Below are 55,843 nucleotides of genomic sequence, written 5' to 3'. Positions count from 1 at the left end.
CTGCACCACGTAGAAATGCGGCGGCGGCCCCATGTCGGGGGTCAGGATCAGGCTGTCTTTCGGGTAGTAGGCGAGCTTGGCGTGCTGGCCGAGGAAGGCCAGCGCCGCGTCTTCCATGCGGTCGAACGGCGAGTGCTTGCGCAGGAAGTCAACGGTGGCGCTGACCAGTGTCGAGTTGGCGGTACGGCTCATGAGACGGTTCCCGTCTGGCGTAAAAACGCCCCGGCAGGGCCGGGGCGACTTCAGTTGCGCAGGGTGCGCGGTTTACTGCGGTTCTTGCAGCTGTTGCAGGATCTGCGGGTTTTCCAGCGTCGACACGTCCTGGGTGATTTCCTCGCCCTTGGCGATCGAGCGCAGCAGGCGGCGCATGATCTTGCCGGAGCGGGTCTTCGGCAGGTTCTCGCCGAAGCGGATGTCGTCAGGCTGTGCGATCTTGCCGATCTCGTGCGCTACCCAGGCCTTCAGCTCGGCGGCGACTTTCTTCGCCTCTTCGCCGACCGGGCGCTCGCCCTTCAGTACCACGAAGGCCACCACCGCTTCGCCCTTCACCTCGTGCGGCTTGCCGACCACCGCGGCTTCCGCCACCAGCGGGTTGGCCACCAGCGCCGATTCGATTTCCATGGTGCCCAGACGGTGACCGGACACGTTCAGCACGTCATCGACGCGGCCCATGATCCAGAAGTAGCCGTCCTGGTCGCGGTTGGCGGAGTCGCCGGCGAGGTAGTACTGGCCGTTGAACTCTTCCGGGAAGTAGGTCTTCTTGAAGCGGTCGGCGTCGTTCCAGATGGTGCGTACCAGCGATGGGAACGGCTTCTTGATCACCAGGAAACCGCCCTTGCCGGCATCCACCGGGCCGCCGGCTTCATCGACGATGTCGGCGATGATGCCCGGCAGCGGCAGGGTGCACGAACCCGGCTTGGTGGCCACCGCGCCCGGCATCGGCGCGATCATGTGGCTGCCGGTTTCGGTCTGCCACCAGGTGTCGACGATAGGGCAACGGCCGCCGCCAACCACTTCGTGGTACCACATCCACGCTTCCGGGTTGATCGGCTCGCCGACGGTGCCGAGCAGGCGCAGGCTGGACAGGTCGTACTGTTTCGGCAGATCGGCACCGAGCTTGATCAGCGAGCGGATCGCGGTCGGCGCGGTGTAGAAGATGCTGACCTTGTGGGCTTCGATCATGCGCCAGAAGCGGGCGGCATCCGGGTAGGTCGGCACACCTTCAAAGATGATCTGGGTGGCGCCGAAGGCCAGCGGGCCGTAGGCGACATAGCTGTGGCCGGTGATCCAGCCCACGTCGGCGGTGCACCAGAACACGTCGTCGTCCTTGGCGTCGAAGGTCCAGCGGTAGCTGTTCAGCGCGCCCAGCAGGTAGCCGGCGCTGCTGTGCTGGATGCCCTTCGGTTTGCCGGTGGAGCCGGAGGTGTACAGGATGAACAGCGGGTCTTCCGCGTTCATGGTCACCGGCGGGCAGTCGGCGGACTGGCTGGCGGTCAGCTCGTGCCACCAGATGTCGCGCTCGCCCCAGGCCACCTGGCCGTTGGTGCGCTGCAGGACCACCACTTTTTCCACCGATTCGCAGCCGCCCAGCGTCAGCGCCTCGTCGACGGTGGCCTTCAGCGGGATCTGCTTGCCGCCGCGCACGCTTTCATTGGCGGTGATCACGATCTTGGCGCCGGCATCCTGGATGCGGTCGCGCACGGCACCGGCGGAGAAGCCGCCGAACACCACCGAGTGGATGGCGCCGATACGGGCGCAGGCCTGCATCGCCACCACCGCGTCCGCCACCATCGGCATGTACACCACCACGCGGTCGCCCTTGGTGACGCCCAGCGATTTCAGGCCGTTGGCGAAGCGCGACACGCGCTCGTGCAGCTGCTGGTAGCTGATGTTTTCGACGCTGCCGTCATCGGCTTCGAAGATGATCGCGGTCTTGTTGCCCTTGGTTGCCAGGTGACGGTCGATGCAGTTGTAGGAAACGTTCAGCTCGCCATCGGCAAACCACTTGAAGAACGGCGCATTGCTGTCGTCCAGCACGGTAGTGAACGGCTTGCTCCAGGTCAGCAGCTCGCGTGCCAGATTGCCCCAGAAGCCGGCGTAGTCCGCTTCGGCAAGTGCGGCTTGGGCGTTGTAGGCTTCCATGCCGGACAGGGTGGCCTTGGCACGGAAAGCGTCGGAAGGAGGGAAGCTGCGGGTTTCTTTGAGCACGGATTCGATTGCTGACATCGTTGGTTTCCTTTTGCTTTGCAGAGTGAGGTCGAGCGGGTGAGGCTGTTTGTTCGACGCGTCGGGTCAGTCGTAATTTGTTATGGCGTACTTGTTATGGCCCTGAAAACAGTGTGGGCTTGTCATGGCTTCAGAATGTACGAAAGCGGGCGGCGGCTGACCAATCGCAAATTTTGATAGCAAAAATCAACCCGAGCGATGCTGCACTGCAAAAAACGATATTTATCAGTAGTTTGCGTTAGAGTTTTTGCTATTTTTCCGCTGCTGGTGCGGCGTGAAAATAGTGCGCGGCGGGGGCTGGCGGGCTGTTGTTTTTGTGGGTGGCTGGCGCGGCGCGGTGGCGAACGTGCCGCTAACGGGGCGGCTGCGGGGCGAAAAGGGCGGTGCCGGAGCAAGGTTGGCCGCAAGACGGTGCGGCGGCCGTCACGGTGATGGCTGGTGACGGGGCGCAGCCGGCCGGCGCGGGGCGATGATGCGCTGCAGCGGTGGCCGGTGTGTGGCCGCGACGGGACGCAATGAAAACGGCCGCCGCGGCGAATGCCGGGCGGCCTGGATGGTGCAGCGGACGTGCTCAGTCGTCGTTGGCGTCGCTTTCGGCGTCTTCCATTTCCTGGCGCAGGGCGGCGAAGAAGCGGTAGATCTGCGCCACCGAGGTCGAGATCTCGCCCAGCCATTCCGCCTTCTGCTCGGCGCTGGCGCCGTCGAGGAAGGGGCGCATTTCCGGATCGGGATGGTGCTCGAACGCCAGCGCCATGATCGGTGCCAGTGCGCCGGCGGCCTCGGCATCGTCAAACAGCAGCGTCCAGTCGTCGTACAGGATCTGCATGCCTTCGCTGAAGCCCTCGGCCCAGTCGTTGCCGTGCACCACGCCGTGCTCGTCGGCGTCCAGCCACGGGTAGAAGTCTTCGCCGTTGGCCAGCGTGCGCGCGATTTCCAGCCAGTGGCCCATCACCTGCGCCACGAACTTCTCCAGCACCTTGGGCGAGGCGAAGGCGGCCTCGTCGTCGAAGGCGGCGCCGAGAATGGTCGGCAGGCAGTCGGCCGGCTTGATCGCCTCCGGCCCGGCGTGCAGCGCCGCGAAAAAGCCGTCCAGCTTTTCCAGCGACATCGCGCCCTGTGGTGCCAGCCGGCTCAGGGTTTCGCCCAGGCGCTGGTAGTCTTGTTCGGTCATCGGTTTGAATTTCATGGTCTGGCCTTGGCGGTAAGCGATAGGGGCGGCGTGCGGCCAACGTTGGCCGCAGCACAGCGTTCAGGGCGTGCTCACGATCTCGCACGCTCACGCGAGACAAGGCGAAAACGGCAGGGGAAGCGGCGTTTAACTAGAGATAAACCAGCATGCCGAAGCCGTTTTCAACGCTGTATAGCCCTGTGAGATCAGTTGCAGCAGATCGTGAACAGGTTCTCAGGGCGGCAGCGGCCGGCCCGGTTTGGTGGACAGATGGTAGTGTTCCATCAGCACCTGGTGCGCCTGTTCGGCGACGCTGCGCAGCAGTTCGCCGCGCGGGTGGTCGGCGAACTGCAGGCTGTCGTCCATGCTGCGTAGCGCACGGCGCGCGGCGGTGCACAGGTCGACGGCGATGGCGTAGTCGGTGAGGCTCAGCACGCGGCCGTTGCGGATCTTGCGGAAATAGACGCCACTCATCTGCGCGTATTTCTCGGCCAGCGGCTGCGCGGCGAGGCCGTCGTCGGCCAGCAGGCTGTCCAGCAGTGCCCACACCGCGTTGACGGTGACATCGGCGCGCGCCAGGCGCTTGGCCAGCTGCGCGTTTTCTTCCTTGTTCGGCTTGGCGGCGGCCGGTTTCTTCTTTACAGCCATGTTTCTGCGCTTTCGCGATGCGGTGAAGCCGGCATTTTAACGCGCCTGCTGCCAACTGGCGCGTGTGGCCTTACAATCGCGCGATGAATCAACGTGTTTCTCCCATTCCCGAGCGCGCCGGCGTGGCGCCGAGCTTCCTGCAACTGCCGGCCGGCGCCTGGCCGGACCTGCTCAGCTTCCTGGTTGCGCACTTCGCGCACATTCCCGCCGCGGTGTGGCGCGCGCGGCTGCAAAACGGCGAGGTGTTCGATCACCTGGGCCGCCCGCATCGTCTCGACAGCCCGTATCCGGCCAACCGCCGCATCTGGTACTACCGCGAGGTGCCGGACGAGGTGCCGGTGCCGTTTGCGGCCACGGTGCTGTACCGCGACGAACGCTTGCTGGTCGCCGACAAGCCGCACTTCCTCGCCTGCATCCCCGGCGGACGCCATCTGCGCGAGACGCTGCTCGGCCGCCTGCGCCACGAGCTGGACTTGCCGCAGCTGACGCCGATCCACCGTCTCGACCGCGAAACCGCCGGCGTGATGCTGTTCTGCATCGATCCGGCGCACCGCGCCGCCTACCAGGGCCTGTTCCAGACGCGTGAGGTGCGCAAGACCTACGAGGCCATCGCGCCGTGGCGCGACGATCTCGCCTTGCCGCTGGTTCACCGCAGCCGGCTGCTGGAGCGCGACGACTGCTTCCGCATGCACGAGGTGGCCGGTGAGGCCAACAGCGAGACGCGCGTCGAGCTGATCGCCCGCGCCGGCACGCTGGCGCACTACCGGCTGTCGCCGCTGACCGGGCGCAAGCACCAGCTGCGCGCGCACCTGACCGCGCTGGGCATCCCCATCGTCAACGACCCGTGGTATCCGGCGCTGCTGCCGGACAAGGCGGTGGACGACTTCAGCCAGCCGCTGCAACTCTTGGCACGCAGCATTGCCTTTACCGATCCGGTGAGCGGTGAGGCGCGCCAGTTCCACAGCGAACGCCGCCTGCAGCTGGCGCCGGACTGAAGCCGTGCGGCCAACCTTGGGCGCCAAAGGTTGGCCGCAAGCAAATGGCCCTGCGTGTGCAGGGCCATTTTTTACATCGGGTGGGTTTAGAGCCTGTTCAAAGTCTCGCGCGCTCACGCGAGACAAGGCGAAAACGGCTGAGGAAGCGGCATTTACCTAGAGATAAACACGCATGCCGAAGGCGTTTTCAACACGGTATCGCCCGATTGAGATCAAGCGCAGCAGACCTTGAACAGGTTCTTAGTTGTTCTCGCGGTATTCCACGCTATGCCACGCCCCCTTGTCCACCGCCAGCGCGGCGGTCAGCCACGGCAGGGTGTCGTTCAGCGTCGCTGGCAGCGTCCACGGCGGGTTGACGATGAACATGCCGCTGCCGTGCATGCCGAAGCCTTCCTTCGACGGCGTGCGCACCGTCAGCGTCACGTCCAGCCAGCTCTGGCACGGCAGCGCCTTCAGCTGCGCCACCATGTCCTTGATTTCCGGCCGCTGCAGCAGCGGGTACCAGATGGCGTAGGTGCCGGTGGCGAAGCGTTTCAGCGATTCCTGCATCGCGTTCACCACCCGCTGGTAGTCGCCCTTGTCCTCGTACGGCGGGTCAATCAGCACCAGCGCGCGGCGTGGTGGGGGTGGCAGGATCGACTTCAGCGCCTCGAAGCCGTTGCTTTTCTCGACCTTGATGCGGCGGCCGGCGTCGGCGAAGCACTCGCCCAGCAGCTGGAAATCGCTGGGGTGCAACTCGAACAGGCGCAGCTTCTCGCTGCGGTTCATGGTCTCGGCGGCGAACCACGGCGAGCCGGGGTAGTGGCGCAGCTCGCCGTCCGGATTGATGCTACGCACCACCTCCAGATAGCGCGCCACCGCCGGCGGCAGATCGTCGCGTTGCCACAGCCGCGCCACGCCATCGACGTATTCGGCGGTCTTGGTGGCGTAGCCCTCGGTCAGGCTGTAGGCACCGGCACCGGCGTGGGTGTCGATGTACCAGAACGGCTTATCCTTCTGGCCGAGGTAGTCGATGATCTGCACCTGGATCAGGTGTTTCAGCACGTCGGCGTGGTTGCCGGCGTGAAAGGCGTGGCGATAGCTAAGCATGGCGGTCGTTCGGACAAAATAGCCGCACATTGTAGCGCAAATCGCCGCCCGTCCCGCGGCCTTGCGGCCAACGTTGGCCGCAAGGCGCGTCTGGCTCAGTCGCGGCCGGACTCCCCCTGCCACGCCGCCGGCAGTGCGTCGGCCCAGCCCAGCTCGTGCACCAGCCGCGCAAAGTCGCCGCTCAGTGGCGCGGTGATGGTCAGCGCCTCGCCGCTGTGCGGATGGCGGATGCTCAGCTCCACCGCGTGCAGCAGCATGCGGCCAACGTTGAATTGTGTCTGGAAGAAGCGGTTGTGCACGCCCTTGCCGTGGGTGGCGTCGCCGATGATGGGGTGGGCGATGTGCTTCAGGTGGCGGCGCAGCTGGTGGCGGCGGCCGGTTTCCGGATGCAGCTCGACCAGCGCGTAGCGGCTTTGCGGGTAGCGGTCCACGGCGTAGGGCAGGGTGCAGCGCGCCAGCGTGCGGTAGCGGGTGAACGCCGGCTGCGCGTTCAGCTGCGCGTTGCCGTGCACGTATTCGCGCTCGTCCGGCTGGCGGGTGATGGCGTGGTCGATGTCGCCGCTGTCGGCCGGATGGCCGCGCACCACCGCGAGGTAGGTCTTGGCCAGTTGTTTGGCGGCGAAGTCCTGGTTCAGCAGCCGCGCGGTGTCGCTGTCCAGTGCGAACAGCAGCACGCCGCTGGTGCCGCGATCCAGCCGGTGCACCGGAAACACCTGCTGCCCGATCTGGTCGCGCAGCAATTGCACCGCGAAGCGGGTTTCGCGGCGGTCGATCTCGCTGCGGTGCACCAGCAGGCCGGACGGCTTGTCGATGGCGATCAGGTGCTGGTCACGATAGAGGATGGTGAGCATGGGCGGGGCCGGCGGCAAAAGCGCGCATTTTAACAGCGCCGCCGCGGCCACGGCGCGCCGATTGGCCACCATGCCGTGCATGCCGGTTTTCCATTTGGCATGGCATGTGCTATGGCTATAGTTCCCGCCGCCTGACAAGGACCCCACCATGAGCGCCCGTCTGTCCACCGTTGCCCTGTCGCTGCTACTGGCCGCCTGTGCCGCCACGCCGCCATCGTTCACCTACAGCCCGCTGCCGCCGCAGCCGGAAGCCGCCTCCGGCTATCAGGACAAGTCGGGCTGGGCCACCAGACAGTACGCGGTGGCCGCCGCCAATCCGCTGGCCACCGACGCCGGCCGTCAGGTGCTGGCCGCCGGCGGCAGCGCGCTGGATGCCGCCATCGCAGTGCAGATGGTGCTGGGGCTGGTGGAGCCGCAAAGCAGCGGCATCGGCGGCGGCGCCTTCCTGCTGTACTACGACGGCAAACAGGTCAGCGCCTACGACGGCCGCGAGACCGCGCCGGCCGCCGCCGACGAGACGCTGTTCCTCGGCGCCGACGGCAAACCGATGACGTTCAACGATGCCGTGGTCGGCGGCCGCTCGGTCGGCGTGCCCGGCGTGGTGGCGATGCTGGAACAGGCGCACCGCGAACAGGGCAAGCTGCCTTGGCGCGAGCTGTTCCAGCCGGCGATCCGCCTCGCCGAGCAGGGCTTCGCCATCAGTCCGCGGCTGCATACCCTGCTGAAAGCCGACGCCTTTCTGAAGCAGGACCCTGTGGCCGCCGCCTATTTCTATCAGGCTGAGGGCGAGCCGTATCCGGTCGGCCATCTGCTACGCAACCAACCCTACGCCGATGTGCTGCGCCAGATCGCCGCGCGCGGCAGCAAGGCGCTATTGCAGGGCGCGGTGGCCGAGGCCATCGTTGCCAAGGTGCAGGGCCACGCGGCCAACCCCGGCAAGCTGACGCTGGCCGATCTTGCCGCCTACCGGCCGAAGAAGCGCGAGGCGCTGTGCAGCGACTACCGCGCGGCCAGCCGCGACTACCGCCTGTGCGGCTTCCCGCCGCCCAGCAGCGGCGCCATCGCCGTCGGCCAGATCCTCGGCATCCTCAACCACACGCCGGCCGCCGGCCTGCCGTTGCAGCAGGGCGCGGACGGCAAGCCGCAGCCGTCGCCGCAGTGGCTGCACCTGTATACCGAGGCGTCACGACTGGCGTTTGCCGATCGCGCCAAGTACGTCGGCGATCCGGACTTCGTGCAGCCGCCCGGCGGCAGCTGGCACACCATGCTGGCGCCCGGCTATCTGGCGGCGCGCGCGAAGCTGATCGGCGACAACAGCATGAAGACTGCACAGCCTGGCCAGCCCGGCGCCATGCCGCTGGCGCTAGGCATCGCCGCGGCGCAGCCGGAATACGGCACCAGCCACATCAGCATCGTCGATGCCGACGGCCACGCGCTGAGCATGACCACCACCATCGAGGCGCAGTTCGGCGCGCGGCAGATGGTGAACCCGTCCGGCAAGGGCGCCGGCGGCTTCCTGCTCAACAACGAGCTGACCGATTTCAACTTCGCCCCCAATGACGCCAGCGGCCTGCCCACCGCCAACCGCGTGCAGCCGGGCAAGCGCCCGCGCAGCTCGATGAGCCCGACGCTGTTGTTCGACAAGGCCAGCGGCCAGCTGCTGATCAGCGGCGGCAGCCCCGGTGGCGCGCTGATCATCCACTACACCGCCAAGACGCTGTACGGCATGCTCAACTGGGGACTGAACGCGCAACAGGCGATCAACCTGCCCAACTTCGGCGCCACCGGCGCACCGACGCTGCTGGAAGAAAAACGCTTCCCGGCCGACACCGTGCAGTGGCTGCAGGCGCACGGCCATGAAGTGCGCGAAACCGACATGACCAGCGGCCTGCAGGCCATCGGCCGCACGGCGGACGGCTACTTCGGCGGCGCCGACCCGCGCCGCGAAGGCGTGGTGATGGGGGAGTAGGGCGGCTGCCGGCGCCAGCTCGCCGGCAGACAGCGTGAAAACGGAGACAGTCTGAAACCGGTGGCAAGGGGTTTCAGACTGTTGTTGGGAGTCACGAGCGTGCTGCATTTTCTGCCTGTTGCGTACCACGTGCACGACATCGCGCATCCAAACATAGCCGTTATCCTTGGTCAGCGCTCGGTAGTCGGCCTCATGGTCAACCTCGGCTTGAGACTGTGAAATGCAGAAATTCACCACATAGTCGCGATCATCCGGGTGGATGCGTATCGCCCAGTCCTTGGTCGTCTGCCAGCTGCCTGGCTCCAGCCCGGCAATGGCTCGATTTGCAGGCCAATGTAGGCAAATTGCATGGTGGCGCAGTCGATTTTCCAGGGAATGGCCCGGGTCGACTCCAGAAGGGTTTTATAAACCGTGTTGTCGCTACTGAGTTCGCTTACGTCGGTCATGGTGGGCTAACGCCTCCTGGGGCGAGGTGGGTGTAGTGGCGCGCTGGGCGCTTGTGACCGATGCCCTGTTCTGCTTGCTACAGTCAGCCCATTGTGCTGATGATATTCGGCTATTTCAGTGGTGCCGCGTGACGGACAAAGACTGCAGACTCAGGCTTGCAGAAGCGTGGTTTTCATTTGTGTGGTCGGGGTGGCCAGTATTTCCCGCAGTGCTTCAATAGGTTGCGGGCGGCCGAACAGATAACCCTGATAGCAGTGGCAGCCATGCTGCGCCAGGAAAGCATGTTGCTCTTCAGATTCCACGCCCTCGGCCAATACCGTCAGGTTCAGGGAGTTGGCCAGGCTAATCACGGTGCGAACGATGGTGGCATCGTTCTGGTCGCGCAGGACGCCATGAACAAATGACTTGTCGATCTTCAGCTGATCAAGCGGCAACCGTTTCAGGTAGGACAGCGAAGAGTAGCCAGTGCCGAAGTCATCCAGTGCGAAGCGGACGCCCTGCTGGCGCAAGGCCGTCATTTTGTTATTGCTGGCCTGGAAATCGTCTACCAGGCAGCTTTCGGTGATCTCCAGCATCAGCTGGTGCGGATTGGCACCGGTTTGCGTCAGGATGGATTGCACCTGTTCCGCAAAGTCAGGATGGTGCAACTGGCGGGCGCTAATGTTGACCGACATTGTTAGATCAGCGGTAGCCGAGTGCTTGCTCCAGGTAGCCAGCTGATCACAGGCCTGCTCCAGTACCCACAAACCGATGAGAATGATCAGGCCGGTTTCTTCGGCCAGGGTAATGAACTTGTCCGGTGCCAGCATGCCGAGCGTCGGGTGTTGCCAGCGCAACAAGGCTTCGGCGCCGTTGATGGCGCCATGGTGGTTGACCTGCGGCTGGAAGTGGAGCTGTAGCTGCTCCTGTGCTACTGCCTGACGCAAGCCAGACTCAAGACTGGTGCGTTCGCTCAGGCTGCTCTGCATCTGCAAGTCAAAGAAATGCACGGTATTGCGCCCGGCCGCCTTGGCACTGTAAAGCGCCAGGTCGGCGCGCTTCATCAGTTCGTCGCAGTTATGTTGTCCGTCGGCAAACATGGCGACACCTATGCTCGGGGTGGAGTGGTAGGGGTGGCCGGCCAAGTCGTAGGTTTCGTTGAGTGCCCGCCGGCAGCGTTCACCCAGACGTTGTGCATAGCCGGCGGCTTCTCGCTGGTCTTTGCCCAGCCGTAGCAGCAGGATCACGAATTCGTCGCCGCCTAGCCGTGCCACGGTGTCGCCATCCCGGACGCAGTGGCTCAGTCTGCGGCCAACCTCCTGTAGCAACAGGTCACCCATGTCGTGTCCCAGCGTATCGTTGAGGGTCTTGAAATTATCCAGGTCAATGAAGAGCAGCGCGCCTTCGTTACGGCGGCCGACACTGCCCAGTGCCCGTTGCAGGCGCTCCAGAAGCAGGCGGCGGTTGGGTAGCCGGGTTAGCGGGTCATAGAAGGCCAGATTGCGAATTTCGTCCTCGGCCTGTTTGCGTTGGGTGATGTCGGTCAGGGTGGCGACATAGTGGCTGGTGGTGGCCTCGGCGCTCTTTACCGCGGTAATGGTGAGCCATTCGGGGTAGATGTCGCCGTTCTTGCGCCGGTTCCACACTTCACCGCACCAGGAGCCGCTCGCCAGCAGTTGTTGCCACATGCTGATGTAAAACGGTGCCAGATGCTTGCCCGAGCTCAACAGGCGCGGTGTTTGACCAACGGCTTCCTGTTCACTGAAACCGGTGATGCGGGTAAAGGCGCGGTTGACGCGAAGGATCCTGTTGTTGGCATCGGTCACGAAAATGCCTTCCTGCGATTCAAAGGCCACCGCGGCAATGCGCAATTGTTCTTCGTCCTGCTGCCTGATGCGCTCAAGCCGTTCAAATCGCAGGTAATACACGGTCGCCAGTCCCAGCAGTAGCAACAGGGAGAGGCTGACCACCAGCACAGCAATACCGGCCTCATGCTGCCAGCTACTCAGGGCAAACTCCCGGTCTAGCCGCACCACAATGATAAAAGGGTAAGACTTGGAGACCCGATAGGCGGTCAGCGTCCGGTGGCCGTCGGCCAGCATCTCTTCGAAACGGTCGGTGTCGCTATGGGCGAGTCGGCTGTGCAGCATGCTGCTGTAGAGGGGACCAGGAAAGTTGTTGGCGCTCCTGACAAGAACACTGCCGTCATAGCGCAACAGCATTACCTCTCCCTGTGGCGGGGGAATGTGCGAACTGTAAAAATTGAGGAAGTAGTCGGTATTCAACGCGGCGAGGACACCGCGCCAGCTACCGTTTTCCTGCTGCGCATCAAGTGCCAGCGGGATAAAGCTGATGCCACGGCTGTCCTTGCTTCCGGGGCGCGCCTGATCGGCAAAGTCGCGCCCGCCCGTAAGCGGCCCGCTGCGCAGTACGGCAACCGGTTCGGTGCTTTGTGGCATGAAATTGTCACGTGCCACCTGCCGCCCAAGGTTGGCCGCATTGGAACTGAGGACGATGTGTCCGGATGGGCCGCTGATGGCGATAGAGCGCAGATAGGGTGCCTGCTGCAAATAAAACGAGAGTCGCTGGCTGGCGTTGTGGTCGCTGCCGGCCAGCGTGAGCGTGCGCTCCACCACGGTCAGGCTTTGGGTGAGGTGGTCTTCCATAGCGCGTGCCGTCAGGCTGGCCAGCTCAAACTGACGGCTCAGGGTTTCGCTGCGCAGGCGCCACAGCACGGAACATGTCGCAACAGTAATCGCAAGCAGCACCAGCGATATCGCCACACTGAAGACAGTGCGGCGTCTGTCATAGGAGGGGGTGGGTTTGGGGGGCAAAGGACCATCCAGGTTTGAGTAGCGCCGTCTCAACGTTCGGCAATCGGGTCCAGTTTGTGGCGCTTGATCGCCGCAAGTAAGCGTCCGTCGGTCTTGACTGAGTCCAGGAAGGAGGTCACTCGGTTGTACCAGGCGTCATCACCTTTCTGCATGGCGTATGCGTAGTGGGTCAGGTGATAAGTGGCCGGTGGGGGCACCAGTCGTGCCCAGTCTGTCGTTTCCAGCATGCGGCGGCTGAACGGGTAGTCGGTCATGAAGACGTCTGCGCGGCCGGACTCGACTTCCTGTTCTCGTCCTTGCGGCGTGGCGGTGACCAACAAGGTGGCTTGCTTGAGTTTTTCACGCATCACCGGTTCATGCAGCGTGCCCTTGGCTACCGCGACGACCATCCCTGGTTTGTCGATGTCGGCCCAATTCTTGATGCGGCGGTTGCTTTTGGTGGTGATGGCGTAGATGTCGCTACTCAGGTGCGGGCGGGTGAAACGCAGCTTCTCCATGCGTTGCGGGGTGATGCCGATCGCGAACATGGCGATATCGCACTTGTCCTGCTCGATATCGCTGATGAGCGTGGCAAATGAGCTGTCAACGAATTTGACGGCGACCGCAAGGTTCTGCCCCAGCGCGTTGGCCATGTCGATATCGATGCCGGACAATTGCAGTGTTTTCGGATTGCGGTAGGAAATGCCATAGTAATCCGGCCAGATGCAGACCTTGAGCTCATTCGACGCTTTTATTTTTTCCAGATGCCCGGCAAGCGCTGCGGGTGTCAGTAACGAGGCGGCCAGCGCCAGGCCGAGCAGGGTATTTCGCTGCAATGTATTGCTCCTTGTAAGCTGGTTGTGGATGCAGCGGCAATGACTTGCCCTGATGGCGGCGCCGCCATGCCAATCCGGAAGTTGATCAACTGTACGCAATTGGCAGGCGCTGCATTCTGCGATAGATCAAAAGTTGTGTATACACCTGATGCAGTCCGTGACAGACGTGGGTTTCACGCTGGTCCGGCCTGGTGCCAGCCATAGAGGGGGGCAAACGCTTCCCGGCCGACACCGTGCAGTGGCTGCAGACGCATGGCCATGGGGTTCGCGAAACCGACATGACCAGCGGCCTGCAGGCCATCGGCCGCACGGCGGATGGCTACTTCGGCGGCGCCGACCCGCGCCGCGAGGGCGTGGTGATGGGGGAATAGGGCGCCATCCTCGGCAAACGCAGACAAACACGCGGCCAACCTTGGACAAGGTTGGCCGCGTGTTTTTTTAGGCTATTTCAGGCGCTTGCAACCGGCGGCCTTCGCCGCTTCCGACCGCACGGCCACAATGCGAGCGCATTGCCCGGCCTGCTGCGCAGGGCTCACAGCGGCAGCGGGCGGTCCTGAATGACATTCTTCATGACCAGGGTGGAGGTCAGGCGCTGCACGCTGGGCAGGCTGGAAAGGCGTTCATCGTACAGCTGCTGGAAAGCGGGCAGGTCGCGGGTCATGACGTGGAGCAGATAGTCGGGGTCACCAAACAGCCGCTGGGCCTGGATAACCTGCGGAATGGCGAGCAATGACGCCTCGAAGGTCTGCACTGCGTGGTGATCCCCGTCGCGCAGCGTCACAAAAACGAGGGCGGAAAAATTCAGGCCCAGGTTTGCGGGGTCGAGGTGGGCACGGTAGCCCTTGATCGCCCCGGATTGCTCCAGTGCGCGCACCCGGCGATGGCAGGGCGAGACGCTCAGCCCGATGCGGTCGGCCAACTCGGTGACGGAAAGACGCCCGTCGGACTGGAGTTCGGCAAGAATCTTGCAATCAATTTTGTCCATTTAGAAAAATTTTCCAAAAACTGAAGATACATCACAAAAACTTGAGAGCACATTCTAACTTCCAGGGAATATTATTTCCAACAGCAACACGAACTTGGAAACATCTACCTCGCCAAGGTGGCGGAAGGTAGGCGATATGCCTCTGGAGGAGTACGGAATGAAAACACAGCGCGGTCGGCGGCAGCCGGCGGAGACGGATCCGGCTATCGCCGGCCTGGCGTGGTCTGCCAGCCCGGCAGCAATCGAGCTGCGGGCCACAGCCCGGCGGCGGCGTGCGGGAGCCGCAGCATGAGCTATGGCATTTTTGCGGCTTTCTGGGCGGTGTCGATCCTGTTTGTCATCACCCCCGGTGTGGACTGGGCGTATGCGATCTCCGCCGGCATGCGAGGGCGGGTGGTGGTGCCGGCGGTCGCCGGCCTGCTCATCGGCCACCTGCTGGCGACACTGGTGGTGGCGGCCGGCGTGGGCGCACTGGTGGCCGGCCACCCACTGACCCTGACCGCGCTCACCGTCGTCGGCGCCGGCTATCTGCTGTGGGTTGGCATCGGCATGCTGCGCCATCCCGCCGTGCCCAGCGCCGCCGAGATCGCGGAATCCGGTTCATGGGCGCGCTGGACCGTGAAAGGCGTTTGCGTGAGCGGTTTGAATCCCAAGGTATTCCTGCTGTTCCTGGCCTTGCTGCCCCAGTTCACGGACCGCAGCGCGTCGTGGTCGGTGCCGCTGCAGATCGTTGCGCTGGGGCTGGTTCACATCGTCAGTTGCGGCGTGGTCTATCTGCTGGTCGGCTTTGGCGCCGGGGCGGTACTGCAGACCCGCCCGCGGGCGGCGCTGCTCGTCAGCCGCCTGTCCGGTGCCGCGATGATCGTCATCGCTGTGCTGCTGTTTGCCGAGCAGCTCATGCACTGAGCTGGTGCCGGGAAAAATGCGCCACGACACGGCCGGCGACCGGCCGGTATTCCGCCAATGACAAATACAAGCAGGTGCAAGGCTGCTAAATTGCATGACAGCCTCCAACCCTTGCCAAGGTGCCCGCAACATGAATGATCTCCACGAAAGAATTGCTGCCAGTTTCCGCGATCAGGGCCTGATGTCGACACTGGGCGCTACGCTCGCCCATGTCGCCGATGGGGAAGTCCACATCGCCCTGCCTTTTTCCCGCGCGCTGTCGCAACAGCACGGCTATGTGCATGCGGGCGCCATCACCAGCATCGTGGATAGCGCGTGCGGTTATGCCGCGCTGACCAAGGCGGCAGCGGGGTACGAAGTGGTCACTGCCGAATTCAAGATCAACCTGCTCCGGCCCGCACTCGGTGAGCGTTTCGTGGCCATCGGCACGGTCCAGAATGCCGGCAAGCTGCTCACCGTCTGTACCGGCGAAGTGCGCGCCTACCCCGACGGCGGCACCGCGTACAAAGTGGTGGCGCTGATGCAGGCCACCATCGCCAACGTCCGTGCTCATGACTGATCCGGCCAGCGGGCTGCTGGTGCCTGTCAGCGTGTCAGCCGTTGCGCGGCTTCAGCATCAATTATTTTATTTGGCGGCCGGCAGGCTGCATGACCTGCACGGCATGACCTGCGGACGGTTTGCCATGCGCTAAGGAGCTTTCAAGATGCCAGACCATATGCCCCGACCAACCCTCGGCGGCCAGACCGACAGTGCGAATCACGCGACGCCCCCTTACGGCCAACCTCAGGGCGCTGCGGGGCGCAAGCGCAAGCCAGTAACCACCCGGCAGATCGCCGACATGCGGGCCAATGGCGAAAAAATCGCGGTGCTGACCGCCTATGACGCCACCTTTGCCGCCGCCGCCGATTTTGCCGGGGTCGACTGCATCATGGTTGGCGACTCGCTGGGCATGGTGTGTCAAGGCAGAAGCAGTACCGTCGGCGTGTCGCTGGAGAGCATGCTGTATCACACCCAGTGTGTCGCCCAGGGGCTTGTTCGTGCCGAAGGAAGCGCGCTGCTGATTGCCGATCTTCCCTTTGGCAGCTACCAGCACTCGCGTGACCAGGCGATTGGCTCCGCCATTCAGCTGATGCAGGCCGGTGCGCAGATGGTCAAGCTTGAAGGCGGCGGCTGGACCACCGATGTGGTGGCGTTTCTGGTCGAGCGGGGTATTCCGGTCTGCGGCCATCTGGGGCTGACGCCGCAAACCGTGTCGGCACAGGGCGGCTATCGTGTCCAGGGGCGCGAGGAGGCGGCGGCGGAACGAATCCGGACCGAGGCCGCGGCGCTGGACGCCGCCGGGGCGGCGATGATGGTGCTGGAAATGATTCCCGCCCGGCTTGCCGCAACCATTTCCGGTGAGATGAAGTCCTGTGCCACCATCGGCATCGGAGCCGGCAACGGCACTGCCGGCCAGGTGTTGGTGATGCATGACATGCTTGGCCTCAATCTTGGGCGCATGGCGAAGTTCGTGCGGAACTTCCTGCGCGAGGCTGATGATGTGCACGCTGCTTTCGCGGCATACGTCGCGGCCGTCAAAGACGGCTCGTTTCCGGATAACCGGCAGCATGCCTGGTGACGACTGGTATGTGCGCGACTGAGGTACGGGCCTGCCGCTTTTGAAGGGCGCCCCATAAAGTCATGCGGCCAACCTTGTCACCAAGGTTGGCCGCATCCGTTTCAGGCAACGGATAAAACGCTTACTTCAGCATCACCTTGCTGAAATCCACGCGCCCGAACGGGCTGACCTGATAACCGCTGACCTTGTTGCTGGTGATCACCGCGGCGGTCGGGTGGGCCAGTGGCAGCCACAGCGCCTGTTCCTTGATGATCTGCTGCGCGCGGGCGTAGTTGGCGGCGCGCAGTTTCGGGCTGGCGTCGCGGCGGGCGTCGGTGATCAGCTTGTCCAGCTTCGGGTCGCAGTAGCGGGCGAAGTTGGTGCCGGATTGCACCGCGGCGCAGCTGAATTGCGGGGTGAGGAAGTTGTCGGCGTCGCCGTTGTCGCCGGCCCAGCCCATGAACAGCAGGTCGTGCTCGCCGGCCTTGCCGCGCTTGATCAGCTCGCCCCATTCGATGACCTTGATCTCGGTGCGGATGCCGATCTTGGCGAGATCCGCCTGCAGCAGTTCGGCGCCGGCTTTCGGGTTCGGGTTCAGCGTGCTGCCGGTGGGGCGGATCCAGATGCTGGTGTCGAAACCGTTGGGGTGGCCGGCGTCGGCCAGCAGTTTTTTGGCGCGGACGATGTCCTGCGGGTAGTCCTTGATCGCCTTGTTGTAGCCGAAGGTGGACGGCGGGAACGGGTTGCTGGCGGCGATGGCGCTGCCGCCGAACACCGCTTTCAGGTAGCTGGGCTTGTCGAAGGCGAGGTTCACCGCCTGGCGCACGCGCTTGTCGTCAAACGGTTTGTGCTGGCTGTTGAGCGCCACGAAGCCGGTCATGAACGCCGGGGTGGTCAGCACGCGCAGGCGGCTGTCGGCGCTGGCTTCCTGCACGTCCTGCGGTTTCGGGCCGATGGCGATCTGGCATTCGCCGGCCTTCAGTTTTTGCACGCGCACATTGCTGTCGGTGGTGATGGCGTAGGTCAGCCGCTCGGCCGCCGGCTTGCCGCCGAAGTAGGCGGGGTTGGCCGCATAGCGCACCGCGCTGTCCTTGGCAAAGCCCTGCAGCTGGAACGGGCCGGTGCCGACCGGCTGGCTGTTGAGCAGCTCCGGGGTGCCGGCACGCGCCAGTTGCGCCGCGTATTCGGCGGAGTAGATCGAGGCAAAGCCCATCGACAGGGTCGGCAGCAGGGTGGCGTCCGGCTGGTTCAGCTCAAAGCGTACGGTGCGGGCATCGACGCGCACCACGGCCTTGATTAGCTTGTCGAGCTGGAACGATTTGGCGTGCGGGTAGCCGGTGGGCGCGGTCTTGTACCACGGGTGGTTGCTGTCCAGCATGCGCTGGAAGCTGAACACCACGTCGTCGGCATCCAGCGCGCGGGTGGGGTTGAACCAGGCGGTGCGGTGGAAGGCGACCTTGTCACGCAGGGTGAAAGTGATGGACAGGCCGTCCGGCGCCACCGTCCAGCGCGTGGCCAGTGATGGCACCAGCTTGCCCTGGCGGGCGTCGTATTCCACCAGCCGGTTGAACAGCACGTCGGCGCTGGCGTTGGTGGTGGTCAGCGAGTTGTAGCGCACCACGTCGAAGCCTTCCGGGCTGGCGTCGGTGCAGACGGTGAGCGGTTTGGCCAGTGCGGTGGCGGACAGGGCGAGCAGGGACAAGGGCAGCAGGGTGCGCAATTGCATGGTGGGTTCCTTTGTACATAACGGTCATGCCAATGGCGCAGCATAACGTCATTGGCATGAGTTATGCCAATGCTCATTTCAGCTAAGCAAAGTCACAAACCGCCACCACCATGCTCAGCCGTGGCGGCTGAGGATCGGCCCGGCCATGCGCTGCAGGATGCCGGCCAGCGTGCTCAGCGCCAGCCGCTGCCGCCCCGGCAGGTGGGCGCTGAACACCGCGCTGTATTCCAGCGCCGGCACGCCGCCGCGATGCTGCTTGAAGGCGCCGGCACCGGAGCTGTAGTGCAGGCGCAGGCGGCGCGCCTGTGCCTCGCGCAGCAGCAGCGCCATCAGCCGCCGGTACAGCCCCAGCTCCGGCGGTAGTGTGGTGTCGTAGCCCAGCAGCGGCGTGGTCAGCCAGCCGTAGCGCTGATACAGGCCGATGACGCCGACGATGCGGCCGTCCAGCCGCAGCGCGTGCAGCTCCAGGAAGCGTTTGTCGAGGCACAGCGCGAAGAATTCGTCGGTGAAATCCGGGTTCAGTACCGAGTGCTTGTCGATGAACAGCGCGCGAAAGCAGCGCCGCAACGCCGGCAGCTCGTCTGCGGTCAGCGTGTCCGGGCCGCCCAGCTGCAAATCGGGCTGTGCCAGCAGCTTCTGGTCGCGCTTGACGTTGGGGCTTTGCCACACCGCCGGGTCTTGCGGATCGCAGGTGTAGATCTGCCGCGCCGGCAGCAGCGTCCAGCCCTGTGCGGCCAACCTTTGCGCGAGGCCAGGGTTGACCGCGTCGCTGACATTGCGCAGCAGCAGCGGGCTGTCGCAGTGGCGCGCCATCACCGACTCGGTCAGCAGCGACAGGTCGCTGTCCTGCCACTGCGGGTGCAGGTTGGTGGAGATCAGCCAGTTGTTGATCACCGCCGCCTCGTCCAGCCGCGCGGCGGTAATCAGGCCGGATAGCGGCAGGCCGGCGACCTGCGCCAGCGTGCCCAGCGAGCGGCTCTTGCGCTGCGCTTCGTCCTGCGCGTAGCGCAGCCACGCCGAGCGCGCGCTGGCGACGTAGCTGTCCTGCGCGCTAAAGGTGTGCAGGCGGGTGACCGGGATCGGCGGATTGCCGGCGTCGCTGCAGCACACGTCGCAGGCGGCATTGCGCACCCAGTGCTGGCCGCCGTTGAGCCGGGCCTGGCTCAGCCAGCTGGCGTGGCCGTCCAGCAGCAGCGCGGGTTCGAGTAGGGTCATGTTTGCTTGATATAGAGGTGGACGCCGCCGTAGATGGCGGCGCGGTCGCGCCGGTGCAGCGCGCGGTTGTGGTCGGGGTCGGTGCGCCACGCGGCGCGCACCTGCGGCGCCAGTCGTGTTTCCAGCGGCGAGGCGCTGCCGCCGGTGCGGAACACCACGCGCGCGCCGCGGGCGGCGGTGCGGGTCACTTCGCGCCACAGCGCATTGAGCTGGGCATCGTCCATCCAGTCCTGCGCGTCGAGGAACAGGTAGGCGTCCAGCGACTGCGACGGGCGGTTGACAAGGAAATCGGTCAGCGAGCAGTGGTGGCTGTGCAGGCGCGGGCTGTGCTCGCGGATGGCGGCGTAGTGCTGTTGCTGCAGGTACATCGGCAGCGCATTCTGGCGGCCGGTATCGTAGCGGCGGGCAAACGCCTGCTGCGCGTACGGGTTGTCCGCCAGCGGAAAATCGCAGGCCAGGCGGCGCATCCGTTCGCGGAACAGCGCGGGCAGGTCGCCGTCGGCGTCGTGCAGCAGCGCGGCGAACTGTGCCGGCGGAATGCCCATGCTGTACAGCATCGCCGGGCGGCGGGCGAGGAAGCGCAGCAGCGGGTGGTCGAACAGCGGCGCCAGATGGCGATCGAACAGCGCCTGCTGCTCGTCAAGGTTGGCCGCGGTGGCCAGCCGCGACAGGTTGCCGCCCAGCAGCCGCCCCAGGCCGTGCGCGACGCCGATGAAGCGCCCCAGCAGGCCGTGGCGGTAGGCGTGGCGCGCGAACAGGCTGTAGCGCGGCCGGCCACGCCAGTCGGTTTGTTCCCAGTACTGGCGCGCGGCCGGCGGCAGCTGCGGCGCCAGATGCTGGCGGTAGCGCTGCAGGTTGGCCGCATCGTCGGCTCCGCCGAGAAAGGCCAGCAGCGCCGGGTAGTCCGGCAGGGCCTGGAACGCGGCGCGCTTCAGCGCCAGCATCGCCAGATGGCTGGCGTTGAGGTCCACCGCGTGCACCTCTTGCGGCGCGCAGGCGAGGTAGGCCAGCGCATTGCAGCCGCCGGAGGAGATGGTCAGCACCCGCGCACCGGGCTGCAGCGCCAGCGCGTCGATGTCGACCAGCGGGTCTTCCCAGATCTGCGCGTAGACCAGCTGGCTGAACCAGCGCGCGAACAGCCGGTCGCCCAGCGCGCGCGCGCCGGTGCTGCGGCTGTTGTGGACGGCCTTGTTGACCAGGGTATGGGTATGCATATCGCCTCCGGGGTTGTGCATCCCGGCATTGTGGCGGCGGCGGGTGGCAGGCGTGTGACGGACTGATGTCAGTCGCGTGACGCGAAGCCTTAGGCTTGACAGCTGTGTTATAACGTAACTTTGTTGATTGTTACGTTATAACGAAAGGAATGCTGTGCCCCAGCCATCAGACCATCGCCTGCCCGTCACCGTGCTGTCCGGCTTTCTCGGCGCCGGCAAGACCACCTTGCTCAACCACATCCTGCACAACCGCGACGGCCGCCGCGTGGCGGTGATCGTCAACGACATGTCCGAGGTCAACATCGACGCGCAGCTGGTGCGCGACGGTGGCGCCGCGCTCAGTCGCGCCGAGGAAAGACTGGTGGAGATGAGCAACGGCTGCATCTGCTGCACGCTGCGCGAGGACCTGCTGGTCGAGATCCGCCAGCTGGCCGCCGCCGGCCGTTTCGACTACCTGCTGATCGAATCCACCGGCATTGCCGAGCCGCTGCCGGTGGCGGAGACCTTTACCTTCCGCGACGATAACGGCGCCAGCCTGGCCGACATCGCGCGGCTGGACACCATGGTGACGGTGGTGGACGGCTTCAACTTCCTGCGCGACTACGGCTCGCAAGACTTTCTGCACCAGCGTGGCGAAGCGGCGGGCGAAGAGGACGAGCGCACGGTGGTGGACCTGCTGGTGGAACAGGTGGAGTTCTGCGACGTGATCGTGCTCAACAAGACCGACCTGATGTCGGCGGCAGATATTCTGCGTCTGGAAGCCATCCTGGCCACGCTCAACCCGCGTGCGCACATCGTCAACAGCCATTTTGGCCGCGTGCCGCTAGACAGCGTGCTCGACACCGGGCTGTTTGATTTTGACGCCGCGGCCGATGCGCCGGGCTGGCTGCAGGAGCTGCGCGGCGAGCACGTGCCGGAAACCGAAGCCTACGGCATCGGCAGCTTTGTCTACCGCGCGCGCCAGCCGTTTCATCCGCAGCGCCTCTACCACTGGCTGCAGCAAGCGTGGCCGGGCGTGGTGCGCTCCAAGGGCCACTTCTGGCTGGCGACGCGGCCGCTGCTGGTTGGCAGCTGGTCGCAGGCCGGCGCCATGTCGCGCCACGGCCTGGGCGGGTTGTGGTGGGATGCGGTCGATCGCGCCGACTGGCCGGACGACGCGGAAAGTCGCGCGCTGATCGCCAGCCGCTGGCAGGAGCCGTGGGGCGACCGCCAGCAGGAACTGGTGCTGATCGGCATCGACATGGACGTGGCGGCGCTGACGGCGGCCTTCGATGCCTGCCTGCTCAGCGACGCCGAGCTGGCCGCCGGCGCGCCAAGCTGGGCCGGCCTGGCTGACCCGTTTGAACCGTGGGACGACGCCGGCCAGGCGCAAGTGGGTTGAGCGGGGAGGCGGCCAGCGCGCGCCATCCCGTGGCGGGCGGACTGGCGCCGCCTTGCGGCCAACCCTGGCACACTTCCCTCCGCCGTGGCGTGATCGCCTGCCCCAGATCAAGTCGCCGCGCCTGTCCGCGGCATAGCCTGCCTGACAATATCCGGCGCCGGCACCTTTGTCCGGTGATGGCCGTGCCGCGCGAGGCTAATCTGCTCGCCGCGCGGCGGCAATTCTAGGGGAGTGCATCATGCATCGCATTTTAAAGTACGGCCTGCTGGCGGCGTGGCTCACGGTCGGCGGCAGCGCGCTGGCCGCGCCAGGCGGCACGGTGTTTACCGCCAACGAACAGGCGGCGTCGATCAGCCGGGTGCAGCTGGCGGATGGCGCCGCCAGCCACGTTAAGCTCGACATCGCGCCACACAACCTGCAGCTGACGCCGGACGGCAAGCGGCTGCTGGTGGTGGGCGTCAGCGTGCACGCCGGCCACCATGGCAACAGCGCCGACGACGGCCGCCTGCTGGTGTTCGATGTGGCCGACACCGCCGCCCCGGCGTTCAGCCTGGCGGTGGCCGGCCATCCGGCGCACGTGATTACCGACCGCAGCGGCCAGCTGGCCTTTGTCAGCGATGCCGCCAACAACGTGTTGCAAGTATTCGATCTTGCCAGCCGCACCCTGCGTGCGCGCATCGCAACCGGCGCCTATCCGCACGGCCTGCGCCTCAGCCCGGACGGGCAGCAGATCTACGTCGCCAACATGAAGGGCAACAGCGTGTCGGTGATCGATGTCGCCAGCCTGCGCGAGGTGGCGCAGATCGCGGTCGGCCGCGCGCCGGTGCAGGTGGCCTTCCTGCCCGACGGTCGTCACAGCTATGTGTCGCTCAGCGGCGAGAACAAGGTCGCCGTGATCGACGTGGCGCGGCGGCAGCTGCTGGACAAGATCGCGGTCGGCAATACGCCGGTGCAGCTGTTTGCCACCCCGGACGGCAAGTTGCTGTACGTCGCCAATCAGGGCAGCGCGGCGCAGCCGGACGAGCGGGTGTCGGTGATCGATACCGGCCGCGGGCAGGTGACGGCCACGCTGCGCACCGCCGCCGGCGCGCATGGCGTGGTGGTCAGCGCGGATGGCCGCCATGTGTTCGTCAGCAATATGGGCGCCGCCAGTTTCTCGGTGATCGATGTCGCGCAGCAGCAGGTGATCGCCAGCCACGCGGTGCAGGCGGGGCCGAACGGTATCGCCTACGCCGCCGATGCGGCCGGCAACTAGGCGCGGTGCGTGCTTGGATTACGCATGGCCGCGCGCGGTGCACTTTGATGCAGTGCGCGGCAAGCTGGCCAGCGCGGTGACGCCGACAGCGCGCGGCTACCAGCGCAGCGTGGCGAAGCGCGCCACCAGAAAATCCAGCAGCGCGCGTACCGCTGGCGACAGGTGGCGGCGCGACGGGTACAGCGCGTAGATGGTCATCGCTGGCGGCTGCCACGCCGGCAGTACCGCCAGCAGCTCGCCGCGCTGCAGCCAGGGGTTGGCCAGATAGGTCGGCTGCAGGCTGATGCCGCCGTCGGCCAGCGCCGCATGCAGCAGCACGGTGGCGTCGTTGGCGGTGAAGCGGGTGGCCACGTTGACGGTTTCGCGCTGCTCGCCGCGCTGGAAGCGCCAGCTGCTGCGGCCAACGTTGCTGTGCCCCAGGCAGCGGTGGCCGGCCAGCTCGGCCGGCGTTTGCGGCGTGCCGGCGGCCGCCAGATAGCCGGGGCTGGCCACCAGCACCGAGTCGCATACCGCCAGCGGCCGCGCGATCAGCGCCGGGTCCGGCTCGCTGCTGATGCGGATCGCCAGATCGATGCGCGCTTCCACCAGGTTCAAGGTGGCATCGCCGACGTTCAGGTCGATCTTCAGCTGCGGATGCTGCGCCAGAAACTCGGCCAGCGCCGCCGCCAGATGGGCGTGGCCGAAGGACATGCTGCTGGTCAGCCGCAGCTGGCCGCGCAAGCTGCCGTCCGCGGTCGCCACCTCGTCTTCCACCTCCGCCACCAGTGCCAGCAGCTGCTGGCAGCGACGCAGCGCCTGCTCGCCGGCGTCGGTCAGCGTCACGCGCCGGGTGGTGCGTTGCAGCAGCCGCACACCCAGCCATTGCTCCATCTCGGCCACATAGCGGGTCACCATCGCGCGTGACATCTCCAGCCGCTCGGCGCTGGCGCTGAAGCTGCCGCTGGCGGCGACATCGGCGAATACCCGCATCGCGGTGACTCTGTCCATGTTATCTGCTCGATTTATGCAACAAATATGCGCATATTATCGCGTTTATCTGCGCGGATAGAGAAACTATAGTGACGTCCATCAACCCGCGGCACTGGCCGCCATGAAAGGACACCCCATGTTTCGCACCACACTGATCGCCGCCTCTCTTGCCCTGAGCGCTACCGCCGCCCACGCCGCCCAGCCCTTGCAGCTGAAGGTGTACAACGCCGGCGAAGGCAGTTTCCACGCCAATGCCGTGGTGGTCAGCGGCGAGCACGAGGCGATGGTGATCGACAGCGGCTTCACCCGCGCCGACGGCTACCGCATTGCGGCCAACGTGCTGGACAGCGGCAAGACGCTGAAGACTATCCTGATCAGCAATGCCGACCCGGACTACTACTTTGGCGCCGAGGTGCTGAAGCAGCTGTTCCCGCAGGCACAAGTGGTGGCCACTCCGGCGGTGGCCGGCAAGATCCAGGCCAAGCTGGCCGGCAAGCTGGCGTTCTGGGGGCCGAAGATGGGCGTCAATGCACCGCAGCAGCCCATCGTGCCCAGTGCCTTGAAAACAGACAGCCTGAGCGTGGACGGTGAAAAGATCGAGCTGCGCGGCACCCGTGGCGTGCTGGCGCACCGTCCGTATGTGTGGATTCCGTCGCTGCGCGCCATCGCCGGCAACGTCGCCGTGTTCAGCGGCCTGCACGTGTGGACCGCCGACACCCAGCAGCCGGCCGAGCGTCAGGCCTGGCTGGCGCAGCTGGACGAGATGGCCGCGCTCAAGCCCGCCGTCGTGGTGCCGGGCCACATGGCGGCCGGCAGCAAGCTGGATAGCACGGCCATCGACTACACTCGCCACTACCTGCAGCGTTTTGACAGCGAGGCGGGTAAGGCGGGCAATGCTGCCGAGCTGATCGCCGCCATGCAGCGCGCCTATCCGCAGGCCGGCATGGGGCTGGCGCTGGACATCGGCGCCAAGGTGAACAAAGGTGAAATGAAATGGTAAACGCCACCCTGCATTACTACTACGACCCGCTGTGCGGCTGGTGCTACGGCGCGGCGCCGCTGCTGGCCGCCGCGGCCAACGTTGCCGGCCTCGCCATCGCGCTGCACGCCGGGGCGATGATGAGTGGCCCCAATCGCCAGCCGGTCACGCCGCAATTGCGCCAGTACGTGATGGGGCACGATCAGCGCATCCAGCAGCTCACCGGCCAGCCGTTTGGCGATGGCTACTTCAACGGCCTGCTGCTGGACAACACTGCGGTGTTCGACAGCACGCCGCCGACGCTGGCCATTCTCGCAGCGCAGACGCTGGGGGTGGACGGGCTGACCATGCTGCACCGCCTGCAACAAGCGCACTACGTGGATGGACAGCGCATCGCCGATCTGCCGGTGCTGCAGCAAGTGGCTATCGAGCTGGGGCTGGATGGCGCCGCCTTCGCCGCCGAATACCCGCGCCAGCAGGGCGAGTTCGCCGCCCACGTTGGCCGCAGCCACCGCGACATGGCCACACACGGCCTGCGCGGCTTCCCCTCGCTGCTGCTGGAACTGAATGGCCAGCTGCAGCGGCTGGAGCTGTCGCCGTATCTGGGCAAGCCGGACGCGTTTGCCGGCTATCTGCAAGGTTTGCTGGCTGGTGCGGCCAACCTTGGCGTGGCCGAGGCACCGCTGTGCACGCCGGACGGCTGCCAGTAAATGCAGTAGCCCGGATAAGCCAACGGCGCATCCGGGGGATAGGTAAACAACCATTCCCTGGATGCGCTGCGCTTATCCGGGTTACGGTGTCGCATGAAAAAACCGCCAATGTGGCGGTTTTTTTTGCGGCCAACGTTGGCCGCGGCTTACTGCGGCACCGCCTGCAGATGCGAGCCCAGTACGCCCTCGGTGGCGGCCAGCGGCTGGCCGGCCTGTACCGCGGCGATCCAGTCGTCGGTGCTGGCTACTGCGGCAAAGCCGGTCTGCATCACCACGGTGAACACGCGGTGAATCTCCTCGGCGCTGGCGCTACCGGCGCGGTTGCGGTAGGGCAGCGAGCCGCTGGCATCACTCAGCAGCTCCACCTGCCAGCCGTCGTGGCTGGCGTGCAGTGCGGTGGAAGCGTCGCAGTTGTGGGTCATGTAGCCGACGATGCTCAGGGTGTCGATGTCGCGCGAGCGCAGCCAGTCGGCGAGATCGGTGCCGGTAAAGCAGCTGGCCAGCTGCTTGCTGATCAGGTGGTCGCGCGGGCGCTCGGCAATGCTGGGATGCAGTGCGGCGCCGTGGCTGCCTTCGGCGAAGATCGGTGCGCCCGGCGGGGTGATGTGCTGTACCACCACCACCGGAATGCCGGCGGCGCTCGCCGCATCCATGGCGCGGCCAACGTTGGGCAGGGTGATGGCCGGGTCCGGGTAGCTGATACCCAGCTTGCCGGTGAAATATTCGTTCTGTACGTCGATGACGATCAATGCGCGTTTCGGGGTGCTCATCCTGCTCTCCTCATGTTGGCTGGCGATGAGGCAGTGTGCCGTGGCACGCGCAGCATCACGAGTGACCCGAATGACAATTTGCGTTAAGATCGGGCCATTGCAAGCGGGAGGCAAAGCCCATGTCCGAGATTTGCGTTGCCGTGGTGGCCTTCGACCACATCAGTCCGTTTCACCTGTCGGTGCCGTGCGTGGTGTTCGGCGAGAATCAGCTGCAGGCGCCGGCCTACCGGCTGCAGGTGTGCGCCGCCGAAACGGGGCCGCTGACGACCTCCGCCGGCTTTGGCCTGACGCTGCCGGCCGGGCTGGAGGCGTTGCAGCAGGCCGAAGTGGTGATCGTGCCCAGCTGGCGCGACCCGGCAGAAACCGCGCCGGCACCGCTGTTGGCCGCATTGCAGGCGGCCCATGCGCGTGGCGCGCGCATCGTCGGGCTGTGCCTGGGGGCGTATGTGCTGGCGCAGGCCGGGTTGCTGGATGGCCGCCGCGCCACCACGCACTGGGCCTATGCCGAGGATTTTGCCCGCCGCTTCCCGGGGGTGACGGTGGACGCCGATGTGCTGTACCTGGACGATGGCCCGCTGCTGACCTCGGCCGGCACGGCTGCCGGGCTGGATTGCTGCCTGCATCTGCTGCGTCAGCTCAGCGGCGCCGAGGCGGCCAACAGCGTGGCCAGACGGTTGGTGACGCCGCCGCACCGGCAGGGCGGGCAGGCGCAATACATCGAGCAGCCGCTGCCGGCCAGCGCGCGCGACGGGCGGCTGTCCGGCCTGCTGGACTGGGTGCGGGCCAACCTCGACCAGCCACACAGTCTGGACAGCCTGGCGCAGCGCGCGCTGCTGAGCCGGCGTACCTTCACCCGCCATTTCCGCCTGCTGACCGGCAGCACAGTGCAGGGCTGGCTGCTGGCGCAGCGGCTGGCCTTGACCCAGCGGCTGCTGGAAACCAGCGCCTTGCCGGTGGAAAGCATCGCGCAGCAGGCCGGTTTCGGCTCGCCGGCCTCGCTGCGGCTGCATTTTCGCAAGGCCTTTGGCGTGACGCCCAGCGAGTGGCGACAGACCTTTGGCGGCCACGCCAGCGCTTGAGACAGTTCGTTTCAGGTCAGGTCGTTACGGTGGCCGCGCGAGGCCCGTGGCCCGGATAAGCTGCAGGCGCATCCGGGGAGGGCAGTGGTTGACGTGTCCAGGTCATGCCTGACCCGGCCCCGGATGCGCCGTTGGCTTATCCAGGCTACGGGAAGTGGTCGGTGTACTTATGCCGCCTCGAAGCCGCGCAGCACGTTCACCGCGTTGACGCCGATGTCGTCGACCATGTAACCGCCTTCCATCACGAACAGGGTCGGGCGGCCGATGCCGGCGATGGTCTGGCCGATCTTGAGGAAGTCTTCGCTTTCGAGGCGGAAGTGGCTGATCGGGTCGTCCTTGAAAGTGTCCACCCCCAGCGAGATCACCACCGCGTCCGGGGCGTAGGCGGCGATGGCGTCGCAGGCGTGGCTCAGCGCCGCGCCGTAGCCGTCCCAGCCGGTGCCGTGCGGTAGCGGGTAGTTGTGATTGAAGCCCAGCCCGGCGCCGGCGCCGGTTTCGTCGCGGTGGCCGAGGAAGTAGGGATAGGAGTGCGTGGGGTCGCCGTGCAGCGAGGTGAACATCACGTCGGCGCGGTCATAGAAGATGCTCTGCGTGCCGTTGCCGTGGTGGTAGTCCACGTCCAGCACCGCCACCCGTTTGGCGCCGTTGTCCAGCGCGTGCTGCGCGGCGATGGCGGCATTGTTCAGATAGCAGTAGCCGCCCATGTACTCGGCGGCGGCGTGGTGGCCGGGCGGGCGGCACAGCGCAAAGGCGCTGTATTCGCCCTGCGTCAGCGCCGCCATGCCGGTCAGCGCCAGGTCGGCGCTGGTCTTCACCGCCTGCCAGGTGCCGGCGGTAATCGCCACACCGGCGTCCATCGCGTAAAAGCCCAGCTTGCCGTCGATATGCTGCGGCTCGATATCGCTGCGCAGATCGCGCACCGGCCAGATCAGCGGCAGTGCGTCGTGCTGACGACCCAGCGCCTGCCATTCGCTCCAGGCCTGCTCCAGAAAACGCACATAGCGCTCGCTGTGCACGCGGGCATAGCTGGCGCTGCCGAATTCGCGCGGCGCGATGACTTCGCCGAGGCCAACGGCCTGCACCCGCGCCAGAATGGTGTCGGCGCGGCTCGGCATCTCGAAACAGGGCTTCAGGACGCCGTCCTTGAGTTCGGTGGCGTGGTGCAGACGATGGGCATTGCTGTAGATGGTAAGCATGACGTGGTGCCGTACAGAGGAAGGTGACGGCAATCAGTATGTGGCGGCGGCTCGGGATTTACTTTGCTTTAAGCGCCCGCCATTCGCTATCCTGCGATAAGAACAGACTCTCTCAGTGGCAAAAATGAGTACGAACAAACCAAAAAGCGAACTAGATGCCGCAGACCGGACTATTCTGCGCCTGTTGCAGCAGGACGGCACGCTGTCCAATCCCCGGCTGGCGGAGCAGCTGTCGCTGAGCGTGACGCCGTGCTGGCGGCGGCTGAAGCGGCTGGAAGACGACGGCTATATCAAGGACTACCAGGCCAATCTCGACCGCCGCAAGCTGGGGCTGGACGTGCTGGCTTTCGTGCAGATCCGCTTCAGTGCGCACGGCGGCAACGAGCCGAACGCGTTCGAGGCGGCGATGTGCGCGCAGCCACAGGTGCTGTCCTGTCACAAAATCACCGGCGACGCCGACTACCTGCTGCAGGTAGTGGCCACGTCGCTGGACGCCTACAGCGATTTTGTCGAAAACGTGCTGCGTCAGATGCCGGGAGTGGCGTCCATCCACTCCAGCCTGGCACTGCGCGAGGTGAAGGCCGGCAGCCGCCTGCCGGTGTAGCCGCATCAAGCGTGAAAAAGTTGGCCGCAAGCGGGAACCTGCTTGCGGCCAACCTTGTTGCTTGCCGGTGCCGGCGGGAGAGGCCATGACGCAGCCGGCGGTGGGGTGAATCAAACGTAAGGCTCGCTGAGGGCGGCCGAGGTGCCGTAGTAGGCGTCGATTTTCTTGGCCCAGGCGGCGTCCGCCATGTCCGGCCAGTTGTCCTTGTCAAAGCCGGGGGCTTGGTCCAGACGATCCTTGGCGACGTCCAGCACGAAGCGCTTGTTCTCGGTGTCGAGGGTCAGCGCACTCCATGGCACGGCGAACAGCTTCTCGCCCATACCCAGAAAGCCGCCAAAGGCCAGCACCGCGTAGCAGACGCGGCCGCTGCGCATGTCGAGCATGATTTCCTTGATGTCGCCAAGGTCATCGCCGTTCTTGTTGAATACGTCGTTGCCGGACAGGGTGTCGGCGCCCATCAGCTGCGGGCCGGGGCCTTGCGGATTATTGAGCTCGCCGCTCACTTTGTTCTTGTAAATGCCGTAGGTATCGCGCTCTTCATAGTTCATTACCATCTCCTGATCATACGTTGCTATCGCAGGACGGGTTTCGTATGCGCAGCCCCATCCGCTGTGGCAACCGTGCGCCCATCGCGGGGCCGAGTCTGTGCGACAGCGCGCTTAACGGGGGTGGGGTGAAGGCGGGGGTGTTTCGGGTGGCTGGTGGTGAGGGGGGCAAAGCAGCTGGCCATGCCTATGTACTAGCATGGTTGCTGTCGGCCAGTTCCAGCCGTCCGTGGGCGCCGCAAAGAGAAAGGATGAACGACCGCAGCAATTCAGCTAGCTGACATTGACAAATGAATTCACCGGCTTGCTCGGCTTTTCGCGCAGGTCCGGTGGAATGAAAAGTTAGAGATCCGTTGAGCCATGTTTGACGAGCTCGTAATAGTTTTCAATGACAAACCCGCTGATAAGTTCTCCTGACATGTTCAGCATCGGGTCAACGATGACACCTTCCCCCTCATCCTTTATTTTTCGCACGAACTTATCGAATTCGTCGTCAGACTCGACTATAGAAGCGACAAAAGTAGGTAATTCAATTCCTGCCTTCCTCCAGTTATCAATAAATCTTTCCAGTCGAAGCGGGTTGGTGACAAGGAATATCGCACCAAAAACTGAAATCGGGAGTCCAGACTCCTCTTCCAGCAGAATTACAAGAGGTGCATAGAAGTTCTCGGAAGACGAGTACGTATTTTCTATAGCCTGTGTGTAACGTACGGCCGTCGCATTACTGCACATAATGCATGTTTCATCGGCCGTCATTACTTGGATGGCGGTAGAGTAAGTTCCAAACCCCTCTCGCTCTGATGTATAGCACCATGGATTTTTCTTGTTTCTTGCTTCGTCGAATTGAACGTTGAAGTGGTCTGCAATTTCGTGAGCCTCAACTTCAGCATACCTAACGACCTTTCCACGTTCATGAACATACCTTGCACTTCCATCTTCAAGCATGATTTTTACGCACCATGAACCTTTAGAGATTCGGTTGTAGTCCGGCTTCCATGCTACCGAGCTAATGCGATTACCAATATTAGCTGTTGCGGAAAAAAGACCTTGGCCACGAGGAGCGTGAAGAAACCACTGGATATAGTCGAAGTTCTTGAGAAGCTTATTTTCACGAAACAGATCGTGTGTTATTAAGCCTAAGGCCCGGTCGGTGGTTCGCATACACTTTCTATGCACAATGCCCACTGCATGCTCCATACCCTCTTCTTCAATCTCAATAGCAGGGGAAGAGTCCTCGGAAACAGGGTCTCCACAGTGAAGGCATTTAAGCGGATCTTCCAAAGACTCAGCCAGTCGAGCGGAATATTCTGCATGTACCCTGACATAGGATTCATCTTCGGGGTTGGTCTCTGAGTTAATTGGGAGAACCGCTATTTGTGCCTCAGCGAACCGCTCTACGTGTTCCTCGATAAAGCGTTCGATTCCGACATATGTCGAGGCACGATGTATGACATCCCAAGTTTCCCCGTTTAGAAGTTCGACCTTGCCATCGAAAAACCTGACACGTTTTCGTCCATCGTCTTTAAAGCGAAATAACTCAACGATCAAATAATCAGCGTCGGGAAAGGGGGACTTAACAAGAAGCATTTCACGCCCAGCAGAAAACATTCCCTTGAATTGAAGGCCGAAATACTCTCTAGCTGCCTCGGTTGTTACCTTGAGACTATGGGGGCCTATAAACCGCCCGACTCTTTGGATCAGGGCGGCTTTGTCGATGGAAAGTCGGTCTTTAGCCAAAGACAAGCAAAGTGCAATCAGGCTTCCCCACAGTAGCGATGGGGATACATTCGATTTTCCTGACAACAAAGTCAGCACGGCCGCCTCTAAGGGAGCACCATCTTCAATATCAAGTTGAGCTATGCGAATTCTCTTGAAGAGTTTTCTGAACTCGCTATCTGGCATTGCTGCGCCAGTCTTTTCGAAAAAATGTTTTTGCAGCAAAGCCTTGGTCTTCTCAATAACATTCATTTCAGCTTGCGTTAATGGATTGTCATTACTCGATGCTTCATTGAGGCGAGCTGCTTCTGTTAGCTTCCGGAGCTCATTGGTAATTCGTCGCGATGCTCTAGATGAAGTGGCAAGTACATAGGAATCTGATTCCGCGCCGCCAGCTAAATGCTGAGCAACAAATTGCTTTAGCACCGATGAGTATTCGGACTCCAACTTCTCCGAAAGGCTCAGGGAATGTTTTGCTTGAATATAGGTGCTACCTTGATCGGAAACGATAACCAGGTCGTCTATGCAATCGGTCGTCTCAAATCGTATTTCCCTTACGTCAAGGACATCTCCCAGATTCACAGAAGTGAAGTCCTTTACGTCAGCGATGACATGCGCCATTACTAGGGCCGCGATACGTTGCTGAAAGTCAATGCCGGAATTGGCTGCTGCTCCCCCACTGTTTCCCATAATCGTCAATTGCTCCAAGTGTGCGCGGTATCTCTAACAGTGTTTATACGGACCCTAAAGTCCGTATTTTAAATGATATTAATGGCAGCCTGTATCGTACCCCAACTTCATATTTTTCAAACATTTTGTCATGACTGGTTCCGTATAACACCCCTCAATCTACCGGACGAGTGACAGTGCCCATCCGTTGTCCGCTGACTGAATCCCAAGAGCACAGATTAGGATCCATCGGCAGCTTCTGACTTCATTGCAGCCGCTTCATGGTGGTTACGAAGAATGACGGCTTCGGGTCGGTAGCAGACAACCCTCTCTCAGCTTGGCAGGCTGCTATGGGCGTGATTGCACGCGCAGCCTGTATGGCTGCTCTGCCCATCTCCAGGTCACCCACTGCTCACACCTGATGTAAACCACCTGCGGCCAACCTTGGCCACTTTTCATCCGTTACCAAAAAGAAAAGCCCGGCCGCCGGGGCCGGGCTTGCTGTGGGTAGCAGCTAGCTATTCCACGATCAGGCGTTTGCCGTTGCCGCTGCTGTGTTTCTTCGGCAGTGTCAGTGTCAGCACGCCGTTTTCGTACTTGGCGCTGGCGCCGTCACGGTCCAGGTCGGACGGCAGCTGCAGGCTGCGCGACACCATGCCGTAGTAGCGTTCGCTGCGCAGGTTCTGCTCGTCCTTGCTTTGCTTGTCGAACTGTTTCACTTCGGCCTTGATGGTGAGCTGGGCGCCCTCGATCTCGACGTGGATGTCGTCCTTGGACACGCCGGGCAGCTCGGCCAGCACGGTGAAACCGGTGTCGGTTTCCTTGACGTCGAGCTTGATCTGCGATGGCAGCGCATCGCCGTGCAGGGGCTTGATGAAGAAGCCGTGGCCGCTGAAGTCGCGGAACAGGTCGTCAAACAGGGTGCTGCGGGAAGGAAGCAGGCTCATCGTACTCTCCTTGGATAATCAGATGCTTAGGGCGGCCGAGGTGGCTGCTCACCCCCGGTATAGTGCCCGTTGGCGCAAACGACAAGGAGGGCTGGCCGGCCGGCTTGATCTGGCGCAAGCGCCGCCGCCGGCCACGGCAAAACGCGACGATCAGCCGGGGCGGCAGCTGAGGCGCAGGTAGCTGCCGGCGGTGCGCAAATCCTGTTCGATGGCGCGGCGCACCGCGTCGGCGTCGCCGGCCTGCAGCGCGTCCAGCAGCACGTGGTGGGCGTCGTTCATGGTCTTCCACACTGCCAGGTCCTGATGCAGTTGGTTGGAGATTGGCCCAACGTGCAGCCAGACCGTCTCGATCAGCGACAGCAGCAGCGGTGAGCCGCTGGCGCGGTACAGCTGCAGGTGGAACAGCTCGTTGGCGTCGAGATAGCCCTTGATGTCGTCCGCGGCGATGGCGCTGTCCATGGCGCGGCACAGCTGCAGCAGCTGCTCGCGCTCCGTTGCGGCCAAGCTTTGTGCGCCGCGGAAGGCGGCTTCGCCTTCCAGCAGGATGCGGTTTTCCAGGATGTCGTCGAACTGGGTCTCGGTCAGCTGCGGCACCTGCACGCCGCAGTTGGGGATGTTCAGCAGCGCCTTTTCTGCGGCCAACCTTTGCAGCGCGGCGCGTACCGGCATCTGGCTGACGCCCAGCTCCTCGGCCAGCTGGCGGATCTTCAGCCGCTCGCCCGGCAGCCAGCGCCCCAGCATCAGCCAGTGGCGCAGCGTGTCGTAGGTCTCGTCTTGCAGGGTGGAGGCGGTACTGGTTTTCATGGTGCGCAGTCAGGATAAATTGGCGGCAAGCATAGCAGAAGCCTGCCACGGTCTGGGCGCGGGCAGGGTGGTGCGGCGGCCTGCGCGGTGGTAATGGCCGCCGGTTGCTGGGGTGCCGGCTGGCGACGTGTGCCTGTGGTCGGGTCACGCATGTTGTGGACGCAGGCATGGCGCAAGGTTGGCCGCAAGGGTGCGGCCATTTTTGTGGTCATTGCAAATATTTGATCAAATGTTGACATGGGTATTTGATCAAATTTACGATGCACGGCATGAGCTGCGTTTTGCTGCGGTGTTCCGAGCCGTCACGACGATGAGCGAACCGGGCAACAACGGTGGGCGACAGGCTACAAATAATCGAGACAGTCCGCAGGAGAACGACGATGAACGAGCAACTGGCCGCGTTTATACGCGAGCACAATATCCATGAAGTGGAGTGCGTGATACCGGACATGACCGGCATGGCACGCGGCAAGATCGTGCCCAAGGGGCTGTTTCTGGCCGAAGACACCATGAAAATGTCGAAGGCGGTGCTGACCATCACCGTCAACGGCGAATTCGCCGAGTTCGAGCGCTTTGCCGGCGCCAACGATCCGGACATGGTGTGCCGTCCCGATCCCGCCACCATCCGCCTGGTGCCGTGGGCGATCGAGCCGGTGGCGGTGGTGATCCACGATTGCGAGGATTTCGACGGCACCCCGGTCGGCATCTCGCCGCGCGCGGTGCTGCGCAAGGTACTGCAACTGTACGAGGCGCGAGGCTGGCGGCCGGTGGTGGCGCCGGAGATGGAGTTTTACCTGATCCGCCAGAACACCAATCCGCACGAGCCGCTGCGGCCGCCGTCCGGTCGCGCTGGCCGCTCCGAGGTGGGGCGGCAGTCGTTCTCCATCGACGCGGTCAACGATTTCGACCCCTTCTTCCAGGAGCTGTCGGCGTTCTGCGAGGCGGCGCAGCTGAAGGTGGAAACGCTGATCCATGAGGTCGGCGCCTGCCAGATGGAGATCAACTTCAGCCACGGCGATGCGATGGCGCTGGCCGACCAGGTGTTCCTGTTCAAGCGCGCGGTGCGCGAAACCGCCTACCGTCACAATATCTTCGCCACCTTCATGGCCAAGCCGATGGAGGGCGAGCCGGGCAGCGCGATGCACATCCACCAGAGCATCGTGGACTGCGACAGCGGCGACAACATCTTCTCGAATGCCGATGGCAGCGCCAGCGAGCTGTTCTTCCACCACATCGGCGGCATGCAGCGCTACCTGCCGCGGGCGATGCCGATGTTCGCGCCGTACGTGAACAGCTACCGCCGCCTCAGTCGCCACACTGCGGCGCCGATCAATGTGCGCTGGGGCTACGACAACCGCACCTGCGGCATCCGTATTCCACCGTCCGGCGCGGTGGCGCGGCGGGTGGAAAACCGCGTGCCCGGCGTCGATGTGAATCCGTATCTGGCGATGGCGGCGACGCTGGCTTGTGGCTACCTGGGCATGGTGAACCGGATCGAACCGTCGGCGCCGATGAACGACAGCGCCTACAACCTGGACTACGAACTGCCGCGCAGCCTGGAAGACGCGGTGGAGCTGATGCAGGACTGCCCGGAGCTGGCGGCGATTCTGGGCGAGGAGTTCGTGCAGGCGTTCTGCGCGGTGAAGGAGAAGGAGTTCGAGACCTTTAACCGCGCCATTACCGCCTGGGAACGCGAGCACCTGCAGCTGCACGTGTAAGCGCTTGCTGACGATCTGCGGCGCGGCGGCGCCAGGTGAGATGGGCGGGCGCATTGGCGACGGCTCAGCGCCACCGCCCTCAGTCTTTGCCGCGTCTCGCGCTGGCTCGCGAGAGCGTAAACCGCTGCTCCGCACGGCACAGGATGAATTCACGGCTTGCGGCCAACGTTGGCCGCAAGCCAATAAAGACACTACGAAGGAGACCCCATGGCCACTCGTCATGGCATCAACTGGGACAAGGCGCAGGCGCTGCAGGTCGCCGAGCGCAATGCTTTCATCGGGCGCATGCCGCGTTCGCGCGAGCTGTCATCGCAAGCCGCCGGCCATCTGCTGTTCGGCGTGCCGCTGCACTGGATGAACGACTGGTCGACGCCGTTCTCGCTGTACGTGGCGGCGGCGCAGGGCGCGCGCTTCCAGGACGTGGACGGCCACGATTACGTGGACTTCTGCCTCGGCGACACCGGCGCCATGTTCGGCCACAGCCCCAAGCTGGTGGCCGACGCCATCGCCCGTCAGGCGCAGCGTGGCTACACCGCCATGCTGCCCAGCGAAGACGGTGTGTGGGTGGCGCAGGAGCTGGCGCGCCGCTTCGGCCTGCCGTACTGGCAGTTTGCGCTGTCGGCGTCGGACGCCAACCGCTTTGCCATCCGCTGGGCGCGGGCGATCACCCATCGCAGCCAGGTGCTGATCTTTAATGGCTGCTACCACGGCACGGTGGACGACGTGTTCGTCGATCTGGTGGACGGCCAGCCGCAAACCCGCGACAGCCTGCTGGGGCAGGTATACGACATCACCCGGCATACCCGCAGCGTGGAATTCAACGATCTGGCGGCGCTGGAAGCCGCGCTGCAGGACGGCGAGGTGGCCTGCCTGCTGGCCGAGCCGGCGATGACCAATATCGGCATGGTGCTGCCGCAGCCGGGCTTCTGGCAGGCGGCACAGGCGCTGTGCCAGCGCTACGGCACGCTGCTGCTGATCGACGAAACCCACACCATCAGCAGCGGCCCCGGTGGCTACACGCGCGCGCACGGCCTGCAGCCGGATCTGCTGGTAGTCGGCAAGCCGGTGGCTGGCGGCGTGCCGTGCGCGGTGTACGGTTTCAGTGCCGAGACCGCGCGTCGCGCCGAAGAAGCCAAGCGCAATGCGCCACCGGGGCACAGCGGCATCGGCACCACGCTCACCGCCAACCTGCTGGCGATGGCGGCAATGCGCGCCAATCTGGCCGAGGTGATGACCGACAGCGCCTACCAGTACATGTTCGGGCTGGCGGAAAGGTTGGCCGCAGGGTTGCGTGGCGTCATCGCACAGCATGAGCTGCCGTGGTGCGTGACGCAGATCGGCGCGCGCACCGAGTTCCAGTTCACCGCCACGCCGCCCGTCAACGGCAGCGAGGCCGACAAAATACTGGACAGCGAGCTGGAGCATATCGTGCACCTGTTCCTGCTCAACCGCGGCCTGCTGATCACCCCGTTCCACAATATGATCCTGGTGTGCCCGGACACCACCGCGGCCGATGTCGACCGGCTGGTGGCGGCGTTCGGCGACTTCGTGCAGCAGGTGCGTTGAGCGCGCGGCGTGCTGCGGTCGGGGCGGGGCGGCAAGCTGGAATGGCCAAATGACATGAAAACGGCCCGCCTGTTGGCGGGCCGTTTATTTGGCGTTGCCGGACGCGCGGCTTAGTGTGCCTGGCGCCGCGGCTGCGGGTGGCGGCGGGCCTTGGCGCTGGTCTTGCGCTTGGCTTGGGTGACGCTGCTGCGCTTGCCGCTGGCGTTCAGCGCGGCTTTGCGTGCCTTGCGCTGCTTGAGGGTTTGCTTGCTGCCGGTACGGCTGGCCTTGGCCGTGGTCTTTGCGTGGGTGCTGCGCTTGGCGGTGTTCGCTGTCGCCTTCTGGCGCTTGCGGGCGGCGAGGCTGCGCTGGCCGGCGCCGGCCTTGCGGCTACTGATCACTCTGCCATTTTTGACGCGCTTGCCCACCGCGCGCTGGCGAACTGCGGCTTTTTTGCCGACACGCGCCGCCTTGTTGCCGCGCACGCTCTGCTTACCGTTGCGCAGCTGCTGGCGTGCCTTGCCGGCGCGTTGCGTCGTGGCCGCCTGCTTCAGCTGGCGAGACGATTTCCGGGCGGCCGGCTGGCTATGGCTGCGCTTGCTGCGGCGCGTTTCCGCCTGCTCGTGGCGCGGCTGTTGTCGCGGGCTGCTGGTTTTATCTTGGGTGGCGGTCGCTGTTGCGGGCTGAATATTGCGCGCTGGTACGTCATTTGCTTTATTACTGCCGCCGCTGGCGGGTGCGGCCTTGCTGGCGGCTTTGCTTTGGCGTAGCGGCTGGAAGTCGCCCGGCAGCGGGGCGTCTTCACCGGTGGCGAAGCTGTTGCCGGCGCAGCTCAGAATGAGGGCGCCAAGTGCTGCAGCGCAAAAACGGGACAATGGCATGGTCGGTAATGTCGTTGGCTAAATAATGTAGGTATAAATATCCGGCTGCGGTGCGTTGTGGCACCGTAACGGGCTTGTTATATTAGCACGCGCGCCGTTTCGGGCACGAACGGTCAATACGAGAATCGACGGAGATTACAAGTATGAAGAACACGAGAAGAACGCTGCTGGCGGGGATGTTGTTGTCGGTTTTTGCCGTGGCAGGTTGCGGCAAGAAGGCGGAAGAACCGGCGGCATCGGCAGCCAGTGATGCGGCGCCGGCGGTGGCGCAGGTGGCCGAGTACGTGGTGGGCACCGACGCCAGCTATGCACCATTCGAGTTCCAGAACGACCAGAGCCAGATCGTTGGCTTCGACATCGAGGTGTTGAGCGCGGTGGCGGATAAGGGCGGTTTCAAGGTCAAGTTCGTCAATACGCCGTGGGAAGGCATGTTCGCCACCCTGGGGCAGGGCGACCGCGACATCCTGTCGTCGGCGATCACCATCACCGACGAGCGCAAGCAGAGCATGGATTTCTCCGAGCCATACTTTGAGGCACGCCAGCTGATCGCGGTCGGCAAGGGCGTCACCGACGTGAAGACCTTCCAGGACCTGAAGAACAAGAAGGTGGCGGTACAGACCGGCACCACCGGCGACGAAGTGGTGCAGAAGCTGCTGGGCAAGACCAGCTCCAGCATCAAGCGTTTCGAGAGCATGCCGCTGGCACTGAAAGAGCTGGAAACCGGTGGTGTTGACGCGGCGGTGGGTGACAACGGCGTGGTGATCAACTACGTGAAGAACAACCCGCAGCACGGCATGACCACGGTGGAAGACCTGCAGAGCTTCGCGCCGGAGTATTATGGCTTTGCGGTGAAGAAGGGCAATCAGGAGCTGCTGGACAAGGTCAATGCCGGTATCAAGGCGATCAAGGCTGACGGCACCTACGACCAGATCTTCAACAAGTATTTTGGCACCAAGTAATCAATTAGCTGCATGAAGAACCGGGCCCGCCTCGAGCCGGCCCGGTTTTTTTGCAGGGGGAAGCAATATGGATTTTCGCTGGGGAATGATCGCCGACTACGCACCACTGTTCGTGGAAGGCGTGCAAATGACGATCATCATTACGCTGGTGGCGGTGGTGTTCGGCACCCTGATCGGCCTGTTCATGGGCATGGCGCGGCTGGCGGATGCGCCGCACGGTCTGAGCCGTTATCTGGTGCGCTACCTGGTGCGCATGCCGGCTGGCGCCTACGTGACCTTTTTTCGCGGCACGCCCTTGTTCGTACAAATCCTGCTGGTGCACTTTGCGCTGATGCCGCTGCTGATCCATCCGGTGGACGGCCTGGTGATCAACGGTGATATCGCCCGCGACATCCGCCAGAATTACGGTGCCTTCATTTCCGGCCTGCTGGCGCTGACGCTGAACGCCGGTGCCTACATTACCGAGATCTTCCGTGCCGGCATCCAGTCCATCGACAAGGGGCAGATGGAGGCCGCGCGTTCGCTGGGACTCTCCTACGGCCAGACCATGAAGTTCGTGATCGTGCCGCAGGCCTTCCGCCGCATGCTGCCGCCGCTGGGCAACGAGGCGATCATGCTGCTGAAAGACAGCTCGCTGGTGTCGGCGATCGGCCTGGCCGAACTGGCCTTCGCCGCGCGGACCGTGGCCGGCGTGTACTCGCGCTACTGGGAGCCGTACCTGACCATTTCCTTCATCTATCTGGCATTGACGATGTTGATGGCGTGGGGGATTTCCCGTCTGGAGAAAAAGCTGCAGATCGGCGCGCGCTGAGCGATGCCGGGTGCTTGGCAAAAAGGCCGCGACAGCGGCCTTTTTGCTTGTCTGGCGGGCGTCTTGGTGTCATTTCGTGTTAGAATATCGAATATTTTGCCATGATTACGGATTTCCATGACCGACCAGCTTTTTGCCAAGGAAACACTCCCGATTAGCCTGGAAGAGGAGATGCGCCGTTCCTATCTCGATTACGCGATGAGCGTGATCGTCGGCCGCGCCCTTCCTGATGTCCGAGATGGCCTCAAGCCCGTGCATCGCCGGGTGCTGTACGCCATGCATGAGCTTTCCAACGACTGGAACCGTGCCTACAAGAAATCGGCGCGTATTGTCGGCGACGTGATCGGTAAGTATCACCCGCACGGTGATACAGCGGTGTACGACACCATCGTGCGCCTGGCGCAGAATTTCAGCCTGCGCTATCCGCTGGTGGACGGTCAGGGCAACTTCGGCTCCATCGACGGCGACAACGCCGCCGCGATGCGATACACCGAAATCCGCATGGCGCGCATCGCGCACGAACTGCTGGCCGACCTCGACAAGGAAACCGTCGACTTCGGCCCCAACTACGACGGCTCCGAGCAAGAGCCGCTGATCATGCCGACGCGCATTCCGAACCTGCTGATCAACGGCAGCTCCGGTATCGCGGTGGGCATGGCCACCAATATTCCGCCGCACAACCTGAACGAAGTGGTCGATGCCTGCCTCGCCTTGCTGGACAACAGCGAGCTGACCATCGACGAGCTGATCGACATCATCCCGGCGCCGGACTTCCCGACCGCCGGCATCATCTACGGTACCGCCGGCATCAAGGAGGCGTACCGCACCGGTCGCGGTCGCGCCATCATGCGCGCCCGTGTCCACTTCGAGGACATCGGCAAGGGTGATCGCCAGGCGATCATCGTCGACGAGATTCCGTACCAGGTAAACAAGTCGCGGCTGCTGGAACGCATCAGCGAGCTGGTGCGCGAGAAGCTGATCGAGGGCATTTCCGACCTGCGCGACGAGTCGGACAAGTCCGGCATGCGCGTGGTGATCGAGCTCAAGCGCGGCGAAATGCCGGAAGTGGTGCTCAACCACCTGTACAAGCTGACCCAGCTGCAGGACAGCTTCGGTATCAACATGGTGGCACTGGTCGACGGCCAGCCGCGCCTGCTGAACCTGAAGCAGATCATCGACGAATTCCTGCGTCACCGCCGCGAAGTGGTGACTCGCCGTACCATTTTCGAACTGCGCAAGGCCCGCGAGCGCGGCCACATCCTCGAAGGCCTGGCGGTGGCACTGTCCAACGTCGACGAGATCATCGCGCTGATCAAGGCTTCCGAAGCGCCGCCGCAGGCCAAGGCGGCACTGATGGGGCGCGCCTGGCGCTCGGAGCTGGTGGAAGGCATGCTGTCGCGCGTCGACCAGAGCTACGCCCGCCCGGATGGCCTGGCGGCCGAGTACGGCCTGCACGCCGACGGCTACCGCCTGTCCGAAGTGCAGGCCCAGGCGATTCTGGACCTGCGCCTGCAGCGCCTGACCGGGCTGGAACAGGACAAGATCGTCGGAGAATACCGCGAGATCATGGACACCATCCTGGACCTGATCGACATCCTGGCGCGTCCGGAACGCATCAACCAGATCATCCATGACGAGCTGACCGCAGTGAAGCTGCAGTACGGCGACAAACGCCGCTCCGAGATCGAACCGTTCGGCGGCGACATCAATATCGAAGACCTGATCACGCCGCAGGAAATGGTGGTGACCCTGTCGCACACCGGCTACCTCAAGGCGCAGCCGGTCGACGACTACCAGTCGCAGCGCCGTGGCGGCCGCGGCAAGCAGGCGGCGGCGACCAAGGACGACGACTTCATCAACACGCTGTTCGTGGCCAATACCCACGACTACGTGCTGTGCTACTCCTCGTTTGGTCGTTGCTACTGGATCAAGGTCTACGACATGCCGCAGGGCGGTCGTACCAGCCGTGGCAAGCCGATTGTCAACGTGCTGCCGCTGGCCGAAGGCGAGAAGATCAACGCCATGCTGCCGGTGAAGGCGTTTACCGGCAACGACAGTGTCGAGCTGGACGACGACATCGAAGTCAGCGACAAGGTCAAGGGCCCGTTCGTGTTCATGTGTACCGCCAACGGCACCGTGAAGAAGACGCCGCTGGAAGCGTTCTCGCGCCCGCGCAGCGCCGGCATTATCGCCGTCAAGCTGGATGAGGGCGACAAGCTGGTCGGCGTGGCGCTGACCAGCGGCAACGACCAGATCATGCTGTTCTCCAATGCCGGCAAGGCGGTGCGCTTCGACGAAAGCGGCGTGCGTGCCATGGGTCGTAACGCCACCGGCGTGCGCGGCATGGCGCTGGGCGAAGGCCAGCAGGTGATTTCGCTGCTGGTGGCCAATAGCGACGAGCAGCAAGTGCTGACCGCCAGCGATGGCGGCTACGGCAAGCGTACCCGTGTCGGTGAGTTCCGCCACACCAGTCGCGGCACCCAGGGCGTGATCGCCATGGATCTGACCGACAAGACCGGCCTTGCGCTGGTGACCGCCAGCCTGGTGGAAGACAGCGACGACGTGATGCTGATCACCACCGGCGGCGTGCTGATTCGCACCAAGGTCGACCAGGTGCGCGAGACCGGCCGTGCGGCGCAGGGTGTACGCCTGATCAATCTGGACGACGGCGAGAAGCTGATCTGCCTGGTGAAGGTTGCCGAAAGCGAAGACGACGCCGCGGAAGAGGGCGACGAGGCTGCGGCCAACCTTGAGGCGGGCGAGGGCGCGGCAGAATGACGGACGCGGCACCGGCCAACGAAAAGCTGCTGGCGACGGCGGGCGCGCTGTTCGTGTCCTTCCCGCACTGCGTGACGCTGGGCATGCAATACCTTGGCAGCGTTGGCCGCAAGCCGACGCTGAAGGTGGACTGGCGTGACGATCTGGTCGGCAATCCGGCCAGCGGCGTGCTGCATGGCGGAGTGATCACCTCCATCGTCGACACCACCAGCGCCATCGCGGTGACCGCGCACATGATTGAGCTGGAAACCATTGCCACGCTGGACCTGCGCATCGACTACCTGAAGGCGGCCACGCCTGGCAAGGCTATCTACTGCACCGCCGAGTGCTACCGGCTGGCCAGCCAGATCGCGTTCACCCGTGCCGTGTGCTACCACGACAGCCCGGATGACCCGATCGCCCATGGCGTCGCCACCTTCATGCGCGACTCCAACCCGAAACCGATGTTGGTGGAGGGTGCGGCATGAGTCAGTTCATGGAAACCTTCCTCGCGCTGCGCGACGAAAAACGCTTCGCCGACATCATCGCCGCGGTGCCGTACGCCCGGCTGATGGGCGTGGCGTGCGGCGAAGACGAGAACGGCGAGCTGCTGTTCTCGCTGCCGTTCGCCGAGCGCAATGTCGGCAACACCACGCTGCCGGCGCTGCATGGCGGCCTGATCGGCGGCTTTCTGGAAAATGCGGCCTTGCTGCACCTGATGTGGAACCGCGAGTCGCTGGAAGCGCCTAAGATCGTGGACTTCTCGCTGGATTACCTGCGCTCCGGCAAGGCCACCACGCTGTATGCGCAGTGCGAAATCACCAAGCAGGGCAAGCGCGTAGCGCACGTGCTGATCGAGGCCTGGCAGGAAGACCGCCGCAAGCCGGTCGCTGTCGCCCGTGCGCACTTCCTGCTCAGCACTCCTTCCTGATTTTGACGAGAAATAGAGGATAGTCATGGCCAAGGTGTACAACTTCTCAGCCGGTCCTGCCGTATTGCCCCACGAAGTGCTGGCAACCGCCCAGGCGGAAATGCTGGACTGGCACGGCTCCGGCATGTGCGTGATGGAAATGAGCCATCGCGGCAAGGAGTTCATGGAGATCATCCACGATGCCGAGCAGGATCTGCGCGCATTGATGGCGATCCCGGCCGGTTACAAGGTGCTGTTCCTGCAAGGCGGTGCCTCGCAGCAATTCTCCATGGTGCCGCTGAACCTGGCGCCGGTGGACGGCCATATCGACGTGCTGGATACCGGCCACTGGTCGAAGCTGGCGGTCAAGGAAGCGCGCCGCTACACCGGCGTCAACGTGGTGGCCAGCAGCAGCGACAGCAACTACGCCGTGGTGCCGGACGTCGCCAGCTGGCAGCGCACGCCGGATGCCGCCTACTTCCACTACACCTCCAACGAGACCATCGGCGGCCTGCAGTGCCCGTTCGTGCCGGAAGTGGGCGATACCCCGCTGGTGTGCGACATGTCGTCCGACTTCCTGTCGCGCGAGGTGGACGTATCCAAATTCGGCCTGATCTACGCCGGTGCGCAGAAGAATATCGGCCCGTCCGGCCTGACCGTGGTCATCGTGCGCGAAGACCTGCTCGGTCATGCCCAGGCGCAGACGCCGACCATGCTCGACTACCGCGTGCACGCCGACGCCGACTCGATGTACAACACCCCGGCCACCTATCCGATCTACATCGCCGGCCTGGTGTTCAAGTGGCTGAAGACGCGGGGCGGCATCAAGGGCATGCAGGCACGCAACGACGAAAAAGCCGGCTTGCTCTACCACATGATCGACAGCAGCAACGGCTTCTACTTCAGCCATGTGCAGGCGCCGTTCCGCTCGAAGATGAACGTGGTGTTCCGCCTCAAGGACGAGGCGCTGGAAGACGTGTTCCTGTCCGAGGCGAAAAAGAACGGCCTGATGCAGCTCAAGGGCCATCGCTCGGTCGGCGGCATGCGCGCCTCGATCTACAACGCGATGCCGATCGAAGGCGTGAAGGCACTGGTGCACTTCATGGAAGACTTCGCCCGCCAGCACGGCTGAGCGACAAGGTTGGCCGCAACGCAAAACCCGTCCGTGTGACGGGTTTTTTCATTGTTCGCAATCCGGATCAGTGTTTTTGCCGTGGCGACTGGTCGCCGGCGCATGAAGCAAGCATCATGTCGTTCTTGCTCCGGAGTTCCCATGACAGCCAATCGCCCCCTGATGTTCTTGTTGCTCGCCGCCGGTACCGTGGTCACCCTCAGTATGGGCATCCGCCACGGTTTCGGTTTTTTCCTGCCACCGATGACGCAATCGTTCGGCTGGACGCGTGAAACCTTTGCCTTCGCGCTGGGTTTGCAGAACCTGGTGTGGGGGCTGGCGCAGCCGTTTTCCGGCGCGCTGGCTGACCGGCACGGCCCCGGGCGTGTGCTGCTGGCCGGTGGCGTGCTCTACGCCGCCGGGCTGGCGCTGATGACGCTGTCCAGTAGTGGGGTGCTGCTTTCCGGTTCTGCCGGCTTGCTGATTGGCCTTGCCCTGTCGTGCACCACCTATAGCGTGGTGTTCTCGGTGATCGTGCGGGCGGTGGCGCCGGAATTCCGCTCCCGCGCCATGGGGCTGACGGCGGCGGCCGGCTCTTTTGGGCAGTTCATCATGGTGCCGGTCGAGCGCGGCCTGATCGACGGCCTGGGCTGGATGCCGGCGTTGTTGGTGCTGGCGGTCACCGCCGCCTTGCTGCTGCCGCTGGCGGCGCCGCTGGAAAAGGCCTACCGCCAGGCGCCAGCGCTGCCGGTCTTGCCGGGCAGCATGCTGCGCGGCATGAGCGACACCTTTGCCATGGCCTGGCAGCAGCGCTCGTTCCGCCTGCTGATGGTCGGCTATTTTGTCTGCGGCTTCCAGGTGGTGTTCGTCGGCGTGCACCTGCCGGCCTATCTGCGCGATCACGGTCTGTCCGGCGAGGTGGCCAGTCTGGCGCTGGCGCTGATCGGCTTGTTCAACATCGCCGGCACCTACGTCGCCGGCCACCTCGGCAGCAGCCGGCCGAAGCCGATGCTGCTGGCCGGGATCTACTTCCTGCGCAGCATCGTGGTCACCATCTTCATTCTGGCACCGCTGACGCCGTGGTCGGTGGCGCTGTTTGCCGCGGCGATGGGCTTCTTGTGGCTGTCGACGGTGCCGCTGACCAATGGCGTGCTGGTCAGTCTTTTCGGCGTACGTCACCTGGGCATGTTGTCGGGCGCGGTCTTCTTCTCGCACCAGGTCGGCAGCTTCCTCGGGGTGTGGCTGGGTGGGCTGCTGTACGACCGTACCGGTAGCTACGACGTGGTGTGGTGGTTGACGGTGTTGCTGGGGTTGCTGGCCACTGCGGCCAACCTGCCGGTGCGCGAGCAGCCGGTGCCGGCGGTGCCTGCGGTAACGACTCAGTCATGAACTGGCTGGTGGCAGTGTGCGGCGTGCTGGTGCTGGCGGCGGGACTGTGGGCGTATCTGCGCCCGGATTTCGTGGTCGATGCGGCAAACCTGATTGCCGCCTGTTTCTGAAGGGGATGACATGTTGACTGGGGAGCGGCTGGCACGGCTGCAGCAATTGTGGGAAGACAACGAGGCACACGACCGCCATGCGGCCGCCCGTGCCGAGAAGCGGCTGACCATTACGCCGCAGACCGGGCGTTTCCTGTACCAGCTGTCACGCACCCGCCGGGCACGCATCACGCTCGAAATCGGCACCTCCAGCGGCTATTCCACGCTGTGGCTGGCGCTGGCGGCGCAGGCGCACAAGGGGCAGGTGGTGTCGGTCGATCATTCCGCACACAAGATCGCGCTGGCACACGCCAACCTGCAGGCGTTCGCGCTGGAACCGGTGGTGACGCTGCACGCCGACGACGCGTTCGCGGTGCTGGCCAATACCGCCGACGAATCGGTGGATCTGCTGTTTCTCGATGCCGATCGGCAGCGTTATCCCGGCTACTGGCCGGAGATCACGCGCATCCTGGCGCCCGGTGCCTTGCTGGTGATGGACAACGCCTTGTCACATGCCGAAGAATGTGCGCCTTTTGTACAAGCAGTGCTTGCTACGCGTGGCTATCTCGCGGAAACTTACCCCATCGGAAAAGGCCAGTTTGTCATACTGAAAGACTTGTAAATCGTGTCGGAACAACAGCTCAAGCAACACCGCGATGCCATCGACCGCATCGACATCGAGATTCTCCATCTTCTCAACCAGCGCGCCCAGCACGCCCGTGAAATCGGCGAGATCAAGGGTGGCGGCATCATCTACCGACCGGAGCGCGAGGCACAGGTGCTGCGCCGCATCAAGGAGCAGAACCCCGGGCCGCTGCCCGGCGAATCCGTGGCACGCCTGTTCCGCGAGATCATGTCGGAATGCCTGGCGCTGGAAAAGCCGCTGTCCATTGCCTATCTCGGCCCGGAGGGCACCTTCAGCCAGCTGGCAACGCTGAAGCACTTCGGCCATGCCGCACGCACCGTCGCCTGTTCCTCCATCGACGAAGCCTTCCGGCTGGTGGAAGCGCGGGCGCTGGATTACGTGGTGGCACCGGTGGAAAACTCCACCGAGGGCGCGGTTGGCCGCACGCTGGATCTGATGGTCAGCACGCCGCTGAAAGTGTGCGGCGAAGTGGTGCTGCGCATTCACCACCACCTGCTGCGCAATAGCGCCGGCACCGACGGCATTCGCCGCGTCTATGCCCATGCCCAGGCGCTGGCACAGTGCCACGAGTGGCTGAACAAGAACCTGCCGGCCGATGTCGAGCGGGTGTCGGTGGCCAGCAATGCCGAGGCGGCAAGGTTGGCCGCAGAGGATGGCAGCTGCGCCGCGATTGCCGGGCAGGCGGCGGCGGAGCGCTTCAATCTGCTGAAGCTGGCAGAAAACATCGAGGACGAGCCGAACAACACCACCCGCTTCCTGGTGCTGGGGCATCAGGATGTCGGCCAGACCGGCCAGGACAAGACCTCGCTGATCGTGTCGGCACCGAACCGTCCGGGCGCGGTGCACTACCTGCTGGCGCCGATTGCCGACAACGGCGTGTCGATGACCAAGTTCGAGTCGCGTCCTTCGCGTGCCGGGCTGTGGGACTACGTGTTCTTCATCGACGTCGAAGGCCACCACGACGACCCGAATGTCGCCAAGGCGCTGCAGGGGCTGATGGAGCGCACCTCCTTCGTGAAGGTGCTCGGCGCCTACCCGCAAGCCGTTCTCTGACATATTGCCAGGCCGGCATCGCGCCGGCCGTTGATGGATTAAACGTATGACTATCCAGTCTGTTTGCCTGTTTTGTGGTTCCAACAAGGGTTCGCGCGCCGCTTACGAGCAGGCGGCGGTCGAGCTGGGCCGAACGCTGGCGCAGCGCGACATCGCGCTGGTGTACGGCGGCGGAAACGTTGGCCTGATGGGGGCTGCCGCGGATGCGGCGCTGGCGGCCGGCGGCCGCGTGATCGGCGTGATTCCGGGTTTTCTGCGCGAGAAGGAACTGGCACACCAAGGCCTGACCGAGCTGCATGTCACGCAAACCATGCACGAGCGCAAGGCGCTGATGGAAGACCTGTCCGGCGGCTTTGTCGCCTTGCCCGGCGGCTTCGGCACCTACGACGAACTGTTCGAGATGCTGACCTGGGGCCAGCTGTCGGTGCACAGCAAGCCGATCGGGCTGCTGAATGTCGACGGCTTCTTTGACCCCCTGCTGGCGATGATCCGCCACGGTGTGGCCGAGGGCTTTGTCGCGGAAGGCAATCTGCAGCTGTTCGTGGTGGCGGCAACCATCGACGAGCTGCTGGCCAAGATGAATGCCTACCGGCCGGCACCGGTCAACAAGTGGTTGTCGCACGACCGCATCTGAGTTTGTCGCCGGCCTCGCCGGCTTTTCTGTTTATACGGGGACGGTTTTCATGATTATCGTGATGTCGCCAGCCGCCAGTGCGCAAAGCATTGACGACGTGATCGGCAAGATCCGTGCTGCGGGCTTGAGCGAGCACGTCTCGCGCGGTACCGAGCGCACCATTATCGGCGCCGTCGGCGACGAGCGTTCGCTGCAGCCGAGCATGTTCGAGATGATGCCGGGGGTGGAGCGCGCGCTACGGGTGCTGAAAGACTATCGCATCGTGTCGCGCGAGGTGCAGCCGGACAATACGGTGGTGCACGTGCGCGGGCTGGCCATCGGCGGCGACGCGGTGCAGGTGATTGCCGGGCCGTGCGCGGTGGAGACCGCGCCGCAGATGCAGCAGGCGGCCAGGCTGGTGCGCGAGGGCGGCGCCCGCCTGCTGCGCGCTGGTGCTTTCAAGCCGCGCACCAGTCCGTACAGCTTCCAGGGGCTGGGCGTGGTCGGGTTGGACTATCTGCAAGAGGCGGCGCGGCAGCAGGGGCTGCCGGTGGTGTCGGAGTTGATGGACATCCGTCTGCTGGATACCTTCCTTGAGTACGACATCGACGTGATCGAGATCGGTGCGCGCAATATGCAGAACACCGACCTGCTGAAAGAGGTTGGCCGCATCAACAAGCCGGTGATCCTCAAGCGCGGCCTGTCGGCGACGGTCAGCGAGTGGCTGATGGCCGCCGAGTACATCGCCATCGGCGGCAACCACAACATCATCTTTTGCGAGCGCGGCGTGCGCAGCTTTGACCCGGCGGCGCGCAACACGCTAGACGTGACCGCGATTCCGCTGCTGAAACGCGAGACGCACCTGCCGGTGATCGTCGATCCCAGTCATGCCGGCGGCAAGGCGTGGCTGGTGCCGGCGCTGTCGTGTGCGGCGCTGGCGGCGGGGGCCGATGGCCTGATGCTGGAGGTGCATCCCGATCCGGCGCAGGCGTGGTGTGATGGTGATCAGGCGTTGGATGGTGTGGCGTTTGGCAGTCTGATGGCGCAACTGCGCCCGTTGGCCCAGGTGCTGGGCCGCAGCTTGGCATAAGGGGAGCGTGATGAGTGACCAGGAACAGGAAATCGTAAGGCTGACCCAGATCGACAACTACCGCTTCGACAATCGTTTTGAAGGCGGGGACTATCAGTTGCTGACCGACGAGCCGGCGCCGCTGGGCGACAATAGCGGGCCGTCACCGTCGCAGCTGCTGGTGGCCGCCGCGGCCAACTGTCTGTGCGCTAGCCTGTTGTTCTCGTCGCGCAAGTTCCACCTCGATGTCGCGCCGCTGTCGTGCGAGGCGGTAGCCACCATCAGCCGCAATGAACGCAAGCGGCTGCGGGTGACGCGCATCGATGTCACGCTGCAGTGTGGCAAGCCGCTGCAGGGGCAGCCCAATCTGGAGCGGCTGCTGAGCAGCTTCGAGGATTTTTGCACCGTGTCGCAGAGCATCGGCCAGGGCATCACCATTGCGCTGACGGTGCTGGATCAGGACGGCACGGTACTGAAGTCGCCCGCCGCCTGAACCGCCTGAGCGCGGCGCCAACAAAAAAACCGGATGGGGTGACCGTCCGGTTTTTTGCATTTACAGGTAGCGCAAGAACAGCGGCACCAGGATCTCGGCGATCCAGCCCAGCAGCAGCGGCGGCACCAGCAGCGCGAACAGGATGCCCCACCATGGTGTGCGCTGTTGCGGTCGGCTGATGGCGAGCAGGGTGCGGTACAGCGCGTAGCCGGTAAGGGCAACAAACGGGGGCAGCGTGGCCAGCGCCTGCAGTGGGCGTCCGGCCAGTAGCGGGTTGAGCAGCAGCATGCCGGCCAGCAGGCAGGCCTGGCTGAGGAAGTAGCTGCCCATCTTCAGCGACAGTCCTCGCAGCAGCACGCCGGAGCGGCGGTATTCGCCGCAGCCGAGCAGCGCCAGTGCGCCGGCCAGCCCCAGCCACAGGTAGGCATAGAACAGTGGCAGCCATACCGGCACCAGCGCCAGCGACGGCAGGTACAGGCGAAAGAAGACGGCGCTGACGACATAGGCCGACACCACGGCCAGTACGGCGGTCACGCTGTCGCTGGCGATCAGCCGCCACAGCGCGTGCAGCAGATACAGCAGCAGTGGCGACAGCAGGATCAGGCTGGAGAGGGAGGGCGTCATGCCGCGGCCAGTACCCGTTGCAGCGCCACGGCGACCAGTTCGCCCATCTGCGCCAGGTAGTGGGTCTGCATGTCCTGCGAGAAGCGCTGACTGTCCTCGCTGCCCAGTACCAGCAGGCCGAAGGCCTCGCCCTGCTGGCGCAGCGCGATGGTGGCGAACGATTGCAGTACCGGCTGGGTCGGGAACCAGCTGAGGATCTCATCGTTGACGTAAGGGCCGCAGTACGGTGCGCACAGGTTGCCGGCCAGCAGGCGGATGTCCTGCTTGGCGTTGTAGAACGGGCTGGGGTTGGCCGCATCGTGCCATAGCCGCAGTGCCACGCGTTGCAGGCCGAACTGCTTGTCGAAGGTGCGCACGATGGCGTCAACGGTCTGTTCCAGGGTGTCGGCCTGCATCAGCGCCAGACTCAGCTGGTGACAGCGCGACAGGATCAGGTCGTTCTGCTCGCCATGCCTTACCAGCTGCACCAGCTGCGCTTCCAGCTGGCGGTTCTGGTCTTTCATTTCCAGCAGCTGGCGCTCGGCAAAGGACACCACCACCCGGTCGTGGCTGCTTTTCAGGCCGAAGCGCGGTGCATGCTGGTTGAGGAAGTCCGGATGGGCATCAAGAAAGGCAAGAACATCATCATTTTGCACGCTGCGACTCCGCTGTCAGGTCAGATTTCAATTTCACCGGTAAATACGGTCACCGCCGGGCCGGTCATCTTCACCGGATGGCCGGGGCCGCCCCATTCGATATTCAGGTCGCCGCCACGGGTATGTACCAGTACGCGGCTGTCGAGCTGGCCGCGCTGGATGCCGGCCACCACCGCGGCACAGGCGCCGGTGCCGCAGGCCAGGGTTTCGCCCGCCCCGCGCTCGTAGACGCGCAGGCGGATTTCGCCGCGGTTCACGATCTGCATGAAGCCGGCGTTGACCTTTTCCGGGAAGCGCGGGTGCGACTCCACCAGCGGGCCCTGCTGTGCTACCGGTGCGCTGTCCACGTTATTGACGACGCAAACCGCGTGCGGGTTCCCCATCGACACCACGGTGACGTCGATCGAGTCGTCGCCGATGGCCAGCGGGTGGGTGATGGCGTCGCCGTCGGCGATGAACGGTACCTCCAGCGATTTCAGCCGCGGCACGCCCATGTCCACCGTGATCAGGCCGTTGCTGTGGTATTCCGGCACGATCACGCCCTTGGCGGTTTCGACGCGGATGGCGCGCTTGTTGGTCAGCTTTTGCTCGGTGACGAACTTCACGAAACAGCGGGCGCCATTGCCGCACTGTTCCACTTCGCTGCCGTCGTTGTTGAAGATGCGGTAGCGGAAGTCGTTTTCGCCGGCGTGCGGGGCTTCCACCAGCAGCAACTGGTCAAAGCCGATGCCCAGGTGACGGTCACCAAGCTGGCGCAGACGCTCCGGCGTCAGGCCTACCGTCTGGCGGATGCCATCCACCACCACAAAGTCGTTGCCGAGGCCGTGCATTTTGCTGAACTTGAGTTTCATGGGAGGTACGCGTGTGAGGTACGGCAAAGTAAAAGGCCATCATAACCGAATAATTTGGCGGCAAACAGCATCGCGACATGGCGTGCATTGACACCTTACTGACCAGTAAGTAGAGTCGCGGAATGAAGCCTGAAACCGACGCCCGTATTACCGATACGCGCAAAAAAATCCTCGACCTGGCGGAAGCACTGATGCTCTCGCGCGGGTTCAATGCCTTCAGCTACCAGCACATCAGTGCCGAGCTGGGGGTGCGCAATGCCGCCATCCACTATCACTTCCCGAAAAAGAGCGATCTGGGCGTGGCGCTGATCGAGCGCTACTGCCGCCGCTTCGAGCGCTTCACCCAGGCACAGGCCGAACTGTCGCCGGGCGAGCAGCTGGAAAAGTATTTCGAGCTGGCCGACCGCTATTTCGGGCAGCAGCAGATCTGCCCGAGCGGCATCCTGTCGGCCGAGCTGCAGACCCTGCCCGACGACATGCGGCTGCAGACGCAGGCCTTTGTCGCGCTGATGCGCGGCTGGGCGGCGGACATCGTGCGCCGTGGCCGCGACGCCGGGGTGATGCACTATCCCGGCACCGCCGAGGGCATGGGCGACGTGGTCTTTGCCGCGATGCAGGGCGCGCTGCAGCTGGCACGTTTCGACCAGCAGGCGTTGCAATCGGTCAAGCTGCAGATACGGCTGCTGCTGGGCTGCCAGTAGTCATTCAAATAACAAGCAAATAACAACACGACAACACGAGAAGAGGGTTTGATGGAACAACAAAAAAACAGCATGTGCCGCATGGTGGACAAGACCGCGGCGCTGCCGGGTGGGTTGCGCTCCTGGGCGATCACCAAGCTATTCGGCAACTTCGTCCCGTTCCTGGGGACCGCCGGCCTGCGTTTCGACGAGGTCAGCCGCGAGCGCATGGTGGTCAGCATCCGTAACCGCAAGAAGGTGCAGAACCACATCAAGGGCCTGCATGCGGCGGCGATGGCGCTGCTGGCGGAAACGGCGACCGGTTTCGTGGTCGGCATGAACGTGCCGGACGACAAGCTGATGCTGCTGAAATCGATGAAGGTCGAGTACCTGAAGCGGGCGCAGGGCGACATGAAGGCAGTCGCGACGCTGGACCGTACCCAGGTTAGCCGCATGGCAACGGAAGAAAAAGGTGACGTGCTGGTGGAAGTGGTGGTGACCGACGAGTCCGGCGAATCCCCGATCCGCTGCGAGATGGTGTGGGCGTGGGTGCCCAAGAAACGCAACTGAGGGCGATACGATGAGCTATGACACGATCACCGTCGAGGTGCGGCAGCAGGTTGCCCATGTGGCGCTGAACCGCCCGGACAAGGCCAACTCGCTGAACGAGGCGATGTGGCAGGAGTTGCAGCAGGCGATGGAGTGGTGCGACGCACAGCCGGAGGTGCGTGCCGTGGTGCTGTCCGGCAACGGCAAGCATTTCTGCGCCGGCATTGACCTCGCGATGCTGATGAACATGCAACGCGCCATCGAGGACAGCTGCGAGGCGCGCAAGCGCGACAAGTTGCGGCGGCTGATCGTCGGCCTGCAGGCCAATGTCAGCAGCCTGGAGCTGTGCCGCAAACCGGTAATTGCCGCCATCCATGGCGCCTGTGTCGGTGGCGCACTGGACATCGTGCTGGCCGCCGACATCCGTCTTGCCGCCGAGGGTGCCGTATTCAGCGTGCGCGAGGTCGATGTCGGCATGGTTGCCGATGTCGGCAGCCTGCAGCGTCTGGCGCGGGTGGTGGGCGAGGGCAATGCCCGCGAGCTGGCGCTGACCGCGCGCGACGTGCCGGCGGACGAGGCGAAGTCGATGCAGCTGGTCAATCGCGTGTTGCCGGATCGCGAGGCGCTGTTGCAGGCGGCGGAGGCGATGGCGCTGCAGATCGCGGCCAAATCGCCGCTGGCGGTGCAAGGCACCAAGGAGATCCTCAACTATAGCCGTGACCACGGCGTGGCCGAGGGGCTGAATTACGTGGCGACCTGGAACGCGGCGATGCTGATGTCGGAAGACATTCAGGTGGCGGTAATGGCCGCAGTCAGCGGCGAGCGGCCGGTGTTCCGCGACTAGTTGTACACGGTAGCGTCCGGCGTAGCGCGGCAGAAGTCTGCGCGCGGCGGCCGGCGCCGTTCACGGCTTGCGGCCAACCTTGGCGACAAGGTTGGCCGCAATGTTTTTAGGGGTGGCTGGCGGCCGCTGCCGGCGGCCGGCCAATGAAAAACGGGCCACGAAGGCCCGTTGTTGTTGCCGGCGTCGCGTCGCTGTTACAGCTTGATCAGCGTCGACTTCAGCTCGGTGTACTTCTCCAGCGCGTGCAGCGACTTGTCGCGGCCGTTGCCGGACTGCTTGAAGCCGCCGAACGGGAAGTTCATGTCGCCGCCTTCGTCGTAGCAGTTCACCCACACCGTGCCGGCACGCAGGCGGCGCGACACCTTGTGCGCGGTGCTCAGGTCACTGGTCCATACCGCGGCGGCGAGGCCGTACTCGCTGTCGTTGGCGATCTGGATCGCCTCGTCCACATCCTTGAAGGTGATGATGGCCAGCACCGGCCCGAAGATTTCCTCGCGGCAGATGGTCATGTCCGGCCCGGTGCAGACAAAGGCGGTCGGCTCGATGAACAGGCCGGTATCGGTATGCGCGGCCTTGCCGCCACACACCAGTTGCGCGCCCTCGGTCAGGCCCTTGTCGATATAGGACAGCACCTTGTCGTACTGCACGCGGTCGACGATGGCGCCCATGCTGGTGGCCGGATCCAGCGGATCGGCCGGCTGGTAGTGCGCGGCCGCCTTCTTGAATTCGGCGATGAAGGCGTCCTTGATGTCTTGATGAACCAGCAGGCGCGAGCCGGCGGTGCACATCTCGCCCATGTTGTAGAAGATGGCGCCGGCGGCGGCGCGCGCTGCCTTGGCCAGATCCGGGCAGTCCGGCAACACGATGTTGGGCGACTTGCCGCCCAGCTCCAGCCAGGCGCGCTTGAGGTTGGATTGCGCGGCATCGGTGGCGATCAGCTTGCCGACGCCGGTGGAGCCGGTAAAGGCGATGCAGTCGATGTCCATGTGCATTGCCAGCGCCTTGCCGACATCGCCGGCACCCGGCAATACCTGGAACACGCCGTCCGGCATGCCTGCCTGTTTGGCCAGTGCCGCCAAGCGGATGGCGGTCAGCGGCGATTTTTCCGACGGCTTGACGATCACGGCGTTGCCGGCGGCCAGCGCCGGGCCGAATTTCCAGCTCGCCATCAGGATGGGGAAGTTCCACGGCACCACGGCGGCGACCACGCCGATGGCTTCGCGGGTGACCAGGCCGACGATTTTCGGGTCCACCGGGGCAACTTCACCGCCGATCTTGTCGATGGCCTCGGCGAACCACTCCACGCAGTAGGCGGCACCGGGCACGT

At 64.1% G+C, this 55,843-nt stretch carries 55 protein-coding genes and 1 pseudogene (2 of these 56 running past the window's edge); 30 read left to right on the top strand and 26 right to left on the bottom strand.

Annotated features, from left to right (window positions below):
* The 4 genes from ACG97_RS05575 to ACG97_RS05560 all read right to left on the bottom strand — a co-directional run.
* Positions 1–192, bottom strand: partial view of a DUF294 nucleotidyltransferase-like domain-containing protein gene (locus tag ACG97_RS05575; RefSeq protein ID WP_047966354.1) — the beginning only. 1,710 nt of this gene lie to the left of the window's left edge; 192 of the gene's 1,902 nt are visible here — the first part of the coding sequence; it begins with the start codon at positions 190–192; the stop codon falls past the left edge of the window.
* 72 nt (positions 193–264) lie between these two features.
* Complete coding sequence (gene acs, locus ACG97_RS05570) at positions 265–2,226, bottom strand: acetate--CoA ligase (protein WP_047966353.1); 1,962 nt, start codon at positions 2,224–2,226, stop codon at positions 265–267.
* Between the two features lie 571 nt (positions 2,227–2,797).
* A complete protein-coding gene (locus tag ACG97_RS05565; protein WP_047966352.1) occupies positions 2,798–3,412 on the bottom strand; it encodes a UPF0149 family protein in 615 nt (204 codons plus the stop codon).
* A 216-nt stretch (positions 3,413–3,628) separates the two neighbouring features.
* Positions 3,629–4,042 (bottom strand): hypothetical protein, encoded by a 414-nt coding sequence (locus tag ACG97_RS05560; protein ID WP_047966351.1) that lies wholly within the window; start codon positions 4,040–4,042, stop codon positions 3,629–3,631.
* Positions 4,043–4,125: 83 nt separating this feature from the next.
* Between ACG97_RS05560 and ACG97_RS05555 the strand changes: the two genes are divergently transcribed.
* The gene (locus ACG97_RS05555; RefSeq protein ID WP_047966350.1) at positions 4,126–5,037 is read left to right on the top strand and encodes a pseudouridine synthase; all 912 of its coding nucleotides are present in this window, start codon (positions 4,126–4,128) and stop codon (positions 5,035–5,037) included.
* 240 nt (positions 5,038–5,277) lie between these two features.
* Here the strand turns inward: ACG97_RS05555 and ACG97_RS05550 are convergent, their stop codons facing one another.
* Positions 5,278–6,126 (bottom strand): 23S rRNA (adenine(2030)-N(6))-methyltransferase RlmJ, encoded by an 849-nt coding sequence (locus tag ACG97_RS05550; RefSeq protein ID WP_047966349.1) that lies wholly within the window; start codon positions 6,124–6,126, stop codon positions 5,278–5,280.
* 95 nt (positions 6,127–6,221) lie between these two features.
* A complete protein-coding gene (locus tag ACG97_RS05545; RefSeq protein WP_047966392.1) occupies positions 6,222–6,977 on the bottom strand; it encodes a pseudouridine synthase in 756 nt (251 codons plus the stop codon).
* Between the two features lie 148 nt (positions 6,978–7,125).
* On the opposite strand from ACG97_RS05545, the gene ACG97_RS05540 reads away from it, so the two are divergent.
* On the top strand, positions 7,126–8,946 hold the full coding sequence (locus tag ACG97_RS05540; RefSeq protein WP_047966348.1) for a gamma-glutamyltransferase family protein: 1,821 nt from the start codon (positions 7,126–7,128) through the stop codon (positions 8,944–8,946).
* Between the two features lie 171 nt (positions 8,947–9,117).
* Here the strand turns inward: ACG97_RS05540 and ACG97_RS18235 are convergent.
* The 4 genes and pseudogenes from ACG97_RS18235 to ACG97_RS05530 all read right to left on the bottom strand — a co-directional run.
* A pseudogene (locus tag ACG97_RS18235) lies at positions 9,118–9,207 on the bottom strand (hypothetical protein); the annotation flags it as partial.
* The gene (locus tag ACG97_RS17995) at positions 9,177–9,392 is read right to left on the bottom strand and encodes a hypothetical protein (protein ID WP_238377262.1); all 216 of its coding nucleotides are present in this window, start codon (positions 9,390–9,392) and stop codon (positions 9,177–9,179) included. The gene ACG97_RS17995 and the pseudogene ACG97_RS18235, both read right to left, overlap by 31 nt.
* A 150-nt stretch (positions 9,393–9,542) precedes the next feature.
* Positions 9,543–12,206 (bottom strand): EAL domain-containing protein, encoded by a 2,664-nt coding sequence (locus tag ACG97_RS18190; RefSeq protein ID WP_053068077.1) that lies wholly within the window; start codon positions 12,204–12,206, stop codon positions 9,543–9,545.
* Between the two features lie 29 nt (positions 12,207–12,235).
* Complete coding sequence (locus ACG97_RS05530; protein ID WP_082133654.1) at positions 12,236–13,021, bottom strand: ABC transporter substrate-binding protein; 786 nt, start codon at positions 13,019–13,021, stop codon at positions 12,236–12,238.
* A 191-nt stretch (positions 13,022–13,212) separates the two neighbouring features.
* Here ACG97_RS05530 and ACG97_RS05525 point away from each other — a divergent pair, with 191 nt between their 5' ends.
* Positions 13,213–13,392: a hypothetical protein gene (locus ACG97_RS05525; protein ID WP_047966347.1), complete on the top strand. Its 180-nt coding sequence runs from the start codon at positions 13,213–13,215 to the stop codon at positions 13,390–13,392.
* A gap of 161 nt (positions 13,393–13,553) precedes the next feature.
* Here ACG97_RS05525 and ACG97_RS05520 read toward each other — a convergent pair whose 3' ends face one another.
* Positions 13,554–14,006 carry an Lrp/AsnC family transcriptional regulator gene (locus ACG97_RS05520; RefSeq protein WP_047966346.1) on the bottom strand — a complete coding sequence of 151 codons (453 nt, stop codon included), beginning with the start codon at positions 14,004–14,006 and terminating at the stop codon, positions 13,554–13,556.
* Positions 14,007–14,294: 288 nt separating this feature from the next.
* On the opposite strand from ACG97_RS05520, the gene ACG97_RS05515 reads away from it, so the two are divergent.
* From ACG97_RS05515 to panB, 4 genes are all read left to right on the top strand, one after another.
* Positions 14,295–14,912: a LysE family translocator gene (locus tag ACG97_RS05515; protein WP_047966345.1), complete on the top strand. Its 618-nt coding sequence runs from the start codon at positions 14,295–14,297 to the stop codon at positions 14,910–14,912.
* Positions 14,913–15,042: 130 nt separating this feature from the next.
* Positions 15,043–15,471 (top strand): PaaI family thioesterase, encoded by a 429-nt coding sequence (locus tag ACG97_RS05510; protein WP_047966344.1) that lies wholly within the window; start codon positions 15,043–15,045, stop codon positions 15,469–15,471.
* A complete protein-coding gene (locus tag ACG97_RS17505; protein WP_156167957.1) occupies positions 15,464–15,604 on the top strand; it encodes a hypothetical protein in 141 nt (46 codons plus the stop codon). Before ACG97_RS05510 ends, ACG97_RS17505 begins: the two co-directional genes overlap by 8 nt.
* 12 nt (positions 15,605–15,616) lie before the next feature.
* A complete protein-coding gene (gene panB / locus ACG97_RS05505; RefSeq protein ID WP_255348022.1) occupies positions 15,617–16,531 on the top strand; it encodes a 3-methyl-2-oxobutanoate hydroxymethyltransferase in 915 nt (304 codons plus the stop codon).
* A gap of 121 nt (positions 16,532–16,652) precedes the next feature.
* On the opposite strand, the gene ACG97_RS05500 is transcribed toward panB, so the two are convergent.
* From ACG97_RS05500 to ACG97_RS05490, 3 genes are all read right to left on the bottom strand, one after another.
* Positions 16,653–18,236: an ABC transporter substrate-binding protein gene (locus tag ACG97_RS05500; RefSeq protein ID WP_047966342.1), complete on the bottom strand. Its 1,584-nt coding sequence runs from the start codon at positions 18,234–18,236 to the stop codon at positions 16,653–16,655.
* A 114-nt stretch (positions 18,237–18,350) separates the two neighbouring features.
* Complete coding sequence (locus tag ACG97_RS05495) at positions 18,351–19,451, bottom strand: GNAT family N-acetyltransferase (RefSeq protein ID WP_047966341.1); 1,101 nt, start codon at positions 19,449–19,451, stop codon at positions 18,351–18,353.
* Positions 19,448–20,665 carry a DUF3419 family protein gene (locus ACG97_RS05490; protein WP_047966340.1) on the bottom strand — a complete coding sequence of 406 codons (1,218 nt, stop codon included), beginning with the start codon at positions 20,663–20,665 and terminating at the stop codon, positions 19,448–19,450. The genes ACG97_RS05495 and ACG97_RS05490 overlap by 4 nt, the downstream gene beginning before the upstream one ends.
* Positions 20,666–20,819: 154 nt before the next feature.
* Between ACG97_RS05490 and zigA the strand changes: the two genes are divergently transcribed.
* Together zigA and ACG97_RS05480 are read left to right on the top strand one after the other, a co-directional pair.
* Positions 20,820–22,046 carry a zinc metallochaperone GTPase ZigA gene (zigA, locus tag ACG97_RS05485; RefSeq protein ID WP_047966339.1) on the top strand — a complete coding sequence of 409 codons (1,227 nt, stop codon included), beginning with the start codon at positions 20,820–20,822 and terminating at the stop codon, positions 22,044–22,046.
* Positions 22,047–22,284: 238 nt separating this feature from the next.
* Positions 22,285–23,301: a YncE family protein gene (locus tag ACG97_RS05480; RefSeq protein ID WP_047966338.1), complete on the top strand. Its 1,017-nt coding sequence runs from the start codon at positions 22,285–22,287 to the stop codon at positions 23,299–23,301.
* 96 nt (positions 23,302–23,397) lie between these two features.
* On the opposite strand, the gene ACG97_RS05475 is transcribed toward ACG97_RS05480, so the two are convergent.
* On the bottom strand, positions 23,398–24,288 hold the full coding sequence (locus ACG97_RS05475; RefSeq protein WP_047966337.1) for a LysR family transcriptional regulator: 891 nt from the start codon (positions 24,286–24,288) through the stop codon (positions 23,398–23,400).
* Positions 24,289–24,406: 118 nt separating this feature from the next.
* Between ACG97_RS05475 and ACG97_RS05470 the strand changes: the two genes are divergently transcribed.
* Positions 24,407–25,270: an MBL fold metallo-hydrolase gene (locus ACG97_RS05470; protein ID WP_047966336.1), complete on the top strand. Its 864-nt coding sequence runs from the start codon at positions 24,407–24,409 to the stop codon at positions 25,268–25,270.
* Positions 25,264–25,959, top strand: a complete 696-nt coding sequence (locus tag ACG97_RS05465; RefSeq protein WP_047966335.1) for a DsbA family protein — start codon at positions 25,264–25,266, stop codon at positions 25,957–25,959. Before ACG97_RS05470 ends, ACG97_RS05465 begins: the two co-directional genes overlap by 7 nt.
* A 146-nt stretch (positions 25,960–26,105) precedes the next feature.
* Here ACG97_RS05465 and ACG97_RS05460 read toward each other — a convergent pair whose 3' ends face one another.
* Entirely contained in the window at positions 26,106–26,729 is a 624-nt protein-coding gene (locus ACG97_RS05460; RefSeq protein ID WP_047966334.1) for a cysteine hydrolase family protein, read from the bottom strand.
* A 119-nt stretch (positions 26,730–26,848) separates the two neighbouring features.
* Between ACG97_RS05460 and ACG97_RS05455 the strand changes: the two genes are divergently transcribed.
* On the top strand, positions 26,849–27,808 hold the full coding sequence (locus tag ACG97_RS05455; protein WP_047966333.1) for a GlxA family transcriptional regulator: 960 nt from the start codon (positions 26,849–26,851) through the stop codon (positions 27,806–27,808).
* A 167-nt stretch (positions 27,809–27,975) separates the two neighbouring features.
* Here ACG97_RS05455 and ACG97_RS05450 read toward each other — a convergent pair whose 3' ends face one another.
* Entirely contained in the window at positions 27,976–29,004 is a 1,029-nt protein-coding gene (locus ACG97_RS05450; protein WP_047966332.1) for a histone deacetylase family protein, read from the bottom strand.
* A gap of 124 nt (positions 29,005–29,128) precedes the next feature.
* On the opposite strand from ACG97_RS05450, the gene ACG97_RS05445 reads away from it, so the two are divergent.
* Positions 29,129–29,608, top strand: a complete 480-nt coding sequence (locus ACG97_RS05445) for an Lrp/AsnC family transcriptional regulator (protein WP_047966331.1) — start codon at positions 29,129–29,131, stop codon at positions 29,606–29,608.
* A 110-nt stretch (positions 29,609–29,718) separates the two neighbouring features.
* Here ACG97_RS05445 and ACG97_RS05440 read toward each other — a convergent pair whose 3' ends face one another.
* The 4 genes from ACG97_RS05440 to ACG97_RS05425 form a co-directional block, all read right to left on the bottom strand.
* Entirely contained in the window at positions 29,719–30,156 is a 438-nt protein-coding gene (locus tag ACG97_RS05440) for a PRC-barrel domain-containing protein (protein ID WP_047966330.1), read from the bottom strand.
* Between the two features lie 339 nt (positions 30,157–30,495).
* Positions 30,496–32,577, bottom strand: coding sequence for a hypothetical protein (locus tag ACG97_RS17500; protein WP_156167953.1), 2,082 nt, complete (start codon positions 32,575–32,577; stop codon positions 30,496–30,498).
* A gap of 479 nt (positions 32,578–33,056) precedes the next feature.
* Positions 33,057–33,485 (bottom strand): Hsp20/alpha crystallin family protein, encoded by a 429-nt coding sequence (locus ACG97_RS05430; RefSeq protein WP_047966329.1) that lies wholly within the window; start codon positions 33,483–33,485, stop codon positions 33,057–33,059.
* A gap of 150 nt (positions 33,486–33,635) precedes the next feature.
* The gene (locus ACG97_RS05425) at positions 33,636–34,289 is read right to left on the bottom strand and encodes a GntR family transcriptional regulator (protein WP_047966328.1); all 654 of its coding nucleotides are present in this window, start codon (positions 34,287–34,289) and stop codon (positions 33,636–33,638) included.
* Positions 34,290–34,669: 380 nt separating this feature from the next.
* On the opposite strand from ACG97_RS05425, the gene ACG97_RS05420 reads away from it, so the two are divergent.
* Both ACG97_RS05420 and ACG97_RS05415 read left to right on the top strand, forming a co-directional pair.
* Complete coding sequence (locus ACG97_RS05420) at positions 34,670–36,007, top strand: glutamine synthetase family protein (RefSeq protein ID WP_047966327.1); 1,338 nt, start codon at positions 34,670–34,672, stop codon at positions 36,005–36,007.
* Between the two features lie 207 nt (positions 36,008–36,214).
* Positions 36,215–37,573, top strand: a complete 1,359-nt coding sequence (locus tag ACG97_RS05415; protein ID WP_047966326.1) for an aspartate aminotransferase family protein — start codon at positions 36,215–36,217, stop codon at positions 37,571–37,573.
* 110 nt (positions 37,574–37,683) lie between these two features.
* Here ACG97_RS05415 and ACG97_RS05410 read toward each other — a convergent pair whose 3' ends face one another.
* Positions 37,684–38,433 (bottom strand): hypothetical protein, encoded by a 750-nt coding sequence (locus ACG97_RS05410; protein WP_156167951.1) that lies wholly within the window; start codon positions 38,431–38,433, stop codon positions 37,684–37,686.
* Positions 38,434–38,576: 143 nt separating this feature from the next.
* Here ACG97_RS05410 and ACG97_RS05405 point away from each other — a divergent pair, with 143 nt between their 5' ends.
* The 12 genes from ACG97_RS05405 to ACG97_RS05350 all read left to right on the top strand — a co-directional run bounded on the left by ACG97_RS05405 (position 38,577) and on the right by ACG97_RS05350 (position 50,333).
* Positions 38,577–39,392: a basic amino acid ABC transporter substrate-binding protein gene (locus ACG97_RS05405; protein ID WP_047966324.1), complete on the top strand. Its 816-nt coding sequence runs from the start codon at positions 38,577–38,579 to the stop codon at positions 39,390–39,392.
* Positions 39,393–39,459: 67 nt separating this feature from the next.
* A complete protein-coding gene (locus ACG97_RS05400; RefSeq protein ID WP_047966323.1) occupies positions 39,460–40,203 on the top strand; it encodes an amino acid ABC transporter permease in 744 nt (247 codons plus the stop codon).
* A 117-nt stretch (positions 40,204–40,320) separates the two neighbouring features.
* A complete protein-coding gene (gene gyrA, locus ACG97_RS05395) occupies positions 40,321–42,981 on the top strand; it encodes a DNA gyrase subunit A (RefSeq protein ID WP_047966322.1) in 2,661 nt (886 codons plus the stop codon).
* The gene (locus ACG97_RS05390) at positions 42,978–43,448 is read left to right on the top strand and encodes a PaaI family thioesterase (protein ID WP_047966321.1); all 471 of its coding nucleotides are present in this window, start codon (positions 42,978–42,980) and stop codon (positions 43,446–43,448) included. Before gyrA ends, ACG97_RS05390 begins: the two co-directional genes overlap by 4 nt.
* Positions 43,445–43,891, top strand: a complete 447-nt coding sequence (locus tag ACG97_RS05385) for a PaaI family thioesterase (RefSeq protein WP_047966320.1) — start codon at positions 43,445–43,447, stop codon at positions 43,889–43,891. Before ACG97_RS05390 ends, ACG97_RS05385 begins: the two co-directional genes overlap by 4 nt.
* Positions 43,892–43,916: 25 nt before the next feature.
* Complete coding sequence (gene serC, locus ACG97_RS05380; protein WP_047966319.1) at positions 43,917–45,002, top strand: 3-phosphoserine/phosphohydroxythreonine transaminase; 1,086 nt, start codon at positions 43,917–43,919, stop codon at positions 45,000–45,002.
* Between the two features lie 141 nt (positions 45,003–45,143).
* The gene (locus ACG97_RS05375; protein WP_082133653.1) at positions 45,144–46,370 is read left to right on the top strand and encodes an MFS transporter; all 1,227 of its coding nucleotides are present in this window, start codon (positions 45,144–45,146) and stop codon (positions 46,368–46,370) included.
* Between the two features lie 120 nt (positions 46,371–46,490).
* Positions 46,491–47,081, top strand: coding sequence for an O-methyltransferase (locus ACG97_RS05370; RefSeq protein ID WP_047966317.1), 591 nt, complete (start codon positions 46,491–46,493; stop codon positions 47,079–47,081).
* 3 nt (positions 47,082–47,084) lie between these two features.
* On the top strand, positions 47,085–48,158 hold the full coding sequence (pheA, locus tag ACG97_RS05365; protein ID WP_047966316.1) for a prephenate dehydratase: 1,074 nt from the start codon (positions 47,085–47,087) through the stop codon (positions 48,156–48,158).
* Between the two features lie 46 nt (positions 48,159–48,204).
* Positions 48,205–48,792, top strand: coding sequence for a TIGR00730 family Rossman fold protein (locus tag ACG97_RS05360; RefSeq protein WP_047966315.1), 588 nt, complete (start codon positions 48,205–48,207; stop codon positions 48,790–48,792).
* Positions 48,793–48,841: 49 nt separating this feature from the next.
* Positions 48,842–49,861, top strand: coding sequence for a 3-deoxy-7-phosphoheptulonate synthase (gene aroF / locus ACG97_RS05355; protein ID WP_047966314.1), 1,020 nt, complete (start codon positions 48,842–48,844; stop codon positions 49,859–49,861).
* Positions 49,862–49,871: 10 nt separating this feature from the next.
* A complete protein-coding gene (locus ACG97_RS05350; RefSeq protein WP_047966313.1) occupies positions 49,872–50,333 on the top strand; it encodes an OsmC family protein in 462 nt (153 codons plus the stop codon).
* Positions 50,334–50,393: 60 nt separating this feature from the next.
* Here ACG97_RS05350 and ACG97_RS16875 read toward each other — a convergent pair whose 3' ends face one another.
* The 3 genes from ACG97_RS16875 to dapF are packed head-to-tail and all read right to left on the bottom strand — an operon-like array spanning position 50,394 to position 52,443.
* Positions 50,394–50,957: a hypothetical protein gene (locus ACG97_RS16875; RefSeq protein WP_053068074.1), complete on the bottom strand. Its 564-nt coding sequence runs from the start codon at positions 50,955–50,957 to the stop codon at positions 50,394–50,396.
* Positions 50,954–51,592 carry a DUF484 family protein gene (locus ACG97_RS05340; RefSeq protein WP_047966312.1) on the bottom strand — a complete coding sequence of 213 codons (639 nt, stop codon included), beginning with the start codon at positions 51,590–51,592 and terminating at the stop codon, positions 50,954–50,956. Before ACG97_RS05340 ends, ACG97_RS16875 begins: the two co-directional genes overlap by 4 nt.
* A 20-nt stretch (positions 51,593–51,612) precedes the next feature.
* On the bottom strand, positions 51,613–52,443 hold the full coding sequence (dapF, locus tag ACG97_RS05335) for a diaminopimelate epimerase (protein WP_047966311.1): 831 nt from the start codon (positions 52,441–52,443) through the stop codon (positions 51,613–51,615).
* Positions 52,444–52,565: 122 nt separating this feature from the next.
* On the opposite strand from dapF, the gene ACG97_RS05330 reads away from it, so the two are divergent.
* From ACG97_RS05330 to ACG97_RS05320, 3 genes are read left to right on the top strand one after another with little or no spacing between them, the layout of a single operon-like run.
* The gene (locus ACG97_RS05330; protein WP_047966310.1) at positions 52,566–53,144 is read left to right on the top strand and encodes a TetR/AcrR family transcriptional regulator; all 579 of its coding nucleotides are present in this window, start codon (positions 52,566–52,568) and stop codon (positions 53,142–53,144) included.
* A gap of 51 nt (positions 53,145–53,195) precedes the next feature.
* Positions 53,196–53,693: a DUF4442 domain-containing protein gene (locus ACG97_RS05325; protein WP_047966309.1), complete on the top strand. Its 498-nt coding sequence runs from the start codon at positions 53,196–53,198 to the stop codon at positions 53,691–53,693.
* Positions 53,694–53,703: 10 nt separating this feature from the next.
* Positions 53,704–54,516 carry a crotonase/enoyl-CoA hydratase family protein gene (locus ACG97_RS05320; protein ID WP_047966308.1) on the top strand — a complete coding sequence of 271 codons (813 nt, stop codon included), beginning with the start codon at positions 53,704–53,706 and terminating at the stop codon, positions 54,514–54,516.
* 194 nt (positions 54,517–54,710) lie between these two features.
* On the opposite strand, the gene ACG97_RS05315 is transcribed toward ACG97_RS05320, so the two are convergent.
* On the bottom strand, positions 54,711–55,843 hold the 3' portion of the coding sequence (locus tag ACG97_RS05315; RefSeq protein WP_047966307.1) for an aldehyde dehydrogenase. Its footprint extends 355 nt past the window's final position; 1,133 of the gene's 1,488 nt are visible here — the last part of the coding sequence; the start codon falls outside the window, past its right edge; it ends in the stop codon at positions 54,711–54,713.

This window comes from Vogesella sp. EB (assembly GCF_001037925.1).
GTDB lineage: Bacteria > Pseudomonadota > Gammaproteobacteria > Burkholderiales > Chromobacteriaceae > Vogesella > Vogesella indigofera.
This window is presented reverse-complemented; position numbering and strand designations above follow the sequence as displayed.

Coding starts and splice junctions, on each gene's coding strand:
- acs (WP_047966353.1), bottom strand. CDS start 2,226: ATGTCAGCAATCGAATCCGTGCTCAAAGAAACCCGCAGCTTCCCTCCT.
- ACG97_RS05565 (WP_047966352.1), bottom strand. CDS start 3,412: ATGAAATTCAAACCGATGACCGAACAAGACTACCAGCGCCTGGGCGAA.
- ACG97_RS05560 (WP_047966351.1), bottom strand. CDS start 4,042: ATGGCTGTAAAGAAGAAACCGGCCGCCGCCAAGCCGAACAAGGAAGAA.
- ACG97_RS05555 (WP_047966350.1), top strand. CDS start 4,126: ATGAATCAACGTGTTTCTCCCATTCCCGAGCGCGCCGGCGTGGCGCCG.
- ACG97_RS05550 (WP_047966349.1), bottom strand. CDS start 6,126: ATGCTTAGCTATCGCCACGCCTTTCACGCCGGCAACCACGCCGACGTG.
- ACG97_RS05545 (WP_047966392.1), bottom strand. CDS start 6,977: ATGCTCACCATCCTCTATCGTGACCAGCACCTGATCGCCATCGACAAG.
- ACG97_RS05540 (WP_047966348.1), top strand. CDS start 7,126: ATGAGCGCCCGTCTGTCCACCGTTGCCCTGTCGCTGCTACTGGCCGCC.
- ACG97_RS17995 (WP_238377262.1), bottom strand. CDS start 9,392: ATGACCGACGTAAGCGAACTCAGTAGCGACAACACGGTTTATAAAACC.
- ACG97_RS05520 (WP_047966346.1), bottom strand. CDS start 14,006: ATGGACAAAATTGATTGCAAGATTCTTGCCGAACTCCAGTCCGACGGG.
- ACG97_RS05515 (WP_047966345.1), top strand. CDS start 14,295: ATGAGCTATGGCATTTTTGCGGCTTTCTGGGCGGTGTCGATCCTGTTT.
- ACG97_RS05510 (WP_047966344.1), top strand. CDS start 15,043: ATGAATGATCTCCACGAAAGAATTGCTGCCAGTTTCCGCGATCAGGGC.
- ACG97_RS17505 (WP_156167957.1), top strand. CDS start 15,464: ATGACTGATCCGGCCAGCGGGCTGCTGGTGCCTGTCAGCGTGTCAGCC.
- panB (WP_255348022.1), top strand. CDS start 15,617: ATGCCAGACCATATGCCCCGACCAACCCTCGGCGGCCAGACCGACAGT.
- ACG97_RS05500 (WP_047966342.1), bottom strand. CDS start 18,236: ATGCAATTGCGCACCCTGCTGCCCTTGTCCCTGCTCGCCCTGTCCGCC.
- ACG97_RS05495 (WP_047966341.1), bottom strand. CDS start 19,451: ATGACCCTACTCGAACCCGCGCTGCTGCTGGACGGCCACGCCAGCTGG.
- ACG97_RS05490 (WP_047966340.1), bottom strand. CDS start 20,665: ATGCATACCCATACCCTGGTCAACAAGGCCGTCCACAACAGCCGCAGC.
- ACG97_RS05480 (WP_047966338.1), top strand. CDS start 22,285: ATGCATCGCATTTTAAAGTACGGCCTGCTGGCGGCGTGGCTCACGGTC.
- ACG97_RS05475 (WP_047966337.1), bottom strand. CDS start 24,288: ATGGACAGAGTCACCGCGATGCGGGTATTCGCCGATGTCGCCGCCAGC.
- ACG97_RS05470 (WP_047966336.1), top strand. CDS start 24,407: ATGTTTCGCACCACACTGATCGCCGCCTCTCTTGCCCTGAGCGCTACC.
- ACG97_RS05465 (WP_047966335.1), top strand. CDS start 25,264: ATGGTAAACGCCACCCTGCATTACTACTACGACCCGCTGTGCGGCTGG.
- ACG97_RS05460 (WP_047966334.1), bottom strand. CDS start 26,729: ATGAGCACCCCGAAACGCGCATTGATCGTCATCGACGTACAGAACGAA.
- ACG97_RS05455 (WP_047966333.1), top strand. CDS start 26,849: ATGTCCGAGATTTGCGTTGCCGTGGTGGCCTTCGACCACATCAGTCCG.
- ACG97_RS05450 (WP_047966332.1), bottom strand. CDS start 29,004: ATGCTTACCATCTACAGCAATGCCCATCGTCTGCACCACGCCACCGAA.
- ACG97_RS05445 (WP_047966331.1), top strand. CDS start 29,129: ATGAGTACGAACAAACCAAAAAGCGAACTAGATGCCGCAGACCGGACT.
- ACG97_RS05440 (WP_047966330.1), bottom strand. CDS start 30,156: ATGAACTATGAAGAGCGCGATACCTACGGCATTTACAAGAACAAAGTG.
- ACG97_RS05430 (WP_047966329.1), bottom strand. CDS start 33,485: ATGAGCCTGCTTCCTTCCCGCAGCACCCTGTTTGACGACCTGTTCCGC.
- ACG97_RS05425 (WP_047966328.1), bottom strand. CDS start 34,289: ATGAAAACCAGTACCGCCTCCACCCTGCAAGACGAGACCTACGACACG.
- ACG97_RS05420 (WP_047966327.1), top strand. CDS start 34,670: ATGAACGAGCAACTGGCCGCGTTTATACGCGAGCACAATATCCATGAA.
- ACG97_RS05415 (WP_047966326.1), top strand. CDS start 36,215: ATGGCCACTCGTCATGGCATCAACTGGGACAAGGCGCAGGCGCTGCAG.
- ACG97_RS05410 (WP_156167951.1), bottom strand. CDS start 38,433: ATGCCATTGTCCCGTTTTTGCGCTGCAGCACTTGGCGCCCTCATTCTG.
- ACG97_RS05405 (WP_047966324.1), top strand. CDS start 38,577: ATGAAGAACACGAGAAGAACGCTGCTGGCGGGGATGTTGTTGTCGGTT.
- ACG97_RS05400 (WP_047966323.1), top strand. CDS start 39,460: ATGGATTTTCGCTGGGGAATGATCGCCGACTACGCACCACTGTTCGTG.
- gyrA (WP_047966322.1), top strand. CDS start 40,321: ATGACCGACCAGCTTTTTGCCAAGGAAACACTCCCGATTAGCCTGGAA.
- ACG97_RS05390 (WP_047966321.1), top strand. CDS start 42,978: ATGACGGACGCGGCACCGGCCAACGAAAAGCTGCTGGCGACGGCGGGC.
- ACG97_RS05385 (WP_047966320.1), top strand. CDS start 43,445: ATGAGTCAGTTCATGGAAACCTTCCTCGCGCTGCGCGACGAAAAACGC.
- serC (WP_047966319.1), top strand. CDS start 43,917: ATGGCCAAGGTGTACAACTTCTCAGCCGGTCCTGCCGTATTGCCCCAC.
- ACG97_RS05375 (WP_082133653.1), top strand. CDS start 45,144: ATGACAGCCAATCGCCCCCTGATGTTCTTGTTGCTCGCCGCCGGTACC.
- ACG97_RS05370 (WP_047966317.1), top strand. CDS start 46,491: ATGTTGACTGGGGAGCGGCTGGCACGGCTGCAGCAATTGTGGGAAGAC.
- ACG97_RS05360 (WP_047966315.1), top strand. CDS start 48,205: ATGACTATCCAGTCTGTTTGCCTGTTTTGTGGTTCCAACAAGGGTTCG.
- aroF (WP_047966314.1), top strand. CDS start 48,842: ATGATTATCGTGATGTCGCCAGCCGCCAGTGCGCAAAGCATTGACGAC.
- ACG97_RS05350 (WP_047966313.1), top strand. CDS start 49,872: ATGAGTGACCAGGAACAGGAAATCGTAAGGCTGACCCAGATCGACAAC.
- ACG97_RS16875 (WP_053068074.1), bottom strand. CDS start 50,957: ATGACGCCCTCCCTCTCCAGCCTGATCCTGCTGTCGCCACTGCTGCTG.
- dapF (WP_047966311.1), bottom strand. CDS start 52,443: ATGAAACTCAAGTTCAGCAAAATGCACGGCCTCGGCAACGACTTTGTG.
- ACG97_RS05330 (WP_047966310.1), top strand. CDS start 52,566: ATGAAGCCTGAAACCGACGCCCGTATTACCGATACGCGCAAAAAAATC.
- ACG97_RS05325 (WP_047966309.1), top strand. CDS start 53,196: ATGGAACAACAAAAAAACAGCATGTGCCGCATGGTGGACAAGACCGCG.
- ACG97_RS05320 (WP_047966308.1), top strand. CDS start 53,704: ATGAGCTATGACACGATCACCGTCGAGGTGCGGCAGCAGGTTGCCCAT.